We start from the raw sequence: 56570 nt of genomic DNA, 5'->3' as shown, positions 1-56570 counted from the left end.
TGGTCGAGAGCCTGTGCGACGACCTGGCCGACCTGGGGTCCGACGTCCGCTTCACCGGCGGAACCAGGATCAGCCTCCGCTGCCGTCCGGACGCGTTGCGCCGCGCCATCCGCAACCTCGTCGAGAACGCCGTCCGCTACGGCGAGCGGGCGCGCGTGCGGGTCGGGCGGGAGCCGGGCGGTGTGGAGATCGTGGTGGAGGACGATGGCCCCGGCATTCCCGCCGACCAGACCGAGCAGGTCTTCGCACCCTTCTTCCGCCTGGAGCATTCCCGCAACCGCGAGACCGGCGGTGTCGGTCTCGGCCTCTCCATCGCCCGGACGATCGCCCGCCACCATGGGGGCGACGTCCGTCTGTCGAACGGCGACGGGGGGTTGCGGGCGGTGCTGGCGCTGCCGCTCGGAAAGGGGCACCCGGCGGACGCGTGAGGCGGCCGGCACCACGCGCAAGGTCGCCCCATCAACAGGGTTGCACGGTTGGTCCGATGGCGGTGTCCGGACGCTTGGCTCTACAGCCGCTCGACGATCGCCGCGATCCCCTGTCCACCCCCGATGCACAGGGTGGACAGCCCGTAGCGGCCGCCGGTTCGCCGCAACTCGTGAACGAGCTTCACCGTGTTGATGGCGCCGGTGGCGCCGACCGGGTGGCCGATCGAAATGCCGCTGCCGTTCGGGTTGACCCGTTCCGGATCGAAACCGAGCTCCTGCGCGACGGCGCAGGCCTGCGCGGCGAACGCCTCGTTGGCCTCAATCACGTCCATGTCGGCGACGCGCAGGCCGGCCCGCGTCATGGCGGCGGCGGTGGCCGGCACCGGCCCCATGCCCATGTAGGCCGGATCCACCCCGGCGAAAGCGTAGGCGACGAGCCGGGCCATGGGAACCAGGCCATGCCGACGCACCGCGTCGGCGGTGGCCAGCATGACCGCGGCGGCCCCGTCGTTCATGCCGGACGCGTTGCCGGCGGTCACCGATCCCCCCTCCTTGAAGACCGCCGACAGCTTGCTGAAATCCTCGGCGGTGGCGCCGCGCCGGATGTGTTCGTCCCGTTCGAAGGCGACGGACTGCCGTTTCTGGCGGACCGGTACCGGCACGATCTGGTCCTTGAACCGGTCCTCGTCCCAGGCGCGCTCCGCCCGGCGATGGCTTTCCAGGGCATAGGCGTCCTGCGTCTCCCGGCTGATCCGGTAGCGTTCCGCGACGTTCTCGGCCGTGACGCCCATCAGGATGCGGTGGAAGGGGTCGGAGAGCACGCCGTGCAGCACGTCGGTGAGTGCGGTGTCGCCGAAGCGGGCACCCCAGCGGGTCGCCGGGGACTGGAAGGGCGTACGGCTCATGCTCTCCGCACCGCCGGCCACGGCCAGCTCGGCGTCGCCCAGCGCCAGCATCTGCGCCGCGGACAGGATCGCCTGGAGACCGGACCCGCAGAGCCGGTTCACCGTCAGCGCCGGCGTGTCGTGCCCAAGGCCCGCCTCGATGCCGACGACCCGCGCCAGATAGGCGTCGCGCGGCTCGGTCGGGACGACCTGCCCGAACACCACATGCCCGACCGCCCCCGGATCGACGCCGCTCCGGCGGACCACCTCGGCGGTGACGATGCTCCCGAGCTGCGCAGGCGGAACGTCGCGCAGCGTTCCGCCGAAACCGCCCACGGCGGTCCGCACCGCGGCAACGATGAAAACGTCTTGCATCCCTGTGTCCTTCACGGTTGGTGGCGATGCGGGCGGTCCGATGGTCCGCTCACCCGTTCAGCGTGGCGAAGCCGGCGCCATCGCCGGCAAGGCGGGCGAGCAGCGGCGACGGCTCCCAGGCCCAGCCCTGGTAGCCGCGGGCGAATGTCCCGATGCGGTCGAGCACCGTCGGCAGGCCGAGGCGGTCGGCGTGGAACATCGGGCCGCCACGGAAACGGGGAAATCCGTAACCGTTGAGGTAGACGACATCGATGTCCAGCGGGCGGGCAGCGATCCCCTCCTCCAGAATCCGGGCACCCTCGTTGACCATCGCGAAGAGGCAGCGCTCGACGATCTCCTCGTCCGCGATGTCCCGCCGGGCGATGCCCAGCGTGGCGGAGTGCTGGACGATCATCGCGTCGATCTCCGGATCCGGCTCGCCCCGCCGGCTGCCCGGCGGATAGAGGTAGTAGCCGGCGCCGGTCTTCTGCCCGAAACGGCCCCTCTCGCAGAGAAGGTCCGGGATCCGCGAGTAGGGGCGGTCCGGCTGTTCGACCGCGCGGCGTTTGCGGATGTTCCAGCCGATGTCCTGGCCCGCGAGATCCATGACGCGCAGCGGGCCCATGGCAAAGCCCCAGCGCTCCATCGCGCCGTCGATCTGCGCCGGCAACGCCCCTTCCTCCAGCAGGAAATAGGCCTGACGCAGGTATTCCTCGAAGATGCGGTTGCCGATGAAGCCGTCGCAAACGCCGGATACGACGCCGGTCTTGCCGATCCGCCGGGCGAGCGCCAGCGCGTCGGCGACCACCTGCGGCGCGGTGCGCGGACCGCGGATCACCTCCAGCAGTTTCATCACGGGGGCCGGGCTGAAGAAATGCAGGCCGATCACGGACTCCGGCCGGCCGGTGGCGTCGGCGATCCGATCGACGTCGAGGGTCGAGGTGTTGGTGGCGAGCATCGCGTCGGGGCCGGCGATCCGGTCGATCCGCTCGAAGATGCGGCGCTTGACCTCCAGGTCCTCGAACGCCGCCTCGATGAACAGGTCGGCGCCGGCCGCGGCGTCCAGATCGGCGACACACCGCAGGCGTTCGCTGCGTGCCGCGGCTTCCGCGGCCGTGCAACGGCCCTTCTCGACGGCCAGCCCGATCGCGCGCTCCACCGTGGCCGACGCGCGGGACAGCGCCTCGGCGCTGCTGTCCACGAGACTCACCCGGAACCCGGCCTCCAGCAGGACCGTCGCGATGCCGGTGCCCATGGTTCCGGCCCCGACCACGGCGGCGGTGGACCAGCGGCCAGCCGGTCGCGGCACCGGCAGACCCGGCACCGAGGGCGCCTTGCGCTCCGCCAGGAAGGCGTGGCGGAGACCGCGGGCCGCCTCCGACACCATCAGCCGGTCGAACGCGCCGTGCTCGAATGCCAGGCCCTCGTCGAACGGCAGGCCGAGGGCCGCCTCGACGCACTCCACGATCAGCCGGGGCGCGTCGCCCAGGCCGCGCCGCTTCGCGGCGGCCGAACGGGCTGCGGCGACATCCAGCGACCCAGCAATGGACCGGTCGCGGACGCGGGGAAGCGGTGCCGGCTGGCCGGCAATTTCCCGCCCCAGTGCCGTCGCCGCCGTGAGAAGGTCGCCATCCGAAACGCGGTCGATGATGCCGAGCCGCAGCGCCTCCGTCGCCGACATGCGGCGGCCGGAGAGCATGATGTCGAGCGCCGCTTCCGGCCCGGCGAGCCGGGGCAGGCGCTGCGTGCCCCCGGCGCCCGGCAGCAGGCCGAGCGTCACCTCCGGGAGCGCCAGTTGCGTGGAGTCCGCACACACGCGGGCGTGGCAGGCGAGCGCGAGTTCGAGGCCGCCACCGAACGCCATGCCGTGCATCGCCGCGACCACCGGCTTGCCGATGTCGTCGAGCAGCGCCATGAGCGCGCGGACCGGCGCGACATCGCTCCGCGGGTCGTCGCCGAAATCGGCGATGTCGGCGCCGGCCGAGAAGCAGCGGCCGCTTCCGCACAGGACGATCGCCACGACGGCGGCGTCCGACGCGCAGGCGCGCAGGGCACCGGCGATCCCGTCCACGACGCCGGTGCGGCACGACAGGGCGTTGACCGGCGGGTTGTCGATCATGAGGATGGCGACACCGTCCCGATCGGTGCGCTTGACGGTCACCATGGCTGGATCCTCGTCGCGTCCGCGCCCGACAGGAGCCCGGCGGTGTCCGCCCCCAGCGGCGGCGCTATTGGCAGCGTGATGCGGTCGCCGCCATCGCGGAAGGCCGGTCCAAGGGCCAGCGGTTCTCCGTCGATGCCGATCCCGGGCGTCTGGCTGTAGACCTCCGACAAATACTCGTGCAGGTCGCGGACCCGCGCCGATGGGACGCCTTCCGCGTTGAGCCGCCGCTCCAGCGTCCCGGCGTCGGCGGAGGCGAAGGCATCGGCGAGGGCGTCCCGTAGTGGGTCGGTCGCGAAGCCGAACAGGAAGGCGTCGGCGGCGATCTCCTCCGGAACGTGCGGGGGAGCCGCCAGCTCCGGCCGGCCGAGCAGCCGGCACAGGGTGACGAACTGTCCCTTCGTGTTGGCGGCGACCGAGATGTGCCCGTCCGCCGTCGCGAAGGTGTCCGCTCCCGGACTGCCGACAAAGCCGCGGTTGCCGACACGTGCCGGCGCCCGGCCGGTGTCCAGCGTCGCGGTGACCGGTCCGGACATGAGCGCCAGGGCGGAATCGATCATCGACACGTCCAGCGTGATCGGCGCGGTGTCCCCGCGCAGCCGCCGGACCGCGGCGGCCAGGATCGCCTCCGCCGCGCTGATGCCGGTCGCGATGTCCACGACCGGAAAGCCGACCTTCATCGGCGTGTCGGTCGCCCCCTGCAGCGACATCATGCCGGTGGCGGCCTGGATGACGTGGTCGTAGGCGCCGCGTGCGCTGTTGGGACCCGCCTGTCCCCAGCCGGAAATCGAGCAGTAGATGATCTGCGGCCGTACGGCGCGGATGTCCTCCGGCCCGAGTCCAAGACGCCGCGCCGCGCCGGGACGGAAATTCTCCACGAAGATGTCGGCGCTCCTCGCCAGCTCCAGCAACGCCTCACGTCCGGCGGTGCTGGCCAGATCCAGCACAACCGACTTCTTGCCCGCGTTGAGCGCGCGGAATCCCGCGGGAAGGCCGCCCAGCTCGGGCCGCAGGGCCAGCTCGCGCATGGCGTCGCCGATGACCGGCCGTTCGACCTTGATGACCTCGGCGCCGAGACAGCGCAGATGATGCGTGGCGCAGGGGCCGGCCAGCACATGCGTCAGGTCGAGCACTCGAACCCCCTCGAGTGGCTGCATGTCGTTACTCCTCAGTGGATGCGCCGGAAGGCCCGCGAGAGCGGAAGAAAGAGGGCGAGGGTGATCAGCAGCAGCACGATGGTGAGCGCCGCCGCCTCGCCCGTGCGGGTTTCCGACCAGAGTTGGAAGATCAGGACGGGCAGGGTCATCGAACGGGTGGACCCTCCGCCCAGGAACAGCGGGGTGTTCAAGTCCCGCAAGGCCGACAAGGCGACCAGGGTGAAAGTCGCGAACAGCACCGGGCGCAGCAGCGGCAGCGTCACCGTCGCGGCGATCCGCGCCCGTCCGGCCCCGCAGATGCTCGCGGCCTCTTCAAGCGAGCGGTCGATCTGGCCGAAGCCGTCACCGATGTTGCGCGTGGCGATCGGCAGGGAGCGCGCCGCCTGGGTCATGGCGATCAGCAGCAGCCCGCCGTAGAGCCCCGCGGCGGAGCCGATCCACGCCCACATCACCGCGGTCAGGAAGGCGACCGAGGGAACCAGGATCGTGTACATCGCCGCACCCTGCAACAGGGTGCGGCCGGGCAGATTGGTCCGGCGCACGAAGTAGCTGACGAGCGTGGCGACCAGAAGGACGATGGCAACCTCCATCGCCGCGATCGTCAGGCTGTTGCCGGTGATCCGCCAGAACGCGAAGTACTCGAAGATCACGTAGTGGAAATTCGCAAACGACAGGCTGGCGAAGCTGAATCCGCCGAAGGACTGGGCGTTCAGCGACATCCACAGCACGACGACATAGGGTCCGGCGACCGCAACCACCGTCACCAGCACCACGAAGGCCGCCCAGGCCGGCCGCCAGCGGCCGAGCGGCATGGCGGCGGCCTTCATCCCCTTGCCCGCCAGCACCGCGAAGCTTCGGCCGCGCTGCCGGCGGGCGAGACGGACCAGCAGCCCCACGACGAGCGCCGTCGCCACGAAGATGACGCCCATCGCCGCGGCCAGTTCGAGCCGTGGCGGAAAGGCGTTGAGGAACAGGTAGAGCTGGGTCGAGAAGACATAGATGCGGGCGGGCATGCCAAGGATCGCCGGCACCGCGAACAGCCCCCAGGCGATGATCACCGAGAAGGCGGCGGCGGACACCACCGCGGGTGCCACCAGCGGCAGGGTCACCGTGCGGACCACCGTGAACGGCCGGGCGCCGGACACCCGCGCCGCCTCCTCGAAGCTGCCGTCCACCGACGCCAGCGCGGCCTCCACCGTCAGGAAGACGAAGGAATAGAGGAAGAGCGCGGTGACGAAGATCATCCCGCCCATCGACTGGATGTTGAACGGCTTCACCCCGAAGAGCTGGTCGAGCAGCAGGTTCGCGAAGCCGGCGTTCGGGCTGGCGATGTAGACGTACGCCATCGCCGTGAGCCAGGGCGGCGAGACGAAGGCGAGGATGGCCGTCATCCGCGCCAGCCGCTTGAACGGCACGTCGGTGCGCGACACCAGAACCGCCAGGGTGATGCCGACCAGCAGCGCCAGCCCGGCCGAGCCGACGGCGAAGACCCAGGAGTTGACCAGGATGCTGGTGAAGGCGAACTTCTCGCGCAGCTCCAGGAAGTGCGAGAACCCGTAGCCGCTCTTTCCATGCAGGCTTCCGATCAGAAGCCAGATCATCGGGTAGACGGTGAGAACCAGAAGAACCGCGGCGGTCGCGCCGAAAAGGATGCAAAGCCCGAGTTGCCGCGGAAGGCGGGATGTCGCATCGGCCGGGGCCGGAATTGCCACCATCAGGCGCCCTCCGGGAAGACGAAGTACGCGCCGGGGGCCACCTGTACCATGACCGGTGCGCCTTCGGCGAAGACGCCACCATGGCTGGGAACATAGGCGGTGATGTCATGTCCGCCGCAGCGGATCAGATATTGGACCTCGCGCCCGAGATACTGGGTGAAGACGACCTCGCCCGGCCACCCCTCCGTCGCCCCGGCCGGCCGCAGGACCACGTCGGAGGGACGGAACAGGAGCTGCATCGCACCGACGCCGTCGACGGTGCCGGGATGGTCGGACAAGGAGCCCAGACCGTCGATCAACAGCCGGCCATCGACCCGCCGCACCGCCAACCGGTTGGTGGCACCGAGGAAACGCGCGACCTCGGCCGTCCGCGGGTTGCGGAAGACCTCCTCCGGCCGCCCGCGCTGAACGGCGTGCCCGTGCGACATGACCATGATCTGATCGGACAGCGCCAGTGCCTCCGACTGGTCATGCGTGACCGCGATCATCGTCATACCCGTCTCGCGCTGGATGCGCTTCAGTTCCTGTCTCATCTCCTCGCGCAGATGCGCGTCGAGGTTGGCGAGCGGCTCGTCCAGTAGAAGAAGTTCCGGATCGTAGGCGAGCGCGCGTGCGAGCACGACGCGCTGCATCTGTCCGCCGGAAAGCTGGCCGGGGAACCGCTCGCCATAGTCGGAGAGCCGCACCAGCGCCAGCGCGGCACGGACCCGCCGGTCGATCTCGTCGCGGGAGCGCCGCCGCATCTTCAGGCCATAGGCGACGTTCCGCGCGATCGTCATGTGCGGCCAGATCGCGTAGGACTGGAACACCATGCCGAGGTTGCGCGCTTCCACCGGCACACGGTCGCGGCCGTCCTCGAAGACGGTCCGCGAGCCGATCACGATCCTGCCCGACGTCGCCGTCTCAAGGCCGGCGATGCAGCGCAGGGTCGTCGTCTTGCCGCAGCCGGACGGCCCGAGCATGGTGGTTATCTCGCCCTCCGGGACGACGAACGACACGTCGTGGACCGCCCGCACGGACCCATAGGTCTTGGCGAGTTCAATGACTTCGACTCTCGACACGGGTCAGCTCATGATCTTGCGCCAGGTCTCGATGATCTCTCCGCGCTTGGCGGTCAGCTCGACCAGGTCGGGTTCGTAGAGTTTCAGGTCGGCCACGAAGGGCAGTCCCTTGGGCGGGAGCGCCTCGGTGTTCGACCCGTAGGTCCCCATCTGGTCGGCGATCGTCGTCTGGAACTCGGCCGACAGCATGTGGTTCGCCAGAACCGCCGCGGCGGCGGGCTGGGGCGATTTTGAGGACACGAACAGGCAGTAGCGCGCCATGACCGTGCCGTCCGCCGGGAAGATCATCCGGATGGGGGCGTTCTGTTGCCGGTACAGATAGCCCCAGCCCTGCGACAGGACGCAGATCGGCTTTTCGCCCCGCGCCACCGCCTGCATCGCTTCGGCCTGCAGCCGCATCTCGCCGACCTCGTTGGCCCGCAGCGCCTTCACGAAATCCCAGCCGTGCTGTTCGACCAGCGCCTTGATCAGCAGGGTGGTCGATCCGGCGTTCTCCGGCGCGCCGAACAGGATCTGCCCCTTGTAGCGGGGATCGACGAGGTCGGCGTAGGTGCGTGGTCCCTGGCCCGCCGGGATCATGGTGCTGTTGACGGCGATCACGAGCGCCAGCCCGCCGGTCGGGTAGACGCCGGCGTCCGTCATGGCGAAGGCCTTGCCGAGCTTCGCGACGTTTGGAAGATCGGGCGTCGCCGCCCACCCCCTGTCCCGGGCGTAGAGGCCGAGCGCGTATTCGCTCAGCAGACAGACGTCGGCGGTGGCGGCACCGCCCGTCAGCTCCTGCTCGTACTTGCGGATGACGATCTCTCCGCCGCCGGGGCGTGCATACTCGACGGCGATGCCTGACTCCTTGCTGAACCGGGCGATCACCGGCTCCTCGACCCTGGCGATGCCGGAGGAGTAGAAAACCGCCCGCTTCTCCTTGCGGGCCGCCGCCACGGTGGCGGACCAGTCCGCCGCCCATGGCAACGATGGCAAAAGCGTCGCGGCGCCCGCGGCGAGCGCTCCGCCAAGCACGGCACGTCTGTGAATCATGTCTTTTCCTCCCTTTGGGTGAGCCACTTCGGGGACGTCTTGTCTGGAAAACGGGTCGGCAGGATGGACGCTGCCGCAGCGGCCATCCGTGCCACCGGGCGCCCGACCATCGGGCCACCTGGCCGCACCGCCGCCAAAACGGTAGTGATCACTACCATATCGCCGGGACAGGTCTGCGGTCAAGCGGCGATGCGTGTCATTGCGGATGGTTTCAGACGCGTACAGTTCGGCGGGCGGGCCACGCATGCGGGCGCACCCTCCCGGCACCGAGGCTCCCGTGAGGCCGGCGGGCACCAGGGCGATCCAGGTTCATGATGTCTTGTGAAGGATCGGCGCGGTGGGCGACGATGGTCCCGCGCGCCCGCCCCCCCTCTACGAGGGCGTGTCGGAGCAGGACGGATCCAGTTCCTTCAGCATGGCCTCGGCTTCGGCCTGAAGCCGGTCGAGGCAGAGGTTCAACACATCGACGCTTCCCTCGGGCAGGGTCGCCAGCAACCTCTCCTGCCGCCGCCGGGCGACGGCCATGATCGCGTCATGCATCTCCCGGCCCTGTTCCGTCAGGCTGAGGCGGACGCGCCGCGTGTCCCTGGTGTCGGAGGACCGGGTCAGGAATCCGCGGTCGGCGAGACACTTGACCGAGAGACCGACCCACGCCTTGTCCGTGGCCAGGGCACGGCTGATGTCGCGGGCCGTCGCTCCGTCCCGCGACGCAAGGATCGACATGACGCGCCATTCCGGCATCGTCACCCCGAACTGCTGCCGGTAGTAACGGCTGCTGTACAGGGACAGGGTGTTGGATAGAATGAGCAGGCGGGTGGTGAGTAGGTCCTTGACCGATTTCGGGTCATTCATGCCAAAACCTGAAACTTGATCGGGTTGACTCTGCCGGATTGAAGGATGGTTCCGCGGCAGCATAGTCGCGATGCACCGGCGAGGGGAGGGCTTTCCGGTCGGGGCGCCACAGCCCCGGATCGCCGGTCAGCGATCGGCAACGGCGACGGACCATATCGTCAGACCATCATACAATCGGTTTGACAGATCCTCGGGCGCCATGGTCTCCTCTCCTCCCGCCATTGCGGACAGGAGACAGTCCCATGATCGACATCCGACCCTGTGGCTCCGTGCCCTCGCGGCGTGCGCCGGCCAGCGCCTTCACCGGCGTGGTCTGGCAGGAACCCATCATCGACGCGCCGGCCCCGGCCCTGCTGAAGTCCAATCTCGTCACCTTCGAGCCGGGCGCGCGCACGGCCTGGCACACGCACCCCATGGGGCAGACCCTGTACGTCACCGTCGGTTGCGGCCGGATCCAGGAATGGGACGGGCCGGTGCGCGCGATCCGCGCCGGCGACGTGATCTGGATTCCGCCGGGCGTGAAGCACTGGCACGGCGCCGGTCCCGAGACCCGCATGTCGCACATCTCCATGCAGGAGGGGCAGGACGGCGTGGTGGTCGAGTGGCTGGAGCATGTCACCGACGAGCAGTACGCCGTGGAGCCGTCGTGACCGCCGCGGTGGTGGCGGCGAGCGCCGCACTCGCCCACTTCGTGGTCGGCTCGCGTTGGGAGGATGTGCCCGAGGATGTCCGGCACGAGGCCAAGCGGTCGTTGCTCAACATCTTCGCCACCGCCTTCGCCGGCAGCCGCGACCCGGCGACCGGCATCGCCATCGAGGTCCTGGCGGGCCTGTCCGGCCCGGCGACCGCCACGGTGATCGGGCGGCGGGAACGGTTCGACCCGCTGACCGCCGCCTTCCTCAACGCCGCGGCCGCCAACCTCCACGACTTCGACGACACCCACCACCCGACCATCATCCACCCGACGGCGCCGGTGGCGCCGGCGTTGTTCGCCCTGGCGGAGGGTCGGCGGGTCGCCGGTGCGGACCTGCTGCACGCCTTCATCCTCGGTGTCGAGGTGGAGTGCCGGATCGGCAACGCGGTGTCGCCCGGACACTACCGGCGCGGCTGGCACATCACCGCGACCTGCGGGGTGTTCGGCGCCGCCACCGCCGTTGGCCGCATCCTCGGCCTCGACGAGCGCCGTACGCTGTGGGCGCTGGGCAACGCCTCGGCCCAGGCAGGTGGTCTGGTGGAGACGCTGGGCACGATGTCGAAGAGCATCGGCGTCGGCAACGCGGCACGCGGCGGTCTCCTGGCGGCCCTGCTGGCCGAACGCGGCTATTCCGGGCCGGAGCGGCCGCTGGAGGGACCGCGGGGTTTCCTCCCCGTCACCGCGGACGCGCCGGACCTCGCCGCCATCACCGGCGGGTTGGGCGGCCGCTGGGAACTCCGGCGGAACACGCACAAGCCCTACCCGTGCGGGGTGGTGCTCAACCCGGTGATCGACGCCTGTCTGGCGCTGCGGGACGATCCGGATCTGGTGCCCGGGCGGGTGGCCGCGATCACCGTGCATGGCCATCCGCTGCTGCGCGAGCGGGCCGACCGGCCCGCCGTGACGACAGGACGCGAGGCGCAGGTGAGCGCGCAGCACGCCGTCGCCGCGTCCCTGATCTTCGGGGCGGCGGGGATCGACGAGTTCTCCGACGCCGCGGTGGCCGACCCGCGGGTGCAGGCGCTGCGCGCCAAGGTCGCGGTGGTCGAGGATCCGACCTTCCCGGTCGAGGCCGCGCGCGTGGTGGTCACGCTGGAGGATGGCTCCCGGCTGGCGTCCGATGTCCCGCACGGGCGCGGCACGCCCATGCGCCCACTGGCCGATGGGGAGATCGAGGACAAGCTGCGACGGCTCGCCGCCCATGGCTGTCCCGGCCTGGACCCGGCGCCGCTGATCGACGCCGTGTGGTCGCTCGACCGATCGCCCGACCCCGGCGCGCTGATGGCGTTCACCCGTCCGGCGGAAACCTGACGGGGAGGGCGCCGCTCCGTCACGGGGCCGAGCGGCGCTCGTCCAGCACCGGCAGCGCCGCCGCGCGCGCGTTCAGGATATGCTCCTCCGCGGCCTTCTGCGCGCCGTCCAGGTCGCGGCTGCGGATGCGTTCGTAGAGGCCGTCGATCTCGCGCAGGCTGACGGGAAGCCGCTCCGGCCGCGAGAAGGACGTCGCCCTCAGCAGGTTGATCCGCGTGAAGAGCGACGACAGGAACTCCTTCACCAGCCGGTTGCCACAGCCGTCGAAGATGATGTCGTAGAAGCGCGCCTTGGCGGCCAGCAGGCGGTTGCGGTCGCCGCTGGCCGCCTCCTCGTGCAGCGCCCGGACGGCCCCGCCCAGCCGTTCCACCTCCTCGTCACCGGCAAGCCGCGTGAACTCGCGGGTGGCGTAGCCTTCCAGAAGGGCGCGGAGCGCGTAGAGATCGCCGGCCTCCTCGCGGGTCAGCAGGGTGACGATCGGTCCCTTGTTGGGGATGATGGTGACCAGCTTCTCCGCTTCCAGCGCCCGCAGCGCCTCGCGGACCGACGGACGGCTGACGCCCAGCATCTCGCACAGCTCGCGTTCGACCAGCCGCTCGCCCATGGCGAAGCGGCCGGTCATGATCGACCGGCGCAGGAACTCCTCCACCTGGCTGCGGAGCGTCAGCGGTCTGGCGGTCGGGTCGGGCGGCATGCGGTCCATCGGCGTAGGGGATCGACATAAGGGTGGCGCGGTCCGGTGGCGCGGCAATGCCGGCCGCCGGCCACGCCCGGTTACCACACAGCCGTGGCGGGAGGAACCCCTTGCCCGATCGCCCCGAATCCGGTCACTGCATCTGCCCCGGCAGCCAGGTCACGATGGACGGCACCAGGTAGATCAGCGCGACGAAAGCCAGCATGATCCCCACGAAGGGCAGAACGCCCAAGACGATCTCCTTCAGCGCCACCCCGCGGCTCATGCCCCGCAGCACGAACAGCACGATGCCCACCGGCGGCGTGATCAGCCCGATCTCGATCATCAGCACGAGGTAGATGCCGAACCAGATCGGGTCGAAGCCCAGCGCCTTGACGATGGGGAAGGTGACGGGCAGCGTCATCAGCATCATCGAGATCGAATCGATGAACATCCCCAGCACGATGTAGAGCAGGGTGATCACCGTCATCACCAGCCACGGCGCCAGCTCGGCCGACTTCACCAGATCCACCAGCGTGCGCGGCAGGCGGAGATAGTCGAAGACCCAGCTGAGGATGGCCGCACCGACGACGATGATGAGCAGGAAGGAGGTGACCTTCACCGTGTCGATCGCCGTCTCGACCAGCATCGCCACACCGACCTTCCGCCGCAGAACGCACAGCACGAAGGCGAAGGCCGCACCGACCCCCGCCGCCTCCGACGGGGTGGCGATGCCGGCGTAGAGCGACCCCAGCACCACCGTGATGACGCTGAGGAAGGGAAGCATGCCCGCGAACGCCGCCAGTTTGGCGGCCCAGGAATAGCTGTCGCCGCGCGGGGCCGCCCCCGGCACCAGGGTGGACCAGCCCAGCACCCCGCCCATGAAGCAGGCCGCCAGCAGGAGTCCGGGGATGATCCCGGCGATGAACAGCAGGTTCACCGGCGCCCCCACCGCCGTGCCGTAGATGATCAGCGGGATGCTCGGCGGGATCAGCACGCCCAGCGTCGCACCGGCGGCGGCGACACCGTAGGTGAGCCGCGTGCTGTAGCCGCGGCGGATCATCTCCGGGCAGGCGACGCTGCCCAGCGTCGCCGCGGTGGCGAGGCTGGAGCCCGACACCGCGGCGAAGACGGTTGCCGCGCCGACGCTGGCGTGGGCCAGCCCGCCGGGGGTCCGGCCGAACCAGCGGACGAGGCTGTCGAACATGTCCGTTGTCACGCCGCTGCGCCACAACAGCGCCCCCATCAGCACGAACATGGGCACGGCCGTCAGGGTGAAGGTGTTGACCCCGCTCCAGGAGCGTTCGGCCAGCAGCGACAGCTGCGGCAGGGGCAGCAGGAAGAGCAGCCCGAACAGCCCGGTCAGCCCCAGCGCCAGCGCGATCCGCACCCCGATCAGCAGCAGGAACACCACGGTGACGGCCAGCAGGATGCCGACCTGCGCCAGCGGCTGGCCGTGCGCCAGCCAGAAGGCGGCGCCGATCCCGGCAAGCACGCCGGCGAACGCCAGCGCCACCGCCGGGCCGCTCGTCACCAGCGCCGCGGTCATCACCCACGCGGCGATCGCCACGGTCCCCCAGTCGAACGGCGTGCCGCGAATCGGTGCCATGCGGGTTCCCAGCAGCAGCAGCACGGCAAGGAGCGCCGCGCACAAGGCCGGAAGCAGCCACCGCCCCGCCCGCCCGACCGCCGGCCGGTCCCTCTGGAGGTCGGCCAGAATGGCGAGGGCGAAGGCGATAAGACCGATGGTGACCGGGGTCTGCGGGATCCACTGCGGGGTGGCGAGGAGGCCCCAGTCGCGGGTGTCGAAGACGAATTCGCGCACGTTGAACACGGCCATCTGCCACGCGGCGAAGAGAACGAAGACGAGGCCGATCCATTGTGCCACCACGTCCATTCCCTGCCGCAACCGCTCGGGCAAGGCGTTGGACAGCAGTTCGACCCTGATGTGGCTGCCGTCCTTCTGCGCCACCGCAAGACCCAGGAAGGTCATCCCCACCAGCAGGTAGGTGGAGATCTCGGTGACCCAGTAGGTCGGTTCGTTGAACACATAGCGGGAGACGATCTCGAAACAGACGATGCCGGTAATCGCCAGCAGGGCGACGCCGGCAAGCCCACCCAACGCCATGGTCAGGCCGTCGATGATGCTGACGAACGCGAACCGCCGGGCGTCCGCCGCGGCGGACTGGGTCGGCTGTATGACCGCCTCCATGTCGTGCTCCCCCCCCTTGTCCCTGAATCGGGGCCTGATTCTGGCAGCCGCATCGCGGTGCGCGGCGCTTTGTTGGGTGAAGCACTATCACACCGCTGGATCGCCTTGCAATATGCTCATCATATTGTATGATCGGCATACGGAATGACGCGATGACCGACCGCCGGCCCTGTGCGGCCGGCCCAGGGCTGGCGAACGCCGCAATCAACCGCTGAACGGAAAAAAAGGAGGGGAGGATGCGTCCAACTTCGACGCTTGCACGACTGACCGGCCACTGCCGGGTCGCCACAGCCGCGCTGGCCGCCATGCTGGCGCTGTCGGCGGTTCCGGCCGCGCGGGCCCAGACCATCGATCTGACGCTGGCGATGATCCCGGCCCCGGCCGACGCCTATTCCATCATCACCAACTCGGTGCCGGAGCGGATCGCCCGCGCGACCAACGGGCGGGTGAAGATCATCACCAGCGACAGCCTGGTGCCCGGCCCGCAGCTCGCCGCCGCCGTGCGCGACGGCCGCATCCCGATGGCGTCGACGCTGCACACCTATCTGGCGGCGGACGAGCCGCGCATGGGCATCTTCAACCTGCCGGGGCTGATCGAGGACTTCACGCAGTACACCTTCGTCTGCAACGCCTTCTGGTGCGGCGACGTGGCGAAGATCTGGGAGGAGAAGTACAACAGCATCGTCCTGGCCGAAGGCGCGTGGTGCACCCAGCAGCTCTATTCCAAGGAACCCATTCGCAAGCTGGAGGACTTCAAGAACAAGCGCCTGCGCGTCCACAACCCGCAGACCGCCGAACTGATGAACGCGCTGGGCGCCAAGCCGGTGCCGCTGCCCCTGACCGAGATCGTGCCGGCGCTCGAGCGCGGGGTGATCGACGGTCTCTTCACCTCCCTGTGCTACGGCCACGGGCAGGAATACTGGCGGCTGGCCAAGAACGTCCAGAATTGGGCGCTCGGGCCGATCAACGGCTGGGCCATCCTCGTCAACAAGGACGAATGGAACCGCATCCCGCCCGATCTCCGCGACGCCATCCGGGCCGAGATGCAGGCCCTGCAGAAGGACGCCGTCTACGGCTATTACGCCTACGTCCGCAAGGCGATGGCCGAGATGGAGGCGCAGGGCGTGAAGTTCTGGGTGGCCCCGCGGGAGGAGCGCAACCGCATCTTCGATCCCAAATACATCACGCCGGTCTACGACTCCTGGTACAAGCGCGCCAAGGAGGTGGGCTTCGACGGCCAAGCCTATGTCCAGCGCATCCGCGAGGTGCTGGGCAAGGACCTGGAACGCTGACCGCCGGGGGTTAACGCCCGGGCCGGCGTGTCGCGTATCACGGGCCAGCCGTCTGATATACTGTTGTCTCAAATGTGGTCCGGTGCGGACAGAGTGCGTGGGAGCCCGTGGGCGATGGCAAACGATCCGTTGAACGAAGCGAATTTCCGAGTGCGGCGGATCGCGGCTCCACTCCGTCACAGCGTTACGGACAGCATCCGCAACGCGCTGACGGTCGGCCGGTTCAAGGCGGGGCAACGGCTGCCCGAGCGGGATCTGTGCGAAATGACCGGGGTCAGCCGCACGTTGGTGCGGGAGGCGTTGCGCCAGCTGGAGTCGGAAGGGCTCATCGAGGTGCTTCCGCACCGCGGCCCGATCGTCGCCCGCATCTCGCCGGAACAGGCGGAGGGCATCTACCAGGTCCGGGTGGAGCTGGAAGGGCTCGCCTGCCAGCTCTTCGCCGAGAAGGCGACGGAGAGCCAGCGGGCAGCACTCGTCCAGGCCTTCGGGCGGGTGAAGGAGGCGTTCACGGACGGTGACCCGATCACCCGGCTCGACGCCAAGAACGCCTTCTACGCCTGCCTCATCGACGGGGCCGGCAACGAGGCGCTGGGCATGACGCTGCGACTCCTCAACTCGCGCGTCACCGTGCTCCGGGCGACCTCGATGCAGGCGCCCGGACGCACCAAGGAGAGCGTGGCCGAACTGTCCGAGCTGCTGGAACGGCTGCTCGCCCAGGACGGCCCCGGCGCCCGCGAGGCGGCGGCCCGCCACGTCCGCAAAGCCGCGGCGGCGGCCATCGCCCTGCTGCGCCAGGAGCTTCGGGCGGCCGAATAGCCGCTCCGCCGGACCCGATCCGTCCATCGAGCCTGACGCCCCGGCCGAGCCTCCGGGGTGGCGGGGCCGTGCGTCCCGCCCGGTGCTTTCCGTGAGCTCACCTCAAAACGGTTGGCCACACTGAGCATCTTGACAGTCGCGAATATTGAATGACAGTATGATCGTATGACAATCTGTCGCGGCGGACCGCTCCATGCGCCGCCGATGCGGGGCCACCGGCCCGCAAGCTGGGAAACAGCAACATGCGTCCAAAGACATGCGCCATGGTCACGGGCTCGACGGGCGGCCTCGGACTGGCGATCGCCATGCGGTTGGCCCAGGACGGTTGGAACATCGTCCTGACGGGGATCGACCGCACCGCCGAGGCGGAAGAGGCGCAGCGGCGCATGCGGGAGGAGTTCGGCGTGGACGCGCTGCTCCACACCGCCGATCTCGCCGATCCCGACGCCATCACCGGTCTAATGGGGGTGGCGGAGGAATCCTTCGGCGGCGTCGGAATCCTCGTGAACAATGCGGTGGTCCGGCATTTCGCCCCGGTCGAGGCCTTTCCGGTCGACCGCTGGGACCTTGCCCTTGCCGTCAACCTCTCCGCCGCCTTCCACGCCATCCGGCTGGCACTGCCGGGCATGCGGGCGCGGGGTTGGGGGCGGATCGTCAACGTGTCGTCGATCTACGGGCAGATCGGCGCGGTGAACCGGGTGGATTACGTCACCACCAAGACCGCACTTCTCGGCCTGACGCGGGCGGTGGCGCTGGAGACGGCGGACGCGGACATCACCTGCAACGCGGTGTGTCCGGGGACGTTGCCGACCCCGGCCATCCTGGACCGCATCGCCGGCCTCGCCGCGACGGAGGGGATTTCCAGCGAGGAGGCCACCCGCGCCTATCTGCGGGACCGGCAGCCGGGCGGACGCTTCATCGGGATGGAGACCGTCGCGTCGCTGGTCTCGTTCCTGTGCGGCCCCGGCGGCCGGGACATTTCCGGCGCGACGCTGCCGGTGGACCGCGGCTGGAGCGTGGCCTGAACGGCCACTGGCACGCGCGCACACGACAACAAGGCGGGCCGGTCATCAATGAACCGGCCCCGTACGGAGGAAGAGGGCGAACGGCATGTCCATGGATTCCCAGCATCTCGGCTTCGTCGGCGTCGGCCGCATGGGCGGGCCGATGGCGTCGCGCCTGATCGATGCCGGCCACACGCTGACGGTGTTCGACACCAATGGCCCGGCGATGGAGCCGCTGCTGGCGCGCGGGGCGCGACGCGCCTCATCTCCGGCGGAGGTGGCCGCCGCCGCCGCGGTGGTCTTCATCAGCCTGCCGACCCCCGACGTGGTGCGTTCGGTGGTGCTCGGCCCCGGCGGGATCGCGGAGGGCGGTGCCGTGCGCACGGTGATCGACCTGTCGACCACCGGCCCGAGCACCGCGACCGCCGTTGCCGCCGCGCTGTCCGAACGCGGCATCGCCTGGATCGATTCCCCCGTCAGCGGCGGTATCGCCGGGGCGACCGCCGGCACGCTGGCGGTGATCGTCTCCGGCCCCAAGGACAGCTACGAGGCGGTCGAGCCGCTGCTGCGAATCTTCGGGCGGCCGTTCTACACGGGCGAAAAGGCCGGGCTGGCGCAGGTGGCGAAGCTCGCCAACAACCTGCTGGCCGCCGCCGCCCTGGTGGTGTCGTCGGAAGCCGTGGTCATGGGTGTGAAAGCCGGGATCGATCCCAAGGTGCTGATCGACATCATCAACGCCGGCAGCGGCCGCAACAGCGCCACGCAGGACAAGTTTCCGCGCGCCATCCTGACGCGGACCTTCGATTTCGGCTTCGCCACCGGGCTTTCCTACAAGGACGTCCGCCTCTGCGTGGACGAGGCGGAGGCGATGGGCGTCCCGATGGTGGCGGGTTCGGCCGTGCGGCAGATGCTGGCGGTGACCAACGCGACCTTCGGAGCCGACTCCGACTTCACCCACATCGCGAAGGTGGTGGAGGCGTGGGCCGGGGTCGAGATCCGCGGCTGACGACACGGCACCCCGTCCGGGGCGCCAGACATACGAACGGGCGGGATACACGCCCGGCGGCACAGGGAGGATTTATGGACAAGGACACCCGCCGGTGGCCGTCGTGACCGGCCTGATCATGCTGGAGAACATCCTCCAGTCGCTGGCGGCCGGCCTGCTCATCGGGGCGATCTATGGCCTGATGTGCGTCGGCCTCGCCCTGATCTTCGGCGTCATGCGCGTCATCAACTTCGCCCAGGGCGATTTCATGATGCTCGGCATGTACGCGGCCTATTACGCCTTCGCCCTGTTCGGCGTACAGGCCCTGTTCGGCAGCACGATCGGCCCGTACGTCGCGGCACTGCTGGCCGCCCCGCTGCTGTTCGCCGTCGGCTACGGCGTCCACTGGGCGCTGGTCTCGCGGGTGACCGGCACGCGCACCGCCGGGCTCGACGGCGACGGCCACTACGCGCAGCTCATCCTCACCCTCGGCACGGCGCTCATCCTGCAGAACGGCGCGATGATCGTCTTCGGCTCCTACCCGGTGTCGGTGCAGACGCCGCTGTCCGTCTCCGCCTGGGAGGTCGGGCCGCTGTGGGACGATTACGTGTCGGTCTTCGTCAACAAGGCCCGCGGCATCGCGGCGCTGGTCTCCGTCGCGACCATCCTGCTGCTTGCCCGCCTGATCGCCTCCTCGCGGCTCGGCAAGGCGCTGCGCGCCTCGGCCGACAACCCGGAGGCGGCGACCTACATGGGCATCGACGTGCAGCGCTCGCACCGCGTCGCCTTCGCGCTCGGCACCGCCATCACCGCCGTCGCCGGCGCGCTGCTCGCCACCAACTACCCGTTCCATCCCTATGTCGGGCTGGAATACGTGATCGTCATGTACGCCGGCGTCGTCATGGGCGGCATGGGCAGCATCCTTGGCGCCTTCTGGGGCGGCATGACCATCGGCGTCGTCCAGCAGATGTCCACGCTGATCCTGCCGACGCAGCTCCAGAACACGGCGATCTTCGTGATTTTCCTGCTGATCGTGTTCCTGCGCCCGCAGGGCTTCTTCGGCCGCGTGGTGGAGAGGACATGACCATGCCCGTCCTCCGCTCCCTCGCCCCGGTCCTCGCCATCGCCGCCGTCTTCGGCCTGGTCGCGACGCTGCTCGACAACTCCTACCACCAGCTCATGCTGACGCTGGTCCTGGTGTGGGCCTGCCTCGGCCTGTCCTGGAACCTGCTGAGCGGTTACACCGGCCTCGTCTCCTTCGGGCACGCGGCCTTCTTCGGGCTCGGCGCCTACGGCACGGTGCTCGCCCACGTGCATCTCGGGCTGACGCCCTGGATCGGCATCCCGCTGTCGGGGGTGCTGGGCGCGGCGGCGGGGCTGCTGGTCGGGCTGCCGACCTTCCGCCTGCGCGGCCATTACTTCGCGCTGGCCATGCTCGCCTACCCGCTGGCGCTGCTCTACGTCTTCGAATGGCTGGGCCTGCAGGAGGTGTCGGTGCCGATGGAGCGCGAGGCACCGGCCGCCTACATGCAATTCCGCGACGGCCGGGTGTACGCGTGGCTGGCGCTGGGCCTGCTGATCGTCATCATCGCGGTGACGCGCTGGGTGGAGCGCACGCGCTTCGGCATGGCGCTGCTCGCCATCAAGCAGAACGAGGCCGCGGCGGAGGCGGCCGGGATCGACACGCTGGCGTGGAAGCTGCGGGCGATCACGCTGAGCGGCGCCATCGCCGGTGCCGTCGGCGGCTTCTACGCGGTGATCCTGCTGGTGGTCACGCCGGCCGCGGTGTTCGGCATGCTGGTGTCGGCGCAGGCGCTGACGGTGGCGATGTTCGGCGGGGTGGGCACCGTCTGGGGTCCGATCATCGGCGCCACGATCCTGATCCCGGTGAGCGAAACCCTGCACGCCGAACTCGGCGGCATGCTGCCCGGCATCCAGGGAGTCGTCTACGGCATCGCCATCGTCGCGGTCATCCTTGTGGCACCGGAGGGCATCTACTGGAAGCTCCGCGACCGCTTCGGCCGCCGCGCCAAGGCCGATGCCGCGGCGCGTACGGCCGCCGCGCCGCCGGTCCCCGTGGACGGCACCGTCCAGCGCCTGCCGGTGCGCCGCCCGCCGCCCGATACCGCGGTCGTGCTGGAGGTCCGCGGCGTGTCCAAGTCCTTCGGCGGGCTGCGGGCCGTGCGCGACGTCGGCTTCGAGGTGCGGCGCGGCGAAATCCTGGGGATCATCGGCCCCAACGGGGCGGGCAAGACGACGCTGTTCAACCTGCTGAACGGCTTCCTGACGCCCGACGCCGGGCGGGTCCTGGTGCACGGCGCCGATATGGCCGGCCGCAAGCCGCACGTGTTGTGCCGGGCCGGCATCGGCCGGACCTTCCAGGTGATGCGGCCCTTCGCCCGCATGACCGTGGCGGAGAACGTGGTGATCGGCGCCTACGTCCGCGCGGCCACCGACGGGGAGGCGCGGCGGCTGGCGGCGGACGCCATCGCGCGTGTCGGCCTTTCCGACGTCGCCGACCGGGTTGCGGGGGGGCTGACCACCAAGCAGCTCCGCCTGATGGAACTGGCCCGCGCGCTCGCCGGCAAGCCGGAGATCCTGCTGCTCGACGAGACGCTGGCGGGGCTGGGCCACGCCGACGTCGGCGACGTGATCGAGGTGGTCCGCCGGCTGGCCGACGAGGCGATGACCATCGTGATCATCGAACACACGATGCAGGCCATGGTCCGGCTGGTCGACCGCTTCGTCGTGCTGGACCACGGCGCGGTGCTGACCGAGGGGACCCCGGATTCCATCACCCGCAACGAGCGCGTCATCGAGGCGTATCTCGGCAAGAAATGGACCGCCCATGCTTAGGATCGCCCAGCTCAGCGCCGGCTATTCCGGCGTCCCGGTCCTGCACGACGTCTCGATCGAGGTCGAGGAGGGGCGCTTCGTCGCCATCGTCGGTCCCAACGGGGCCGGCAAGACGACGCTGTTCAAGACCATCTCCGGGACGGTGGCGCCGATGGCGGGGGCCATCACCTTCGGCGGGGTGGACCTGCTGGCGGTGCCGGCCCACCGGCGGCCCCACCTGGGCATCGCCCACGTCCCCGAGGGCCGGCAGGTCTTCCCGTCGCTCACCGTGATGGAGAACCTGGAGATGGGCGCCTACACCGAGGCGGGGCGCATCGCCTGGGCGGAGACGCTGGAACGCATTCTGGAATGGTTTCCGGTGCTGGGCGAACGGCGCGGCCAGCCGGCCGGCACGCTGTCCGGCGGCGAGCAGCAGATGGTCGCCATCGGCCGCGGCCTCGCGTCGGCCCCGAAGCTGCTGATGCTGGACGAACCCTCCATGGGGCTGGCGCCGGCCATCGCCGACTTCATCTTCGAGCGCCTCATCGAGATCCGCCGCCAGTCGCGGCTGACCATCCTGCTGGTCGAGCAGCGCGTGGCGGAGGCGCTGGAATCCGCCGACCACAGCTACGTGCTGGAGGCCGGGCGCGTGGTGCTGGAGGGCGACAACCAGGAACTGCGCGCCGACGACCGGGTCCGGCAGGCCTACCTCGGCATGTGAGGCCGCGGACGCTGCAACGAACCGAAGAACAAGGAGGAAACGACCATGGGACCACGGAAGACAGGGTTGGGGTTGAGCGGGCTCCTGCTGGCGGGCACCATCGCCATGGGCCTCACCGCGCCGCCGGTGTTGGCGCAGCAGCCGGCCGAGGTGAAGGTCGGGCTGCTGGTGCCGATGTCCGGCATCTACGCCCGCCCCGGCCAGGTCATGCGGATGGGTGCGGAGATGGCGGTCGACCACATCAACGCGCAGGGCGGCATCAAGGCGCTGGGCGGCGCCAAGCTGAAGCTGGTGGCGATCGATTCCGGCGACAGCACGGAGAAGGCGAAGAACGCCGCCCAGCGCATGGTGGCCGAGGAGAAGGACATGGTGGCGGCCAGTGCCGCCTATCTCAGCTCCTTCACGCTGGCGGTCACCGAGGTGACCGAGCGCGTGAACCTGCCGGTGCTCACACTCTCCTACTCCGACCTCATCACCGAGCGTGGCTTCAAGTACGTCTTCCAGACCTCCGCGACCGCCGCCTCGCAGGCCGAGCAGTCGCTGCCGGAGATCGTCAAGCTGGCGGAGAAGGCGTCGGGCAAGCGGCCGAAGTCGGTCGCCATCATCACCGACAACACCGCGGCGTCGGTCTCCTCGGTCAAGCCGATGAAGGAACGGCTGCTCAAGGAGCTGGGCATCGAGCTGGTGGTGGACGAGACCTTCACCCCGCCGCTGGCCGACGCCACCCCGCTGGTCCAGCGCGTGCGCTCCGCCCGCCCCGACCTGCTGTTCTTCCTGCCCACCGTGATCTCCGACGCCAAGCTGGTGCTGGAGAAGATGAACGAGTTCGGGCTGGGGCAGGGGCGGGTGCCCACCATCTCCTTCGGCATCGCCATCGCCGAGCCCGACCTGCTGAAGACCATGAGCCCGGCGCTGCTCGACGGGGTCATGACGGTGGTCGCCAACTGGGGCTCCAAGGGGCACGAGGCGCTGATGGCGGAGCTGAAGTCCCGCTACAACGAACCCTGGATGACCCAGAACGCCATCTCGACCTACGGCGACATGTGGATCATCAAGGAAGCGCTTGAAAAGGCCGGGAAGGCGGACCGCGAGGCGGTCGCCCAGACCCTGCGCGCCATGGACATGACCGGCGGCCCGACGGCCTATTTCCCCGGCGGCCGCATGCAGTTCGACGGCAAGGGGCGTCGCGTCGGCGCCGGCCTCACCATCGTCCAGTGGCAGAAGGGCACCCCGGTCACCGTCTACCCGTCGGAACTGGCCCTGTCGGAGCCGTTCTGGCCGAAGAAGTGACGGCGCTCTGCGGCCTTCGCCGCCGGTCGCCCCACACATGGTTCACCACCGTCCAAGCATCGTTCCAAAACCGGAGACCAATATGAGCAACGAAGTGTTCGACCGTGGCCTGGAGATCCGCAAGTCGGTCCTGGGCAAGGAATTTGTCGAAAAATCCTTTGCCTCCGCCGACGATTTCAACCGGCCGATGCAGGAACTGACCACGGAATATTGCTGGGGCTATGTGTGGGGCCGCGAGGAGCTGCCGCGCAAGACGCGCAGCATGCTGAACCTCGCGATGATCAGCGCGCTGAACCGGCCGCACGAGCTGCGCATGCACATCGCCGGTGCCCTGAGGAACGGCGTCACCAAGGAGGAGATCCGCGAGGTTTTCCTGCAGGTGGCCATCTACTGCGGGGTGCCCGCGGGCGTCGACTCCTTCCGCATCGCCCGCGAGGTCTTCGCCGAATTCGACAAGACCGCGTGACCATGACGGCTGGCGCCGGCGACGGCGCCAGCCGGCGGAAGGTCGAGGGGGAGGGGAAGCCGTGAACGACTACCAGATGCTGATCGATGGCGCGTGGGTCGACGCGACCGGGGGCGGCACCTTCGAATCCGAGAATCCCTATCTCGGGGCCGCGTGGGCACGGGTGCCGCGGGCGACACCGGAGGACGTGGACCGCGCTGTCCGGGCCGCCCGCCGGGCCTTCGTGTCGCCGGCGTGGCGTGGCCTGAGCGCCAGCGCCCGCGGCCTGCTGCTGCGCCGCTTCGCCGATCTGGTCGCGGAGGAGGCCGACCGTCTGGCCGAGCTGGAGACGCGGGACAACGGCAAGCTGATCACCGAGATGCGCGGCCAGCTCCGCTACGTGCCGCAATGGTTCCATTACTTCGGCGGGCTGGCGGACAAGATCGAGGGGCGCGTCATCCCCATCGACAAGCCCGGCGTCTTCAACTTCACGCGCGAGGAGCCGCTGGGGGTTGTGGCCGCCATCACGCCCTGGAACTCGCCGCTGATGCTGGCGACCTGGAAGCTTGCACCGGCACTGGCCGCGGGCAACACCATCGTGTGGAAGCCGTCGGAGTTCTCCTCCGTGTCGGCGCTGGAGTTCGGGCGGCTGTTCGAGAAGGCGGGCTTTCCGCCCGGCGTCGTCAACATCGTCACCGGCTTCGGCAACGAGATCGGCGGCGCCTTGGTCGAGCATCCCGCGGTCGCCAAGGTCGCCTTCACCGGCGGCGACCGCACCGGGCAGAGCGTCTATGAGCTGGCCGCCCGCTCGATCAAGCCGGTGACGCTGGAGCTGGGCGGCAAGTCGGCGAACATCGTCTTCGAGGACGCGGTGATCGACGACGCGGTCAAGGGCGTGGTCTCCGGCATCTTCGCGGCGACCGGCCAGACCTGCATCGCCGGGTCGCGCGCCCTGGTCCACGCCTCGGTCTACGACCGCTTCATGGAGCGCCTTCTGGACCTTGCCCGCACCGCGCGGATGGGCGACCCGGCGGAGGAGACGACGCAGGTCGGCCCGGTGACCACGCGGCCGCAGTACCAGAAGGTGCTCGACTACATCCGCATCGCCAAGGAGGAGGGGGCCCGCTGCGTGCTGGGCGGAGGACCCGCCAGCCGGCCGGAGTGCGGCTCCGGCTGGTTCGTGGAGCCCACCATCTTCACCGACGTGCGCCCCGACATGCGCATCGCGCAGGAGGAGGTGTTCGGCCCCGTCCTCTCCGTCATCCGCTTCGACAGCGACGACGAGGCGGTGGAGATCGCCAACGGGACGATGTTCGGGCTGGCCGCCGGCGTGTGGACGCAGAGCATCAACCGCGCGCTGTCCATGTCGCAGCGGCTGGAGGCCGGCACCGTGTGGGTCAACACCTACCGGGCCGTCAGCTACATGTCGCCCTTCGGCGGCTACAAGCGCTCCGGGATCGGCCGGGAAAGCGGGCTGACCGCGATCCGTGAATACCTGCAGGAGAAAAGCGTGTGGATCGACACCAGCGGCAACGTGCCGAACCCCTTCGTCATGCGCTGAACGGCGCCCGCCGGGCGGGCGCCGTGGCGGTGCGTTCACCAGCGGTTCAACGGCAGCACGGTGATTTCGGCGATCTGGACATGGGGCGGCTGGTCGAGCGCGAACAGGATGCAGCGGGCCACATCGGCGGGGTCGAGCGCCATGCGGAACTGCTCGAAATAGGCCCGGGTCTGTTCCTCGTCGCCGCGGTAGCGGCGGGAGATGATGCCGGTGCGGGTGAGGCCCGGAAGGACCTCGGTCACCCGCACCGCGGTCTCCGCCAGCTCGCCGCGGATGGTTTCGGTGAACATGCGGACGCCGGCCTTGCTGGCGGAATAGGGTGCCATGTCCGGCACGATCCGCACCGCGTTGATGGAGCTCATGTTGACGATGTGCCCCTTGTCGCGGGCGACCATGCTGGGCAGCACCGCGCGGGTCACCCGCATCAGACCCATCAGGTTGGTGCGGATGATGTTCGACCAGTCGTCCGCCGACCCGAGGTCGAAGCGCTTGCGGCCGCCGATGTCGTGCCCGGCGTTGTTGATCAGCGTGTCGATCGGCCGGAACCCGTCGGGCAGGGCATCGACGCACGCATCGACGGCCCTGTCGTCGGTGATATCGAGCACCAGCGCTACGGCGCGGTCGCCGAGTCGGGCGGCGAGATCCCGGACCGCCGCCTCCTCGCGGTCGGCCAGAACGACCTTCCGCCCGCTCGCCACCAGCGCCTCCGCGATGGCGGTTCCCATGCCCCCGGCGGCGCCGGTGAGCAGCACGACTTCAGGCTGTGCAGTATCACTCATGTTCCTTGCCTCCAATCAACACGAAAGAAGAAGTTCGCGACAAGATTACATTACACCAAGTCTCCATGGCATGTCTTGCCTAACCTTAAAGACATGTCTATAATAATGAGCAAACACACGGGCCGTTATCCTGGTCTGTGAAGGGAATTGGTTGTAGTATTTATTATTAAATGAGGTCGTCTTGCACAGGTGACGGGATTTCATAACCGGCGACGAAGGTCGACGGTGAGTCGAGTTCCACCGTGGTGGCCGTCACCTGATGCCGGTCGCCGCGTCCAAACAAGGACAAGGGGAGGAAACCATGGACAAGCGTTCCGACCACCGCGGCCCGCGGCTTCTGCGGCCGACCCGCCGTGCCGCCCTGCAACTTGGCGGCGCGGCGGTGGCCATGCCGTTCATCGCCCGGCTCGCCTACGCGCAGAAGGGGCCGGTCAACGTCGGTGTCGTGCTGCCGCTCTCGGGCGCAAACGCGCAGTTCGGCGTGAATTCCCTGCGCGGAATCGAGCTGGCCGCCGAACAGATCAACAAGGCGGGAGGCATCAAGGCGCTGGGTGGGGCGCCCATCAACCTGGTGGTGGCCGACTCCACCTCGACCCCGACCACCGCCGCCACCGTCGGGCAGCGGCTGATCACCCAGAACAGCGTGGTGGCGATCCTCGGCGCCTACGCCTCCTCGCTCAGCATCGCGTTGTCGGAAGTGACGGAGCGCCGCGACATTCCGCTGCTGACCATGTCCTTCTCGGACCAGATCACCAGCCGCGGCTTCAAGAACATCTTCCAGGTGGTCGCCAAGGCATCCACCCTCGGCCGCGCCCAGCTCACCGAGACGGCCGAGATCGCCAAGGACGCCGGCCAGACGCTCCAGCGCGTCGCCATCATGTACGAGGACACCGCCTACGGGACCTCGCAGGCGGCGGGCATTCGCGAGACGGCCAAGCAGACCGGAATCACCATCGTGATGGACGAGGCCTACCCGCTCGGCATCACCGACGTCACGCCGCTGATCAACAAGCTGCGCGGGGCCGACGCGCAGGCCGTGTTCCCCGCCTCCTACCTGAACGACGGGCTGCAGATCATCCGCTCGATGCGCCAGCAGCGCATCGGCATCCCGGTGATCGGCGGGGCCGGCGGCTACATCATCCCGGACTTCAAGCAGGGCCTCGGCGAGTTCGCGGAGGGCGTGCTCTCCATCGCCCCGGGCAGCCACGACCTCGCCCCGGAGCTCACGGCCGAGTTCCGGCAGCGCCACGGCTACTTCATGACCCACGAGGCGCTGGAACACGCGGTCTGCCTGTCGGTGCTGGTCCAGGCGATCGAGACGAGCGGGAAGGCCGACCCGGCCGCCATCCGCGACACCCTCCACACCACCCGCTTCGACCAGGGTTGGGCGAAGGCGATGACCGGCGGGGCCGTCAAGTTCGACCAGACCGGCCTCAACACCCTGTCCGAGCCCCTGATGGTGCAATGGCAGGGCGACGACCTCGTCACCGTCGGCCCGTCCAAGTACGCGAAGAAGAAGCCGATCTGGACGGCCTGAGATCACGGGCACTGCTCGCTTCGGGAGAATGATCGTGGTCGTCATCCAGGCACTTGTCGACGGGATTCTGATCGGTGGCGTGTACGCGGTCGTGTCGATCGGGCTGACCCTGGTGTTCGGCGTGATGGGCATCGTGAACTTCGCGCAGGCGGAGTTCCTGATGCTGGGCATGTTCGTGGGGTATCTGGCCTGGGCGTGGCTTGGGCTCGATCCGCTGATCGGCTCCGTGATCGCCTTCGCGGTGGTGTTCGCGCTCGGCTGCGTGGTGCAGCACACGCTGATCCGGCGCGTGCTGCGGGCACCACCGGTGGCGCAGATCTTCCTGACCGTCGGCCTGCTGATCGTCATCGAGAACGCGGCTCTGCTCGGCTTCGGCTCGCAGTTCCGCTCGGTCACCACCCCTTACCAGACCTCCGCCCTGCGGCTGGGGGATCTCTTCATCAGCGTGCCGTATCTGGCGGCCTTCCTGATGTCCGTGGTGTCCGGCCTCGCCCTCTGGCTCTTCATGAACCGGAGCTGGTACGGCCGCGCCATGCGGGCGACGGCGCAGGACGGCATGGCCGCCAGCCTGATGGGCATCGACGCCGACCGCATGCGGCGCATCGCCTTCGGGCTCGGGGTCGGGCTCACCGCCTTCGGCGGGGCGGTGATCCTGCCCTACTTCACGGTGCACCCCACGGTCGGCGCGCAGTTCGTGGTGCTGATGTTCACCGTGGTGGTGCTGGGCGGGCTGGGCAGCGTGGCGGGGGCCATCGTCGGCGGGCAGGCGGTGGGGATCATCCAGTCGCTGTCCGCCATGGCCTTCCCGGTGCAGCTCCAGAACCTCGTCCTGTTCCTCGTCTTCATCACGGTTCTGGCGCTGCGCCCGCAGGGCCTCGTCGGGGGCGCCCGATGAGGCCGTCCCTCGTCCTCGCGGCCGTGGCGCTAACGGTGGCGGCGCTGCTGCCGCTCACCCTCGACCCGGCCGGCTATCTGATCCGGGTGCTCACCGTGACGCTGCTGTTCGCGGCGATGAGCCAGGCGTGGAACATCGTCGGCGGCCTCGCCAACCAGATGTCGCTGGGTCACGCCGCCTTCTTCGGCATCGGCGCCTACACCTCCACCATCCTGCTGGTCAATTACGGCCTGTCGCCCTGGATCGGCATGCTGGCCGGGGCGGCGCTGGGTGCCGCCTTCGCGGCGCTGGTCAGCGTGCCCACCATGGGGCTGCGCGGCCATTACTTCGCGCTGGCGACGCTGGCCTTCGGCGAGGTGATGCGGGTGATCGCCAACTCCTGGCCGTCGCTCACCGGTGGGCCGGCGGGCATCTCCGTCCCCTTCGCCCCCGACAGCCTGCTGATGCTGCAGTTCAAGAGCACGCTGCCCTATTACTACCTGATGCTGGCCGCGCTGGTGCTGGTGACCGCGGTGTTCGTCGTCACCAAGGCCGGGGCGCTCGGATACCGGCTGCGCGCGGTGAAGGAGAACCCCGACGCGGCCGAGGTGGTGGGCGTCGATACCGCGCGCGTCAAGACAATCGCCGCGGTCATGTCCGGCGGGATCATGGCGGCGCTTGGCACCGCCTACGCCCAGTTCACCTTCTTCTTCGACCCGGAAACGGTGTTCGGGCTGGGGCCCATCTCCATCCGGGTGGCGCTGATCGCCATCCTCGGCGGCATCGGCACGGCGGCCGGCCCGATCGTCGGCGCCTTCGTCATCATCCCGTTGGAGGAGCTGGCGAACAGCTGGCTGTCGGCGGGCACCGCCGGGCTGTCGCAGCTCGTCTACGGCATCCTCCTCATGCTGATCATCCTGGTGCAGCCGCGCGGGCTGGTGGCGCCGGTGGAGGCGCTGGCGGCCCGGTGGCGGACGAGGAGGGCGCGATGACCGACGCCGTCCTCGCCGTCGCCAACCTGTCCAAGCAGTTCGGCGGCCTGCAGGCCCTGCGCGACGTCAGCTTCACCGTGGCGGCCGGGGAGATCCTGGGGCTGATCGGCCCCAACGGGGCCGGCAAGACCACCCTGTTCAACACGCTGGTCGGCATCCACAAGGTCAGCGCCGGCTCCATCCGCCTGGAGGGGCGGGAGATCGCGGGGCGCAAGCCGCACCGCATCGCCGCCCTGGGCCTGACCAAGACCTTCCAGAACGTCGCGCTCTTCATGGACATGAGCGTGCTCGACAACGTGCTGGTGGGCGCGCTGCTGCGCCAGGACCTGCGGTCGGCGCGCGTCACGGCCGCCGCCTGCCTGGACCGCGTCGGGCTGGGTGCCGTGCTCCACAAGCGGGCCGGCGACCTGTCCTTTCCCGAACGGGCGCGGGTGGAGCTGGCCCGCGCGCTCGCCACCGGTCCCCGGGTGATCCTGCTGGACGAGGTGATGGCGGCGCTGAACGCCGTGGAGATGGACGCGATCATGGGCCTGATCCGCTCGCTGCGGGCGGACGGGCTGACCATCATCGTGGTGGAGCACCACATGCGCGCGATCATGACGTTGTGCGACCGCATCGTCGTGCTGAACTTCGGGCAGAAGATCGCCGAGGGCAGCCCGGCCGCCATCGCCCGCGACCCGCAGGTGGTCCGTGCCTATCTCGGCCGCGAGTACCAGGCATGAGCGCGCCCGTCGCGACATCCCCGGGGACGGAGCCGCTGCTGTCCGTGGAGGAGCTGCACGCCGGCTACGACGCGGCCGACGTGCTGCACGGGGTCTCCGTCACCGTCGGCATGGGCGAGTTCGTGTGCGTGCTGGGCGCCAACACCGCCGGCAAGAGCACGCTGCTGCGCAGCGTCTCCCGCCTCGTGCCCCGCTCGCGCGGGCGCATCCGGTTCGCGGGCACCGACCTGATGGCGCTGCCGTCCCACGCGGTGCCGGGGCTCGGCATCGCCCATGTGCCGGAGGGGCGCCACGTCTTCCCCGACATGACGGTGGAGGAGAACCTCCGGCTCGGCGCCTTCGCGGTCCGCCACGACCCGGCGATCTCCGGGCGGTTCGACGGTGTGCTGCGGCTGTTTCCGCGGCTGGCGGAGCGACGGCGCCAGCGCGCCGGCACCCTGTCGGGCGGTGAGCAGCAGATGGTCGCGGTCGGCCGCGCGCTGATGCTGGGCCCGCGGCTGCTCATCCTCGACGAGCCGAGCCACGGTCTGGCGCCGATCGTGGTGGACGAGCTGCACCGGGCCTTCCTCGACATCCACGCCGGCGGGACCGCGATCCTGCTGGTGGAGCAGAACACCGCGCTGGCGCTGTCGGTGGCGTCGCGCGGCTACGTGCTGGAATCCGGACGGGTCGTCCTCGCCGACACGGCGGACGCACTCGCCGACAACCCGAGGGTCCGCGAGGCGTACCTCGGCATCTGACACCAAGGACGTCCGGGACGATGGACGTCGGCAGGAGGGAGACAATGGGACAGTTCCCGGATCCGACCTGGATGGCGGGGTTCCGCGACCGGGTCAACGGCGACCCCGAGCTGGCCGTGATCGGTCGATGGTTCACCACCGACTTCGCCGTCAGCTTCGGCGACACGCGCTACGTCCTGCATGTCCGCGAGGGGCGGATCGCCGACCTGACCGTCAACCCGCGCTTCGACGTGCGGTCGCGGTTCGGCCTGCGCGCACCGCTGGAGGTGTGGCGGCGCTTCCTCCAGCCGAACCCGCCGCCGCTCTTCCACGACGTCTTCGCCATGCTGATGCGGGTGCCGGAGTTCGTGCTGGACGGCGACACGCTGGTGGCGATGCAGAACGCCCGGGCTCTGCACCGCATGATGAACCTGATGCAGGGGATGGGAGAGACGCATGCCTGAGTTCGAGCCCATCGTCGGCCGCTACCTGACCGTCCCGATCGACGGCATAGACCACCGCGTCTATGTGGAGGAGGCGGGGCAGGGCATCCCGCTGCTGTGCCTGCACACCGCCGGGGCGGACAGCCGCCAGTACCGCCACCTGCTCAACGACCCGGAGGTCACCGACCGCTTCCGCGTGGTCGCCTTCGACATGCCGTGGCATGGCCGGTCCGACCCGCCGCCGGGCTGGTGGCTCACCCGCTACGAGCTGACGACCGAGCAGTATCTGTCGATCATCCGCGCCGTCTGGCGGACGCTCGGGCTGGAGCGGCCGGTGGTGATGGGCTGCTCGATGGGAGGTGCCATCGTCCTGCGGGTCGCCAGCGACCATCAGGGGGAGATCCGCGGCATCATCGGGCTGGAGAGCGGCGCCTACGCCCCCGGCCGCTACAACGAGTTCCTGCACCACCCGGCGGTGCATGGCGGGGAGCTGGTGGCGACCTACACCTTCGGCCTCAACGCACCCATGAGCCCGGAGGAGGGGAGACGGGCCAACTGGTGGTATTACAGCCAGTCCGGCCCCGGCGTGTACCGCGGCGACGTCATGTTCTACAGCTTCGACTGGGACGCCCGCGAGCACGTCAAGACCATCGACACCGGCCGTTGCAAGGTCAGCCTGCTGACCGGCGCCTACGACTATTCCTGCACGCCCGCCATGACCCGCGCGGTGGCGGACGCCATCCCCGGCTGCCGCTACACGGAGATGCCCGACATCGGCCATTTCCCGATGATCGAGAACTACCCGCTGTTCCGCACGCACCTGCTGCCGGAACTGGCGGTCATGGCGGCCGACTGATCACACAGACAAGAATCCGAGGAGGACGGAGACCCACATGGCGGAAACACTTGGTTTCATCGGGCTGGGCAACATGGGTGCCCCGATGGCCGGCCGGCTGATCGACGCCGGCTACGAGCTGGTCGTGCACGACGCCCGGGCGGAGGCGGTCGCGGCCTTCGAGGCGCGGGGCGCCCGGCGGGCCGGCTCCCCGGCGGAGGTGGGAGCGGCGGCCTCCGTCGTCCTGATCAGCCTGCCGACACCGGCGATCGTCGAAGCCGTCGTCCTCGGAGAGGGCGGGCTGGTCGAGGGAACGGCGGTCCGGACGGTGGTGGACCTGTCGACCACCGGCCCCCGGATGGCGGCGAAGATCGGTGCGGCGCTGGGCGAACGCGGCATGGTCTGGGTCGACAGCCCCGTCAGCGGTGGTGCCGGCGGTGCGAAGGCCGGCACCCTGGCCGTCATGGTCGCCGGTCCGCCGGAGACCTGCGACCAGGTGATCCCGGTCCTCAAGGTCATCGGGAAGATCTTCCGGGTCGGCGAGCGGGCCGGCATGGGCCAGACCATGAAGCTGGTCAACAACCTGCTGTCCGCCGCCTCCATGGCGATCTCCGCCGAGGCGGTGGTGATGGGCGTCAAGGCCGGGCTCGATCCCGACACGGTGATCGACGTGGTCAACGCCGGCAGCGGCCGCAGCAGCTCCACGCTGGACAAGTTCCCCCGCTCGATCCTGCCGCGGACCTTCGATTACGGCTTCGCCACGGGGCTGATGTACAAGGACGTCAAGCTCTGCCTGGACGAGGCGGAGGCCATGGGCCTGTCGCTGTGGACCGCCAACGCGGTGCGGCAGGTGTGGTTCCAGGCTCTGAACGAGCTCGGCGCCGACAGCGACTTCACCAAGCTCATCCAGGTCGCCGAACGCGCCGCCGCCGTCGAGGTGCGCGGCAAGGCCGCCAAATAGCGAGACGCCCCATGCCCGACCTGCAGCCTTACGAGGTCTACGCGGTGCGCTACGCGCACAACCCTGCGGCGACCGCCTCCCACAACTTCGTCGGCGGCGACCCGCACGACGCCCCCATGCCGCTGGATTATTTCGTCTGGGCCCTGAAGGGGCCGGACCGCACCTTCATCATTGACACCGGCTTCGACGAGCCGATGGCGCGCAAGCGCAAGCGCGACTTCTTCCGCTGCCCGGGCGAGGGGCTGAAGACCATCGGCATCGACCCGGACAGCGTGCGCGACGTCATCCTGACGCACATGCACTACGACCACTGCGGCAATTACGACCTCTTCCCCAACGCCCGCTTCCATCTTCAGGACGAGGAGATGGCCTATTGCACCGGGCGCTGCATGTGCCACGGCGCGCTCCGCATGCCCTTCGAGGTGGAGGACGTGGTGGCCATGGTGCGCAAGGTGTTCGACGGCCGCGTCGCCTTCCACACGGGCGCCGCGGAGATAGCACCAGGGGTGTCCGTCCATCACGTCGGCGGCCACAGCAAGGGCCTCCAGGTCGTCCGCGTCTGGACCCGGCGCGGCTGGCTGGTGGTGGCGTCGGACGCCAGCCACTTCTACGCCAACATGGAGCAGGGTCGGGCCTTCCCGATCCTCTACAGCCTGGGCGACACGCTGGAGGGGTACGACACCCTGCGGGCGCTGGCGAGCGAGCGCTCCACCATCATCCCCGGCCACGACCCCCTGGTGCTGAAACGCTACCCGGCCCCGGCGCCGGGGCTCGAAGGGGTGGTGGTGCGGCTCGACGCCGACCCCATCGACGCATGAACGACCGACGCATGCACCATCATCGCATGACGGCCGCGGAAGGAACCCGAACCATGGACACCACACGGCAACTGGCGCGGCATGTGCTCGCCGCCTGGCTCGACGATGTGCCGGACGACGTGCGGCACGAGGCACGCCGCGCCCTCGTCAATTTCGTCGGCTGCGCGCTCGGCGGCAGCACCCATTCCGCGATGGACATCGCGATCCGGGCGCTGGGCCCCTACACCGGCCTGCCGACCGCCATCGCGATCGGCCGGGCGGAGCGGTACGACCCGCTGTTCGCGTCGCTGCTGAACGGCATCAGCTCGCACGTCCACGACTACGACGACACCACCCCGGCCAACTACATCCACCCGACCTCCCCGGTGGCCTCGGCGCTGTTCGCCTACGCCAGCGTGACGCCGGTGCGCGGGGACGACTTCCTCAACGCCTTCATCCTCGGCTTCGACGTGGTGTCGCGCATCGGCAACGCCACCTACCCCGCGCATTACGACGCCGGCTGGCACAGCACCGGATCGGTCGGCGTGTTCGGGGCGGCGGTGGCGGTGGGGCGCCTGCTGGGCCTGACCGAGGAGCAGATGGTCTGGGCCATCGGGCTGGCCGCGACGCAGGCGGCCGGCATCCGGGAGATGTTCGGCTCCATGGCCAAGTCCTTCCACCCCGGCCGCTCGGCGCAGAGCGGCTACATGGCGGCCCTGCTCGCGCGCGAAGGCTTCACCAGCGGCGTGCACGGGCTGGAGGGGCCGCGCGGCTTCGCCGCCGTCCTGTCGGCGCGCTACGACCTGTCGAAGGTCACGGACGGGCTCGGCACCGACTACGAGCTGCGGGTCAACACCTACAAGCCATTCCCCTGCGGCATCGTCACCCACCCGACCATCGACGCCTGCATCCAGCTCCGCGCCGAGCACGCCATCGACGCGGCGGACGTCGATGCGGTGCGGCTGCGGGTCGCCCCGCTGGTCAAGGACCTGTGCGACAAGAAGCACATCAGCCGTGGCCTGGAAGGCAAGTTCTCCGCCTACCACGCGGCCGCCATCGGGCTCGGCCGCGGCCGGGCGGGGCTGGCCGAGTTCTCGGACGAGGCGGTCAACGATCCCCTGCTCCGCGGCCTGCGCGAGCGGGTGGAGTCCATCGGCGATCCCGCCGTCAGCGAGGACGGCGTGGTGGTCGAGGTGACCCTGAAGGACGGCCGGACCCTCACCAAGGTCCTGGAAGCGTCCATCGGCAACCTGAAACGGCCGCTGACCGACGCCCAGCTCGAGACCAAGTTCCGCGACCAGGCGACGGTCCTGCCGGCCGACCGGGTCGACGCGCTGATCGCCCGCTGCTGGACCATCGACGGGCTGGACGATGTCGGGCCGCTGCTGGCGCTGGCCGTACCCGCGGCGTGATCCACGGGCAACGACACAAACACCAAGGGAGGAAACCATGAAGGCAATCGCAGCAATCCTGGGGGCGGTGCTCCTGGCCGGATCGGTCGGCGCGGCCCGCGCCGAAGTGAGCGAATTGAACGTGCCACTGGGGGCCGGCGGTTTCGGTTTCCTCCCCCTCCACATGATGCAGAAGCACAAGCTGGTGGAGAAGCAGGCGGCGGCGGCGGGGCTCAAGGTGACCGTCAACTGGGCGAACATCGGCGGCCCGTCGGTCATGAACGACGCGCTGCTGTCGGGCTCCGCCCACTTCATCTCCGCCGGACCGCCGGCCTTCCTCACCCTGTGGGACCGCACCCGCACCCACATGGGGGTCAAGGGCGTGGCGGCGATGAGCTCCATGCCCATGTACCTCAACGCCCGCGCGCCGCATCTGAAGTCCATCGACGACCTGACGCCCACCGACAAGATCGCGGTGACCTCGGTCAAGGTCTCCATCCCCTCGATCATCATGCAGATGTACGCCCGTCAGAAATACGGGCCGAAGGAGGTGTTCCGCTTCGACCCGAACACGGTCTCCATGACCCACCCGGACGCGCTGATCGCGCTGGTGTCCGGGAACACCTCGGTCGCCGCGCATTACGCGTCGATCCCCTTCCACCAGCGGGAGATCAAGGATCCGGCCATCCGCACCATCATGACCTCGGACGACGTCATGGGCGGCTCGACCACCTTCACCATGATCTCCACCACCACCAAGTTCCGGACGGAGAACCCCAAGGTCTACGCCGCCTTCGTCGAGGCGCTGGTGGAGGCCCAGCGCATGATCAACGCCGACAAGCGCGCCGCCGCGCAGACGCTGCTGGAAACGATGACGGGCAGCGGCTGGTCGGTGGAGGATCTGCTGGCGATCCTGGAGGATCCCAAGCTGAAATACACGACGGTGCCGGAGAACGTCATGAAGTACGCCAACTTCATGCACGAGATCGGCTCTCTGAAGCACAAGCCGGCCGGCATCGCCGACTTGTTCTTCGACGGTGCGGACGTGTCGTCGGGGCATTGACGGAGCGGCCGGCGGGTGGTCCGGCAGCAATCCACATTTCGGGAGGGCTTCCGGTCCCGGGTGGCGGCCGGGTAGCCTTCCCGGGAGGCGTGCCGTACCGTGACACGTCGCGCGCCGCGGGGTTGCGGTTGAACACAGGGCAATGAGGACGAGGCAATGGAGTACGTCAGGTTCGGCAGGACGGGACTGAAGGTGTCGCGCATCTGCCTGGGGTGCATGACCTTTGGAGCGTCCGACCGGGGGGCCCACCCGTGGACGATCGACGAGGAACGCAGCCGCCCGCTGATCAAGCAGGCGCTCGACCTCGGCATCAATTTCCTGGACACGGCCAACAGCTATTCGGACGGCACGTCGGAGGAGATCGTCGGGCGCGCGCTCAAGGACTTCGTCCGCCGCGAGGAGATCGTGCTGGCAACGAAGGTCCACATGCGGATGCGGCCGGGACCGAATGGTGCCGGCCTGTCGCGCAAGGCCATCCTCACCGAGATCGACGCCAGCCTGAAACGGCTGGGGACCGACTATGTGGACCTCTACCAGATCCATCGCTGGGACTACGACACGCCGATCGAGGAGACGCTGGAGGCCCTGCACGATGTGGTCAAGGCAGGCAAGGTCCGCTACATCGGCGCCTCGTCCATGCACGCCTGGCAGTTCGCGATGGCGCTCCACACCGCGCGGATGAACGGCTGGACCGAGTTCATCAGCATGCAGAACCATATCAGCCTCCTCTACCGCGAGGAGGAGCGCGAGATGCTGCCGCTGTGCCGCGATCAGGGCGTCGCCGTCATCCCCTGGAGCCCGCTGGCCCGCGGACGCCTGACCCGCGCCTGGGACGAGACCAGCGAGCGGCAGGAAACCGACAAGTTCGGCCGCAGCCTCTACGGAACCGCGTGGCATTCGGACCGCCGGATCGTCGAGGCGGTCGGCGCCATCGCGGCGGAGCGGGGGGTGCCGCGGGCGCAGGTGGCCATGGCCTGGGTCCTCCAGAAGGGCGGGGTGACCGCCCCGATCGTCGGCGCCGGCAAGCCGAACCACCTCACCGACGCCGTGGCCGCCCTGTCGCTCACCCTGACCGCGGAGGAGATCGGACGGCTGGAGGAGCCCTACGTCCCCCGCCCGGTCGCCGGCTTCTCGTAAGCGCCGCACGGCGGGTGTGGCTTCCGTTGCTCCTCACTCCCAGGCTTCGTGATAGAGGCCGACGATCTCGTCGGCCGTCGGAACGCGCGGGTTGTTGCCAGGGGAGCCGGAAGCCAGCGCCTGCGCCGCCATGGTGTCCACCACGGCGCGGTAGCGGTCGCGGTCGATGCCCCACTGCTTCGGCGTCGGGACCGCCAGCTCGGCGTTGAGCGCGCGCAGCTCGTGCAGCAGCGCGTCCACCGCCCCGGCGCTGTCCGTGCCGGGTGGCACGATCCCCATGGCGATGGCGCAGTCCGCGTAGCGCTCCAACGCCGCCGGGGCGGAGAAGGCGGTCACCGCCGGCAGCAGCATGGCGTTGCTGAGACCGTGCGGCACATGGAAGAACGCCCCGATCGGCCGGCTCATGCCGTGCACCAGCGCCACCGAGGCGTTGGAAAATGCGATGCCGGCCTGGGTGGCGCCCAGCATCATCGCCGCGCGCGCCGCCCGATCGCCGGGTGTCCGGCAGACCCGGCGGAGGTTGGGCGCAATGGCGCGCATCGCCTGGAGCGCCATGCCGTCGGAGAACGGGTTGGCCTTGCGGCTCACATAGGCCTCGATGGCGTGTGTCAGCGCGTCGATCCCGGTGTCGGCGGTCAGCCGGGGCGGCTTGCCGAGCGTCAGCTCGAAGTCGACGATCGCCGCCACCGGCAGATAGGCGAGCCCCACGCACAGCATCTTCTCGTCGGTCCGCTCGTCTGTGACGATGGTGAAGCGGGTGGCCTCCGACCCGGTGCCGGCCGTGGTCGGCACCGCGATGATGGGCAGGCCCGGCCGGTCCTCCTGGTGCGGCGCCTTCAGATCGCGCATGCGCCCGCCACGCCGCGCCAGAACCGCCACCGCCTTGGCGGTGTCGATCGGGCTGCCGCCGCCGAAGCCGACGACGCAGTCATGATCCCGCCCGTGCAGCGCCGCGAGAGCGGCGGCGACGGACGCTTCGGTCGGATCGGGCACGGCGTCGGCGAACACCGTGGCGTCGATGCCCCCGGCCCGCAACGCCGCCAGCAGGCGTTCGACGAGGCCGTGATCGAGCAGGAAGCGGTCGGTCACCACCAGCGGCCGGGAAAGGCCGAGCTGGCGCAGCGTCTCCCCGGTTTCCTGGAGCGCCCCGCCACCGATCCGCAGCAGTCTGGGCAACGCGATGGACGTCATGAGTTCCTCCCCTGGTTCTGTTGGCCCTGGTTCTGTTGGCCCTGGTTCCGTTGCCCCGAGGAATACTCTTGACGTTCCCGCACAGACAGCGGAGATATCGCGCAAAGTCTGTGCGGAAATGCCCAATGCCCTCCAGCTCCTTCGACTGGAACGACCTGCAATTCTTCCTGGCCGTGGCGCGGTCGGGGACCATCTCCGCCGCCGGGCGGCGGCTCGGCGTCGACCATGCGACCGTCAGCCGGCGCGTCGCCGCGCTGGAGGAGGCTCTGGAGGCGAAGCTGTTCGAACGGAACCTGCGCGGCTACAACCTGACGCACACCGGCGAACGGCTGCTCAGCTCGGCCGAGGCTATCGAGGCGGAGGCGCAGCACGCCGAGCGGCAGGTGGCCGCCGACGGCCAGAGGGTGTCGGGCACCGTACGGATCAGCACGCTGGAGGGATTCGGAAACTACTTCCTGGCGCCCCGGCTCCCGGCGCTCGCCGCCGCGCACCCGAACCTGTCGGTCGAGCTGGTGTCGATCCAGCAGATCATCGCCCTGTCCAGGCGGGAGGCCGACGTGGTCGTGACGCTGCGGCGCCCCGACGGCGACCGCTTCGTCGCCGAGCCGCTCACCGATTACGCGCTGTTCGTCTACGGCGCGCGCGACTATCTGGAGCGCACGGGCACGCCGCGCACGGTCGCGGAGCTCGGCGGGCATCCGTTCGCCGGCTACATCGAGGAGCTGATCTTCACGCGCGGCCTGGACTATCTGGACGACATCGTTCCGGGGCTGCGGCCCCGGCTGCAATGCTCCAGCCTGCACGCGCAGATGGCGACGGTGGCCGCCGGCTTCGGGCTGGCGGTGCTTCCGGCCTTCGTTGCGGACCCGCAACCGTCGCTCGTCCGGGTGTTGCCGGACCAGGCGTCGCTGGTCCGCACCTACTGGCTGGTCAGCCACACGGAGGTGGCGGAGGTGGCGCGGGTGCGGCTGGCCCGCCGCTTCATCCGGGAGCAGGTGGCGGCGGCGCGCGACCGGTTCCTCGGGAGTGCGGCCTGAGCGGCCGGCCGGGGGGGTGATTCCTCCCGGCCGGCCGGCGTCAATGGTCGAGATCGCCCTGGGCGAAGAAGTGCTTGCGGATGTCCTGCGTCAGCTTCACGAAGCGGGGCTCGCCCATGACCGAGAGCTCGCGCGGACGCCGCAGATCGATGTCGTAGATGGCTTCGATGGCGCCGGGCCGGCTCGACATCACCACGACGCGGTCGGCGAGATAGACCGCCTCGGGGATGCTGTGGGTGATGAGGAGGACGGTCTTGCGCGTCTCGTACCAGATGCGCTGGAGCTCGGCGTTCATGCGCTCACGCGTCATGGCGTCGAGCGCACCGAACGGCTCGTCCATCAGCAGCACGCTGGGGTCGTGCACCAGCGCCCGGCAGATGGACGCGCGCTGCTGCATCCCACCCGACAGCTCCCACGGATAGCGGTTTTCAAACCCTTCCAGACCCGAGGTCTTGATGAGCGTGTCCGCCGCCTTGGCGTAGGCGGCGGTGTCGCGGCCGCGCATCTGGACCTGCAGAAGGATGTTGTCGCGCACCGATCGCCACGGCAGGAGCACCGGGCTCTGGAACACGATGCCGATGTCGTCGATCGGCTTGTCCACCTCGACCCCGCCGATCCGGATCGAGCCGCTGGTGGCCGGAAGCAGCCCGGCCACCAGTTTCAGCAGCGTGCTCTTGCCACAGCCGCTGGGGCCGACGATCGCCACGAACTCGCCCTTGGCGATGTCGAGATCGATCGGCTTCAGCGACGGCACCGCCCCGGTCTTCGACCGGTAGGTCTTGGTCAACCCCCGGATCCGGATGTGGACGTCGCCCACGGCTGCGTTCGGCTCGGTCATGTCCGCACGGACCTCCCTGACGAATGCCCTCACGGCAGGAAGCTCCCATTGAAATAGTCGTCCGGCTTGCCGCGGTCGCTCTGGGCGAGGCCGCCGTACTGGGTCAAGGTTTCCAGCGTCTCGGCGATCAGGGACGGGTCCATCTGGAACGGCCGACGGCCGGGTGTCGGGTCGGCGCGGTAGAGCGCTTGCGAATATTGCAGGCTGCGGAGCTGCCCCTCGGGCAGACCGATCTTGGGGTATGCCTTGAGCAGCAGGTCGACGGCGCCCTTCGGGTCCTTCTCGGCGTCCTCGACGGCGCGGGTGGTGGCGCGCATGAAGCGCTTCACCAGATCGCCCTTCGTGGCGATCGTGTCGTTGCTGACCACGATGCCGAACCCGACGAGCGTCATGCCGGCGTCGGCGTAGCGCAGGATGGTCACCGGCTTGTTGATGATGTCGGGCAGCCGGGCGCCCTGTTCGGTGGAGGTGCCGATCAGGCCGTCCGCCTGGCCGTTGACCACGGCGTTCAGCTTGGTCTGGGCATCGCCGGCCACCGTGCGGACGGAGCTTTCGGCGACCCCGATCTTCTTGAGGTAGAGCGGCCAGAAGGGCGTCACCGAATCACCGGGCGTGATGGCGATCGTCTTGCCGGCGAGATCCTGGGGGGACTTGATCTTGCCTTCGGGTGCGATGACGGCGCCGGGGGTCTTCTGGACCAGGACACCGACCGACTTGACCGGCGCACCCTTCGTGGCCGCCCGGATCATGACGCTCACATCGGCGAACCCGAAGGTCACCGTGCCGGCCGCCACCGCCTGGACGGTCACGCCGGAACCGCGGCCTTCCTGGATTTCGAGGTCGATGCCCTCGTCCTTGTAGTAGTTCTTCAGCGCGCCGGCCACGAAGGGCGCGTGTTCGCCGTAAACATACCAGTTGAGCATCAGCACCGCCTTGTCCGCGGGCTGGGCCAGGGCGAAGCCCGGCAGCAGCGCCACGGCGCAGGCCAGCAAGAATGGTTTGTTGAGCATCGTGTCCTCCCTTTCCGTGCCGCGCCGTTTTCCGGCGCGACGGGTTCAGTTTGTTCCGACGAAGTCCCCGCGGTGCGACGCGTGCCAGGGGATGAGCAGGCGTTCGGCGAAATCGATCGCCGTGAACAGCAGCACCCCCATGAGCGACAGGATGAACAGGGCGGCGAACATCAGCGGCAGGTCGAAGTTTCCGTTGGCGATCTGCAGCACATAGCCGATGCCCGAGTTCGAGCCGACGAACTCGCCCACGACCGCCCCCACCACCGCCAGCGTGATGGACACCTTCAAGCCGCCGAAGATGCTGGGCAGGGCGTTGGGAAGGCGGATCCGCAGAAAGGTCCGCAGCGCACCCGCCCGCATCGAGCGGGCGAGGTCCAGCATGTCGTTGTCGATGCTCTTGAGGCCGAGCACGGTCGCCACCACCACCGGGAAGAAGCCCAGCAGGAAGGCCGAGATCACCTTCGGTGCGATGCCGAAGCCGAACCAGACGACGAACAGCGGCGCCACCGCGATCTTGGGAACGCTCTGCGAGAACACCAGGATCGGGTAGAGATAGCTCTCCACCGTGCGGGAGGAGGCGATCAGCATGGCCGTCGGTATGCCGAAAAGGGCGCTGAGCGCAAAGCCGCCGAGCGTCGCGTAGAGGGTGGGCATCGTCTCGCGCAGCAGCATCGGCCATTGCGCGAACAGTTCCAGCACCACCGCCGTCGGCGCGGGGATCAGGTAGGGCGGGATCTTGAAGAGGCGCACCCCCACGTCCCAGCCGACCAGGATGATGACGATCAGCAGGGCCGGGCGGATGGCCTCCGAGCCGGCCAGCCTTCGGAGCGAGCGGATGATGGGCATCGTGTGCGGTCTCCCTTCGGCCGTCTAGACGACGGTCTGGTTCTGCTCGCCGAGGCCGGCGATGGACAGGCGGACATGGTCGCCACGCTTCAGATAGACCGGGGGCCGCTGCCCCAGCCCGACGCCCGCGGGCGTGCCGGTGATGATGAGATCGCCCGGCAGCAGCGTCATGAACCGGCTGATGTAGCTGACCACCGTGGCGACCCCGAAGATCATCTCCCCGGTGGTGCTGGACTGGCGGCGCACGCCGTTCACGTCGCACCACAGCGCCAGCGCCTGCGGGTCGCCGACCTCCTCGGCCGTGACCAGCCAGGGGCCGACCGGGCAGAAGCCGTCGTGGCTCTTGCCCTTGGTCCACTGGCCGCCGCGTTCGAGCTGGTGGCCGCGTTCGGAGACGTCATGGGCGACGCAGTAGCCGAACACGTGGGCGAGCGCGTCCTCCACCGCCACGCACCGCGCCCTGCGGCCGATGACGACGCCGAGTTCGACCTCCCAGTCGGTCTTGTCCGCGTCGTCCGGCAGCCGGATCGGGTCGTCCGGTCCCGACAGCGCGGTCGTCGCCTTGAGGAACAGGATCGGTTCCGCCGGGATGGGGGCGCCACACTCGCGGGCGTGATCGTGGTAATTGAGACCGACGCCGACGATCTTGCCGATGCCCGCCAGCGGGCAGCCGAGCCGCACCGCACCCTCGACGGCCGGCAGGGCCGCCGGGTCGAGCGCCGCCAGCGCGGCCATCGCCGCGGAATCGCCGATGAGCGCGGCATCGATGTCGGCCGTATGGTCCGCCAGGCTGCGGACCGTGCCGGCCGGGTCCAGCAGGCCGGGGCGTTCATGGCCGGCCTCGCCGTAGCGCAGAAGCTTCATGGCGTGTCCTCGACGCTTGCGGTACCGGGATGCCGGACATCCACCGACCGGATGCGTGTCTCCAGCCAGTAGGTGGTCGTGACAAGGTCGCGGACCTCGGGTCCCAGGGCGGCCTTGAGGCCTTCCGCCGCCTGCTCCGCCGGCCCCTTGTCCAGAAGCTCCACGAGGATGAGGTACTGGCGCTGGCCGGGGCCGGCCTCGTAGATCTTGCGCTCCGCCGTCATGATCCTCGACGCCTCGGTGTCCATGTCGTACAGCGAGGCGCGCAGTTCCGGGGCGGGCGGGCGGGCCATCCACGCTTCCAGCCGTGCAGCGACCTCCGGTCCGGTCGCGGGGGCGTTGAAGCGCATCTGAAGGATGTAGGGGACGTGCGTCGGCACCGACCCCATGACCGTGACCCGGCGGTAGATGCTGCGCTCGGGATTCCGGAAATGGGTGAGCGCCTCCTTCGTCCAGGGGGTAGGGCGGTTGAGCGCGGCGAGGTAGGGGCCGCTGCTCAGAACCCCCGGGTCCTGCGTCAGGTAGCACATGAAGAACATCGGGCCGTCGGCGAGCGCGCGGTAGCGGCGTCCCTCGATGAAGCCGGGAATGCCGACCCGCTCCGGCATGTGCTCGCAGTTGTGCCATTCCTGGTAGGTGAGCCGGTAGTCGGCGTCGATGTCCGACCAGAAGCCCATGAAGCCGTGGCTGTCCATGGTCCCTGCCTTCGTCCGGGGGTCAGAACAGGCCGTCGCGCACTTCGTAGCGGGTCGGCTTGTCGTAGACCGGCCCGTCGTTCCGCACCCAGTCGGCGACCCAGTCGATCATCCGCGCCAGCGGCACGTTGGGGTAGCCGAACAGCCGCTGCGACTGGAAGGTGCTGTTGACCCACGCGGTCGGCTGCTCGACGCCCTCGAACAGCGGCTCCTTCCCGAGGATGCGGCCGAAGGCGTGGGCGATGGCCCGCACGCTGGCCTGTTCCGGCCCGCCGATGTTGAGGGCCGAGGTCGGTGCGGTGCAATGCTTCAGCGCCCGGAGGATCTGGGCGTTGGCATCGCCCTGCCAGATGACGCTGGCGTGACCGGTGGCGATCGGGATCGGCTCCCCCCGATGGACCCAGCTCGCGATGTCGTGGAGGACGCCGTAGCGCAGGTCGATGGCGTAGTTCAGCCGGATCAGCCGGCCGGGCGTCCCATAGCGCCGCGACCCGTATTCGAAGGCGCGCTCGCGCCCGACGCAGGAGTTGGCGTAGTCGCCGAGCGGACGGGGCTGGACGCTCTCGTCCCACCCATTGTGGGCGACGACGCCGAACGGATAGACGCACAGCGTCGAGAAGGCGATGATCCGGGATTCGCGGTAATGCTCGGCGACGGTCGCGGGGGCGGTGGTGTTCATCGCCCAGGCGAAGGACGGGTCGTCGTTGGTCCCGAACTTCTTGCCCGCCATGTACACGACGTTGGCCGCCGTCGGCAGCTTCGCCACCGCGGCCCGGTCCAGCAGGTCGCACTTGATGGTCTCGATCCCGTGGCGCTCCAGCTCCTCGCGCGAGCCGGGCTCGGTGAAGCGCGCCACCCCGATCACCGTCTTGCCGGGTGCCGCACGCTTGGCCATCCGGGCGAGCGAGGGGCCCACCTTGCCGGCGACCCCGAGCACGATGATGTCGCCGTCCAGTTCCGCGAAATCGTCCACCAGCCCCTGGGTGGGCCGGGAGACCAGCTCCTCCAGCTCCTCCTCGGTCTTGATCAGGTCGGGCAGGCTGTCAAAGGTCAGGCGTTCGGACACGTTCCGCTCCCATGTGCGATGTAGTGTGCCGGATTCCTCGGGCGGCTCCGGCGGCATCGATTTGTTGAGGGTAACAGCGTTATCTGTCGATCAATGGTTTCCATGCCTACAACCGGCTGTCAACCGCATTTTTCGTGCCGTGAAAGCGATTTTCCGGCTTGATTGGGGTGGATCAGGTGATAACGTCGTTACCTGTTTTCAGGCATCAAACCCGACCAAGGTCCCCATCATGTCGAAAGTCGATCCGCTCGTCGGTCCCGCGGAGAAGCCGGACGAAACCATCGTCTCGGTGGCGCGTGCCTTCGAAATCGTCGAAATGCTGGCGGATTCCGTGGATGGAATGCCCTTGGCGGAAGTGTCCCGGCGCCTGTCGCTCAACAAGGCCATCGTCATCAAGCTTCTGCACACGCTGGAAAATTTGATGCTGGTGTGGCGGGACGAGCGGGCGCAACGCTATTATCTGACCTACCGGATCAGCAACCTGGGCCTGCGGCATCTCCAGACCAGCCGGCTGCTGGACCAGTGCTCCGCCGCGCTGCGCCAGCTCGCGGAGGAGACGGGGGAGCTGGTGCGCCTCGCCATCGTGGAGCCGGGCGGCCGGCGGATAGTGTGGGTGCAGTCCTTCGCCGGCAGCAAGCGGTCGCTGCGGATCGACCCCAACTACACGCTGGAGATCGGCCTGCACACCCACGCCACCGGCAAGGCCTGGCTGTCCACCCTGCCGTTCCCCGACGCGCTCAAGCTGCTGCTCCAGCAGGGCATCGGTCCGCTCACCCCGCATTCCAAGACCACCATCACCGAGATCCGCGAGGAGCTGGAGCAGGTGGCGCGCCAGGGCTACGCGCTCAGCTACGAGGAGAACGAGCTGGGGGTGGGCGCGGTCGCCGCCCCCATCTTGGCGTCAACTCTGGGCGGTGCTGCGGAATGCGTCGGCGTGGTCAGCCTTGCCGCACCCACCAACCGGATGAGCCGGTCCGACCTCGAATCCTGCGGCCACATCGTGGTCGCCACCACCACCCGCCTGGGCGAGACCTGGCCGCTGGAGGCCCGCGCGCGCAGCGGCGCCTTCCCGCGCATGGTCGAGTGACCCGCGACCCCATCACCTGGAGATCCGTCCCGATGAACGGCTGTCCCCGCCTGCGGCTGGAGGGATTCGCGCTGCGCGAGCGCTCGGTCGACCTGCGGCTTCCCTTCCGCTTCGGCGTCGTCACCGTCACGCGGGCGACCCAGGCGGTTCTGTCCGCGTCCATCACTCTGTCCGACGGCCGCAGCGGCACGGGCTTTGCCGCGGAATGCCTGTTGCCGAAATGGTTCGACAAGAATCCGGCGCAGACCGACGACGACAACATGGACCAGCTCCGGCTGTCGCTGGCGATCGCGTTCGACCTCTACCGGAACGCCGGTGAGGACACCGCCTTCGGCTTGTCCGCCGGGCTGTACCGCGAGCAGCAGGCGCGTTGCGCGGCGCGCGGCCTCAACCCGCTGGTCGCGTCCTACGGTCCCGCCCTGGTCGACCGGGCCATCCTCGACGCGCTCGGCCGCCGGCTCGGGCTCTCCTTTGCCGCCATGATCCGCGGCAACCTGCCGGGCATCGACACGGGTGCACTGACGCCGGACCTGGCCGGCTTCGACCTGCCGACCTTTCTCGCCGGCCTCTCGCCCGCGCCGACCATCGCCGTCCGGCACACGGTCGGCCTCGTCGACGCGCTGACCGCCGCGGACGTGACGGAGCGGCGCGACGACGGGCTGCCGGAGACGCTGGAGGAGGTGGTGCGCGATTATGGTTGCCGGTACTACAAGCTGAAGGTCGGCGGCGACGTGGCCGCCGATCTCGACCGGCTGTCCCGCATCGCCTCGATCCTCGACGCCGGCGCCGGCGACTACCTCTCGACCCTCGACGGCAACGAGCAGTACGAGGATGTGGAGGGCATCACCGAGCTGTGGCGCCGCATGGGCGAGACGCCGGCCCTGCGGCGGATGGTGCGATCGGTCCTGCTGATCGAGCAGCCGATCAAGCGCGCGGTGGCGCTCGACCGGCCGGTGGCGGCGCTGGCGGCGGAGAAGCCGCTCATCATCGATGAATCGGACGGGGACATCGACGCCTTCCCGCGAGCCGTGGCGCTCGGCTACAGCGGCGTGTCCAGCAAGAGCTGCAAGGGCTTCTACAAATCGATCCTCAACGCCGCCCGCGCGGCGCATCTCAACGCGAAGCCGGACCGCAAGGCGCACCATTTCCTCTCAGCCGAGGATCTGTGCACGTGGCCGGGGCTGTGCACGCAGCAGGATCTGGCGCTGGTGTCGCTGCTCGGTCTGACGCATGTGGAGCGGAACGGCCATCACTACATCGACGGCATGTCCTTCGCGCCGGAGGCCGAACAGGACGCCTTCCTGTCCGCCCATCCCGACCTCTACCACCGCCCGCCCGGCGGGCCCGTGCGGCTGAGGATCCGGAACGGCGACCTCCAGATCGGGTCGCTGGACGGTCCGGGATTCGCCGCCGGAGTCCCGGTTGACGTGCTGCTGCCCGCGCAAGGGGAACAGAGAGCCGGATCGCCGGCCTGACAGAGGACAGCGCGCGGCGTATGAGCGTGCAGTCGGCGGAGGAGACGATCCGCATCCTGCATGAGGAGCGCCCGACCTCGCTGGTGAATCCGGAGGTGTGGGACGACCACCTCCGGCGGCTGCAACGCTCGTCTTGACCGGCTCTCCGGTCAGGGGCGCCACGGGTGCGTCGCGTGGGCAAAAGTCTGATAGTCAAACAGTATGACTATACAGCCGACCGCGGTTGTGCCATAAGGGCACATCTTCAAACGCCCGACGGAAGCGCGGGGTTGGACGGGAGGGGGAAACGTCATGCGTCTCAAGACTTTGCTCACGGCGACGGCGCTCGCGGCGGGGGTGGCGGTGTCGGCCCAGGCGGCCGACCTGACCGTCGGCTTCTCGCAGATCGGGTCGGAATCCGGCTGGCGCGCCGCGGAGACGACGGTGTCGAAGGCGGAAGCCAAGAAGCGGAACGTCACCCTCAAGATCGCGGACGCCCAGCAGAAGCAGGAGAACCAGATCAAGGCGATCCGCTCCTTCATCGCGCAGGGCGTGGACGCCATCTTCCTGGCCCCGGTGGTCGCCACCGGCTGGGATTCGGTGCTGAAGGAGGCGAAGGAGGCGAAGATCCCGGTCGTCCTGCTCGACCGCGACATCGACCCCTCGGGCAAGGACCTCTATCTGACCGCGGTCACGTCGGACAGCGTGCATGAGGGCAAGGTCGCCGGTGACTGGCTGGCCAAGCAGGTCGGCGGCAAGCCCTGCAACGTGGTCGAGCTGCAGGGCACCGTGGGGGCCAGCGTCGCCACCAACCGCAAGAAGGGCTTCGACACCGCCATCGCGTCCCATCCCAACATCAAGCTGGTGCGCAGCCAGACCGGCGACTTCACGCGCTCCAAAGGCAAGGAGGTGATGGAGAGCTTCATCAAGGCCGAAGGCGGCGGCTCGTCCATCTGCGCGGTCTACGCCCACAACGACGACATGATGATCGGCGCCATCCAGGCGATGAAGGAGGCCGGGCTGAAGCCGGGCAAGGACGTGCTGACCGTGTCCATCGACGCCGTTCCCGACATCTTCAAGGCGATGGCGGCCGGGGAGGCCAACGCCACCGTGGAGCTGACGCCCAACATGGCCGGCCCGGCGCTCGACGCCATCATCGACTACAAGGCCAACAACAAGACCCCGCCGAAGTGGATCCAGACGGACTCCAAGCTCTTCACCGCGGCCGACGAGCCGATGAAGGTCTACGAGAGCAAGAAAGACCTCGGTTACTGAGCGACGGTCCTGCGCCGGGGGGTGCCGCGCGGATCGCGGGTGCCCCCTGTCGCCGTCACCGTGCTTGGCCCCGTGGACCGGAGCTGGAGTCCCGATGCCGACGACGCTTCCTGAGCGCCCTCTGCTGGAGGTGCGCGGGCTTACCAAGAGCTTTGCCGGACTGCGCGCGCTGGACGGGGTGGATTTCACCCTGCGCGCCGGCGAAATCCACGCGCTGCTCGGCGAGAACGGCGCCGGCAAGTCCACCCTGATCAAGGTGGTCACCGGCGTCCTGTCCCGCGACGCCGGGACGGTCGCCTTGGACGGCCGCGCCATCGCCCCGCGCACCGCCGGGCAGGCGGCCGAGGCGGGCATCGCCACCGTCTACCAGGAGGTGAACCTGCTGCCCAACCTGTCGGTGGCGCAGAACCTCTTCCTGGGGCGCGAGCCGACGCGCTTCGGGATCGTGCGTGGCGGCGCCATGCGCCGGCGCGCGCGCGAGATTCTCAAGGATTTCGGCCTCGCCATCGACGTGGCGGCGCCGCTCGGGGAGTATTCGGTGGCGGTGCAGCACATCATCGCCATCGCCCGCGCGGTCGATCTGTCGGCCCGCGTGCTGATCCTCGACGAGCCCACCGCCAGCCTGGATGCCCACGAGGTGGAGGTGCTGTTCGCCGTGATGCGCCGGCTGGCGTCGCGCGGCATCGGCATTGTTTTCGTCACCCATTTCCTGGATCAGGTCTACACGATCTGCGACCGCATCACCGTGCTGCGCAACGGCCGGCTGGTGGGTGAGCGGGAAACAGCGTCTCTGCCGCGCCTGGATCTCGTGACCATGATGCTGGGACGCGAGCTGTCGGAGGCCACCCACGAGCGATCGCACGCGGCGCTGGACGGCGGATCGGCTGCGTACGCCAGCTTCACCGGCTTCGGCAAGGCGGCCTATGTGGCGCCGTTCGATCTCGCCCTTCACCGGGGCGAGGTGGTCGGGCTCGCCGGCCTTCTCGGGTCCGGCCGGACGGAAACGGCACGCCTGCTGTTCGGGGCGGAGCGTGCGGACCATGGCAGCGCCAGCGTGAACGGTCGGCCGGTGCGGCTGGGCTCGCCGCGCGACGCCATCCGCCTCGGCTTCGGCTATTGCCCGGAGGAGCGCAAGACCGACGGGATCGTCGCCGAGCTGACGGTGCGCGAGAACATCGTGCTGGCGCTCCAGGCCCGCCGCGGCTTCCTGCGGCCCCTGTCGCGGCGCCGGCAGGACGAGATCGCGGGGCGCTTCATCCGGCTGCTCGACATCCGCCCGGCGGACCCGGAACGGCCCATCGGGCTGCTGTCCGGCGGCAACCAGCAGAAGGCGCTGCTCGCCCGCTGGCTCGCCACCGAACCGGAGCTGCTGATCCTCGACGAGCCGACCCGCGGCATCGACGTCGGCGCCCACGCCGAGATCATCCGCCTCATTCGCCAGCTCTGCGCCGACGGGCTGGCGCTGCTGGTGGTGTCGTCGGAGCTGGACGAGATCGTCGCCTACGCCGACCGCGTGGTCGTGCTGCGCGACCGCGCCCATGTGGCGACGCTGGAGGGGGAGGCGGTCAGCGAGACCGCCATCCTGTCGGCGATCGCGGCCACGGATGCCGTCGCCGGGCGGCACGCGGCATGAGGGCGGCCATGGCACTCCGACTGCCGCGCGCCGGCACCCCGCAGATCCTGGCCTTCCTCGCCATCCTGGCGGTCAACTGGGTGGTGTCGCCGCAATTCTTCGACACGCGCTTCCAGGACGGCCGGCTCTTCGGCAGCCTGGTGGACGTGTTCAACCGCGGGGCGCCGGTGGCGCTGCTGTCGATCGGCATGGCGCTGGTGATCGCCACTCGCGGCATCGACCTGTCGGTCGGGGCCGTCATGGCCATTTGCGGGGCCGTCGCGGCCAGCCTCGCCGACAGCCACCCGCTGCCGGTGGCGCTTGGCGCCGCGCTGGGCGCCGGCCTGCTCTGCGGCCTGTGGAACGGGCTGCTGGTCGCGGTGCTGGGCATCCAGCCGATCGTCGCCACCCTGATCCTGATGGTGGCGGGGCGCGGCATCGCGCAGCTCATCACCGAGGGCCGCATCGTCACCTTCTCCGATCCTGGTCTGGCGTGGTTCGGCGGCGGCTCGGTGTTGGGCGTGCCGGCGGCGGTCGCCGTCGTCTTCGGCATGCTGCTGCTGACCGTGGCGCTGGTGCGCGGCACGGCGCTGGGCCTGATGATCGAGGCCACCGGCGGCAACGCGCGGGCCAGCGCGCTGGCCGGGGTCGGCACGCGGGCGATGACGCTCGCCGTCTACATCTGGTGCGGGCTGTGCGCGTCGCTGGCCGGCATCGTGGCGGCGGCCGACATCCGGGGCGCCGACGCCAACAACGCCGGCCTGTGGCTGGAGCTGGACGCGGTGCTGGCGGTGGTGATCGGCGGAGCGTCTCTGTTCGGCGGGCGCTTCAGCCTGGGGCTGGCGGTCCTGGGGGCGCTGATCATCCAGGCCATGAACACCGGCATCCTGCTGTCCGGCTTCCCGCCGGAGTTCAACCTGATCGTCAAGGCCGTCGTGGTGCTGGCGGTCCTGCTGGTCCAGTCCCCGGCGCTGGTCGGAATCCTGCCGAGCCGCCAATGGGGTCGCTCTTGGAGGCGCCGATGAACCGCCTGCTGCCCGTCCTCGTCACCACGGCGGTGTTCCTGATCGGCTTCGCGCTGTGCTGCCTGCAGTTCCCCAACTTCCTGTCCACGCGGGTGGTGTTCAACCTGCTGACCGACAACGCCTTTCTCGGCATCGTCGCGGTCGGGATGACGTTCGTCATCATCTCCGGCGGGATCGACCTGTCGGTCGGCTCGGTGATCGGCTTCACCACGGTGTTCCTGGCGCTCGCCATCCAACGGGCGGGGCTGCCGCCCCTGGTCGCCTTCGCGCTGGTGCTGGTGGTCTGCGCCGCCTTCGGGGCGGCGATGGGGGCTGTCATTCATCACCTGGAGATGCCGCCCTTCATCGTCACGCTCGCCGGGATGTTCCTGGCGCGCGGCGCCAGCTTCCTGCTGTCCACGGAATCGATCCCGATCGACGCGGCCCTCTACACGGACCTGCCGGACGCCGCGATCCGGCTGCCGGGCGGCGGGCGGTTGACCGTCATCGCCATGATCATGCTGGCGGTGTTCGTGGCCGGCGGGCTGCTGCTGCACGTCACGCGCTTCGGAGCCACCGTCTACGCGCTCGGCGGCAACCGGACGGCGACGGCGCTGATGGGGGTGCGGGTCGGCCGCACCACGATCCTGATCTACACGCTGTCCAGCCTTCTGGCCGGCCTGTCGGGCATCGTCTTCTCGCTCTACACCTCGTCGGGCAATTCGCTGGCGGCCACGGGCGTGGAGCTGGACACCATCGCCGCGGTGGTGATCGGCGGAACGCTGCTGACGGGCGGGCAGGGGTTCATGTTCGGGACCTTCATCGGTGTCCTGATCCAGGGGCTGATCGCCACCTACATCACCTTCGACGGGACATTGTCGAGCTGGTGGACCAAGATCGCGACCGGCGTCCTTCTCTTCGCCTTCATCGCGTTCCAGCAATCGATGGTCGGTCTGGCCGGGCGACGGTCGCGCCGGCGGGCCGCGGGAGTGGCACCGGCATGACATCCCAACTCGTCGTCATCCCCACCCGGCGCGCCCACTCCAACCACGCGGAGGTGGCGCGCTCCATCGGGGTGGACATCATCGCCGGCCGCTACCCGGAGGGCTGCAAGCTGCCGGGCGACGCGGAGCTGACCGCGCTCTTCCGGGTCTCACGCCCCGTGCTGCGCGAGGCGGTGAAGACGCTGGTCGCCAAGGGGCTGCTCAGCACCAAGGCCAAGGTCGGCACGGTGGTGCGCGAGCGCGGCCTGTGGAACATGTTCGACCCGGACGTGCTGGCGTGGCACCTGGACGCCGGCATCGACGGCCGCTTCCTGCGCGACCTTGCCGAGATCCGGCTGGCGGTCGAGCCGCGGGCCGCCGAACTCGCCGCCGGCCGCCGCAGCGTTGCCGACCTCGCCGCGATGCGCGCCGCGGTCGCCCGCATGGCGCGCGAGCCGTCGGATTCGGTGGGTTTCGCGGACGGCGACCTGCAACTGCACATCGCCGTCGCCAACGCGTCGGGAAACCCGTTCATGCGCTCGGTGGGCGCGGTGATCGAGGCGGCGCTGCGCGCCTCCTTCCTGCTCAGCGCCCCGGTCGAGGAGACCGCGCGCAGCACCGCCATCACCGCCCACGCCGCCATCGTCGATGCGATCGAGGCGGGCGACGCCGGGCGCGCCGGGGCGGCGATGACGGGTGTGATCATGAACGGCCTGCGCCGCCACGGCACGGCCAGATGAGGAGAGGACGAAGCATGTCGTTGCAGCCCTACAAGGGCGTTTTCCCGGTCGCCCCCACGGTCTTCGACGCGCAGGGCGCGCTCGACCTGGAGGGTCAGAAGCGCGCGGTCGATTTCATGATCGACGCCGGCTCGCACGGGATCTGCATCCTGGCGAACTTCTCCGAGCAGTTCGTGCTGACCGACGCCGAGCGCGAGGCGGTGATGACGACCGTGCTCGACCATGTCGCCGGCCGGGTGCCTGTGATCGTCACCACCACCCATTTCTCCACCGCCGTGTGCGCCGAGCGCAGCCGGCAGGCGGAGGCCGCGGGTGCCGCCATGGTGATGATCATGCCGCCCTATCACGGCGCCACCTTCCGGGTGCCGGAAGCGGCCATCTATGATTTCTACCGGGCGGTGTCCGACGCGATCTCCATCCCGATCATGGTGCAGGACGCGCCGGTCGCCGGCACGCCGATGTCGGCCGCCTTCCTCGCCCGGATGGCGCGGGAGATCGCCAACCTCGCCTATTTCAAGATCGAGGTGCCGCAGGCCGCGGCCAAGCTGCGCACGCTGATCGAGCTGGGCGGCGACGCCATCGAGGGGCCGTGGGACGGGGAGGAGGCCATCACCCTGATGGCCGATCTCGACGCCGGGGCCACCGGTGCCATGACCGGCGGCGGTTATCCCGACGGCATCCGCCAGATCACCGACCCCTGGTTCGCCGGGCGGCGGGAGGAGGCCATGGCGGCCTATGAACGCTGGCTGCCACTGATCAACTACGAGAACCGGCAGTGCGGGCTGGCCGCCTGCAAGGCGCTGATGAAGGAGGGCGGGGTGATCGCACACGAAACGGTGCGCCACCCGCTTCCCCCGCTGCACCCGGCGACGCGCGCCGGTCTGATCGAGATCGCGCGCCGGCTCGATCCCCTCGTTCTCCGGTGGGGCCGATGATGGACACTTCCGCCGAAAAGACTCCGGTCCGCCTCGCCATCGTCGGCCTCGGGAAGATCGCGCGCGACCAGCATCTGCCGGCCATCGCCGCCACCCCCGGCTTCACCGTGGCGGCGGTCGCCAGCCGCAACGCCGCGCTGGACGGCGTGCCGCATTTCCCCACCATCGAGGCGCTGCTGGAGGGCGCACCGGACGTCGAGGCGGTGGCGCTCTGCACCCCGCCGCAGGTGCGCCGCGCCCAGGCCGCCGCGGCGCTCGCCGCCGGCAAGCATGTGCTGCTGGAAAAGCCGCCCGGCGCCACGGTGGGCGAGCTGGCCCCACTGGCCGCCGCTGCCACGGCCAGCGGCCGGACGCTGTTCGCCACCTGGCATTCGCGCTTCGCCGCGGCGGTGGAGCCGGCCCGCGCCTTCCTGGCGGAGCACGCCGTCCGCTCGGTCACCATCACCTGGAAGGAGGATGTGCGCGTCTGGCACCCCGGCCAGGGCTGGATCTGGGAGCCGGGCGGGCTTGGGGTGTTCGACCCCGGCATCAACGCCCTGTCGATCCTGACGCGCATCCTGCCGCGGCCGGTGTTCCTGACCGCGGCGGAGCTGTCCTTCCCCGCCAACCGTCAGGCCCCGATCGCCGCCGATCTGAACTTCACCGACGAGGCCGGGACGCCGATCCGCGCCGAGTTCGACTTCCGCCAGACCGGGCCGCAGAGCTGGGACATCCGGGTGGTGACCGACGACGGGGTGCTCACCCTGTCCCATGGTGGCGCCCGGCTCGACCATGACGGCCGGTCGCTGGTGGACGGGACCGACGCCGAATACACCGGGATCTACCGCCATTTCGCCGGGCTGATCGCCCGCGGTGCGTCCGATGTGGACGCCCTGCCGCTGTCGCTCGTCGCCGACGCGTTCCTGCTCGGCCGGCGGCGCAGCGTGGAACCCTTCGAGGACTGATGATGACCGACACCCCCCGCAAGCTCCGTTCGCGCGCCTGGTTCGACAACGCCGCGAACATCGACATGACGGCGCTCTACCTGGAGCGCTACATGAATTTCGGGCTGAGCCTGGAGGAGCTGCAATCGGGCCGGCCGATCATCGGCATCGCCCAGACCGGGTCCGACCTGTCGCCCTGCAACCGCCACCATCTGGAGCTGGCGCACCGCGTGCGCGAGGGCATCCGCGAGGCCGGCGGCATCGCCATCGAGTTTCCGGTCCACCCGATCCAGGAGACCGGCAAGCGTCCGACCGCCGGGCTCGACCGCAACCTCGCCTATCTCGGGCTGGTGGAGCTGCTGTACGGCTACCCGCTGGACGGGGTGGTGCTGACCATCGGCTGCGACAAGACCACGCCCGCCTGCCTGATGGCGGCGGCCACCGTCAACATCCCCGCCATCGCGCTGTCGGTGGGGCCGATGCTGAACGGCTGGTTCCGCGGCGAGCGCACGGGCTCCGGCACCATCGTGTGGAAGGCGCGCGAGCTGCTGGCGGCGGGCGAGATCGACAACGCCGGCTTCCTCAAGCTGGTGGCGTCGTCGGCGCCGTCGACCGGCTACTGCAACACCATGGGCACGGCGACCACCATGAACTCCCTGGCCGAGGCGCTGGGGATGCAGCTTCCGGGTTCCGCGGCCATTCCCGCGCCCTACCGCGACCGGCAGGAGATCTCCTACCGCACCGGCCGGCGCATCGTGGAGATGGTGCACGAGGACCTGAAGCCCTCCGACATCCTGACCCGCGAGGCCTTCCTCAACGCGATCCGGGTCAACTCCGCCATCGGTGGTTCGACCAACGCCCCCATCCATCTCAACGCGCTGGCCCGCCACATGGGTGTCGAGCTGACGGTGGACGACTGGCAGACCCATGGCGAGGAGGTGCCGCTTCTGGTCAACCTCCAGCCGGCCGGCGAGTATCTGGGGGAGGATTACTACCGCGCCGGCGGCGTTCCCGCGGTGGTGAACCAGTTGATGGGTCAGGGGCTGATCGCCGAGGACGCGCTGACCGTCAACGGCCACAGCATCGGTGACAACTGCCGCGGTGCGGCGATCCTGGACGAGGCGGTCATCCGCCCCTACGGCCGGCCGCTGAAGGAGCGGGCCGGCTTCCGCGTCCTGCGTGGCAACCTCTTCGACTCCGCCATCATGAAGACGAGCGTGATCTCGGAGGAGTTCCGCACGCGCTACCTGTCCAACCCGGAGGATCCGGACGCCTTC

53 protein-coding genes (2 of these 53 running past the window's edge) are annotated in these 56570 nt (G+C 69.4%); 36 read left to right on the top strand and 17 right to left on the bottom strand.

Annotated features, from left to right (window positions below; translation table 11 throughout):
- Positions 1 to 428: the 3' portion of a sensor histidine kinase gene (locus HL658_RS14640; protein ID WP_180282827.1), read on the top strand. The gene continues 1027 nt to the left of window position 1, outside the view; the window shows 428 of its 1455 coding nt (coding positions 1028–1455); its start codon lies off the left edge, out of view; the stop codon is at positions 426 to 428.
- Between the two features lie 80 nt (positions 429 to 508).
- Here HL658_RS14640 and bktB read toward each other — a convergent pair whose 3' ends face one another.
- The 7 genes from bktB to HL658_RS14605 all read right to left on the bottom strand — a co-directional run bounded on the left by bktB (position 509) and on the right by HL658_RS14605 (position 9644).
- Entirely contained in the window at positions 509 to 1687 is a 1179-nt protein-coding gene (gene bktB, locus HL658_RS14635; protein ID WP_180282826.1) for a beta-ketothiolase BktB, read from the bottom strand.
- A gap of 49 nt (positions 1688 to 1736) precedes the next feature.
- Positions 1737 to 3830 carry a 3-hydroxyacyl-CoA dehydrogenase NAD-binding domain-containing protein gene (locus HL658_RS14630; RefSeq protein WP_196242229.1) on the bottom strand — a complete coding sequence of 698 codons (2094 nt, stop codon included), beginning with the start codon at positions 3828 to 3830 and terminating at the stop codon, positions 1737 to 1739.
- Positions 3824 to 4984: a CaiB/BaiF CoA transferase family protein gene (locus tag HL658_RS14625; RefSeq protein ID WP_180282825.1), complete on the bottom strand. Its 1161-nt coding sequence runs from the start codon at positions 4982 to 4984 to the stop codon at positions 3824 to 3826. Before HL658_RS14625 ends, HL658_RS14630 begins: the two co-directional genes overlap by 7 nt.
- A gap of 11 nt (positions 4985 to 4995) precedes the next feature.
- Positions 4996 to 6699, bottom strand: coding sequence for an ABC transporter permease (locus HL658_RS14620; protein ID WP_180282824.1), 1704 nt, complete (start codon positions 6697 to 6699; stop codon positions 4996 to 4998).
- Positions 6699 to 7760 carry an ATP-binding cassette domain-containing protein gene (locus HL658_RS38005; RefSeq protein WP_180282823.1) on the bottom strand — a complete coding sequence of 354 codons (1062 nt, stop codon included), beginning with the start codon at positions 7758 to 7760 and terminating at the stop codon, positions 6699 to 6701. Before HL658_RS38005 ends, HL658_RS14620 begins: the two co-directional genes overlap by 1 nt.
- Positions 7761 to 7763: 3 nt before the next feature.
- Positions 7764 to 8792, bottom strand: a complete 1029-nt coding sequence (locus tag HL658_RS14610; RefSeq protein WP_180282822.1) for an ABC transporter substrate-binding protein — start codon at positions 8790 to 8792, stop codon at positions 7764 to 7766.
- Between the two features lie 372 nt (positions 8793 to 9164).
- Complete coding sequence (locus HL658_RS14605; RefSeq protein WP_180282821.1) at positions 9165 to 9644, bottom strand: MarR family winged helix-turn-helix transcriptional regulator; 480 nt, start codon at positions 9642 to 9644, stop codon at positions 9165 to 9167.
- Positions 9645 to 9886: 242 nt separating this feature from the next.
- Here HL658_RS14605 and HL658_RS14600 point away from each other — a divergent pair, with 242 nt between their 5' ends.
- Both HL658_RS14600 and HL658_RS38000 read left to right on the top strand, forming a co-directional pair.
- Entirely contained in the window at positions 9887 to 10294 is a 408-nt protein-coding gene (locus HL658_RS14600; RefSeq protein ID WP_196242228.1) for a (R)-mandelonitrile lyase, read from the top strand.
- Positions 10291 to 11649, top strand: a complete 1359-nt coding sequence (locus HL658_RS38000) for an MmgE/PrpD family protein (RefSeq protein ID WP_180282820.1) — start codon at positions 10291 to 10293, stop codon at positions 11647 to 11649. The genes HL658_RS14600 and HL658_RS38000 overlap by 4 nt, the downstream gene beginning before the upstream one ends.
- A gap of 19 nt (positions 11650 to 11668) precedes the next feature.
- On the opposite strand, the gene HL658_RS14590 is transcribed toward HL658_RS38000, so the two are convergent.
- Positions 11669 to 12343, bottom strand: a complete 675-nt coding sequence (locus tag HL658_RS14590; RefSeq protein WP_180282819.1) for a GntR family transcriptional regulator — start codon at positions 12341 to 12343, stop codon at positions 11669 to 11671.
- 133 nt (positions 12344 to 12476) lie between these two features.
- On the bottom strand, positions 12477 to 14534 hold the full coding sequence (locus HL658_RS14585; protein ID WP_180282818.1) for a TRAP transporter large permease: 2058 nt from the start codon (positions 14532 to 14534) through the stop codon (positions 12477 to 12479).
- A gap of 236 nt (positions 14535 to 14770) precedes the next feature.
- Here HL658_RS14585 and dctP point away from each other — a divergent pair, with 236 nt between their 5' ends.
- The 10 genes from dctP to HL658_RS14535 all read left to right on the top strand — a co-directional run bounded on the left by dctP (position 14771) and on the right by HL658_RS14535 (position 25483).
- On the top strand, positions 14771 to 15826 hold the full coding sequence (gene dctP, locus HL658_RS14580; protein WP_211109740.1) for a TRAP transporter substrate-binding protein DctP: 1056 nt from the start codon (positions 14771 to 14773) through the stop codon (positions 15824 to 15826).
- A 114-nt stretch (positions 15827 to 15940) separates the two neighbouring features.
- On the top strand, positions 15941 to 16642 hold the full coding sequence (locus HL658_RS14575) for a GntR family transcriptional regulator (protein ID WP_180282817.1): 702 nt from the start codon (positions 15941 to 15943) through the stop codon (positions 16640 to 16642).
- 242 nt (positions 16643 to 16884) lie between these two features.
- Complete coding sequence (locus HL658_RS14570; RefSeq protein WP_180282816.1) at positions 16885 to 17667, top strand: SDR family oxidoreductase; 783 nt, start codon at positions 16885 to 16887, stop codon at positions 17665 to 17667.
- A gap of 85 nt (positions 17668 to 17752) precedes the next feature.
- On the top strand, positions 17753 to 18652 hold the full coding sequence (locus HL658_RS14565; protein ID WP_211109739.1) for an NAD(P)-dependent oxidoreductase: 900 nt from the start codon (positions 17753 to 17755) through the stop codon (positions 18650 to 18652).
- Between the two features lie 94 nt (positions 18653 to 18746).
- Positions 18747 to 19715 (top strand): branched-chain amino acid ABC transporter permease, encoded by a 969-nt coding sequence (locus tag HL658_RS14560; protein ID WP_343055109.1) that lies wholly within the window; start codon positions 18747 to 18749, stop codon positions 19713 to 19715.
- Positions 19712 to 21487, top strand: coding sequence for a branched-chain amino acid ABC transporter ATP-binding protein/permease (locus HL658_RS14555; RefSeq protein WP_180282815.1), 1776 nt, complete (start codon positions 19712 to 19714; stop codon positions 21485 to 21487). Before HL658_RS14560 ends, HL658_RS14555 begins: the two co-directional genes overlap by 4 nt.
- Positions 21480 to 22187, top strand: a complete 708-nt coding sequence (locus HL658_RS14550) for an ABC transporter ATP-binding protein (protein WP_180282814.1) — start codon at positions 21480 to 21482, stop codon at positions 22185 to 22187. Before HL658_RS14555 ends, HL658_RS14550 begins: the two co-directional genes overlap by 8 nt.
- A gap of 45 nt (positions 22188 to 22232) precedes the next feature.
- Positions 22233 to 23477, top strand: a complete 1245-nt coding sequence (locus HL658_RS14545) for an ABC transporter substrate-binding protein (RefSeq protein WP_180282813.1) — start codon at positions 22233 to 22235, stop codon at positions 23475 to 23477.
- An 82-nt stretch (positions 23478 to 23559) separates the two neighbouring features.
- Positions 23560 to 23943 carry a carboxymuconolactone decarboxylase family protein gene (locus tag HL658_RS14540; protein WP_180282812.1) on the top strand — a complete coding sequence of 128 codons (384 nt, stop codon included), beginning with the start codon at positions 23560 to 23562 and terminating at the stop codon, positions 23941 to 23943.
- 61 nt (positions 23944 to 24004) lie between these two features.
- On the top strand, positions 24005 to 25483 hold the full coding sequence (locus HL658_RS14535) for an aldehyde dehydrogenase family protein (protein WP_180282811.1): 1479 nt from the start codon (positions 24005 to 24007) through the stop codon (positions 25481 to 25483).
- Positions 25484 to 25518: 35 nt separating this feature from the next.
- Here HL658_RS14535 and HL658_RS14530 read toward each other — a convergent pair whose 3' ends face one another.
- Positions 25519 to 26262: an SDR family oxidoreductase gene (locus HL658_RS14530; protein ID WP_180282810.1), complete on the bottom strand. Its 744-nt coding sequence runs from the start codon at positions 26260 to 26262 to the stop codon at positions 25519 to 25521.
- A 301-nt stretch (positions 26263 to 26563) separates the two neighbouring features.
- Between HL658_RS14530 and HL658_RS14525 the strand changes: the two genes are divergently transcribed.
- The 12 genes from HL658_RS14525 to HL658_RS14470 all read left to right on the top strand — a co-directional run bounded on the left by HL658_RS14525 (position 26564) and on the right by HL658_RS14470 (position 37733).
- Positions 26564 to 27799 carry an ABC transporter substrate-binding protein gene (locus HL658_RS14525; protein WP_211109738.1) on the top strand — a complete coding sequence of 412 codons (1236 nt, stop codon included), beginning with the start codon at positions 26564 to 26566 and terminating at the stop codon, positions 27797 to 27799.
- Positions 27800 to 27833: 34 nt separating this feature from the next.
- Entirely contained in the window at positions 27834 to 28694 is an 861-nt protein-coding gene (locus tag HL658_RS14520) for an ABC transporter permease subunit (RefSeq protein ID WP_180282809.1), read from the top strand.
- Positions 28691 to 29665: a branched-chain amino acid ABC transporter permease gene (locus HL658_RS14515; RefSeq protein WP_180282808.1), complete on the top strand. Its 975-nt coding sequence runs from the start codon at positions 28691 to 28693 to the stop codon at positions 29663 to 29665. The genes HL658_RS14520 and HL658_RS14515 overlap by 4 nt, the downstream gene beginning before the upstream one ends.
- A complete protein-coding gene (locus tag HL658_RS14510) occupies positions 29662 to 30387 on the top strand; it encodes an ABC transporter ATP-binding protein (protein ID WP_180282807.1) in 726 nt (241 codons plus the stop codon). Before HL658_RS14515 ends, HL658_RS14510 begins: the two co-directional genes overlap by 4 nt.
- The gene (locus tag HL658_RS14505) at positions 30384 to 31127 is read left to right on the top strand and encodes an ABC transporter ATP-binding protein (RefSeq protein ID WP_180282806.1); all 744 of its coding nucleotides are present in this window, start codon (positions 30384 to 30386) and stop codon (positions 31125 to 31127) included. The genes HL658_RS14510 and HL658_RS14505 overlap by 4 nt, the downstream gene beginning before the upstream one ends.
- A 44-nt stretch (positions 31128 to 31171) precedes the next feature.
- A complete protein-coding gene (locus tag HL658_RS14500; RefSeq protein ID WP_180282805.1) occupies positions 31172 to 31570 on the top strand; it encodes a hypothetical protein in 399 nt (132 codons plus the stop codon).
- Positions 31563 to 32405, top strand: coding sequence for an alpha/beta fold hydrolase (locus tag HL658_RS14495; RefSeq protein WP_180282804.1), 843 nt, complete (start codon positions 31563 to 31565; stop codon positions 32403 to 32405). Before HL658_RS14500 ends, HL658_RS14495 begins: the two co-directional genes overlap by 8 nt.
- A gap of 37 nt (positions 32406 to 32442) precedes the next feature.
- Positions 32443 to 33345 carry an NAD(P)-dependent oxidoreductase gene (locus HL658_RS14490; protein WP_180282803.1) on the top strand — a complete coding sequence of 301 codons (903 nt, stop codon included), beginning with the start codon at positions 32443 to 32445 and terminating at the stop codon, positions 33343 to 33345.
- A gap of 11 nt (positions 33346 to 33356) precedes the next feature.
- Positions 33357 to 34163 (top strand): N-acyl homoserine lactonase family protein, encoded by an 807-nt coding sequence (locus HL658_RS14485; protein ID WP_180282802.1) that lies wholly within the window; start codon positions 33357 to 33359, stop codon positions 34161 to 34163.
- A gap of 53 nt (positions 34164 to 34216) precedes the next feature.
- On the top strand, positions 34217 to 35554 hold the full coding sequence (locus HL658_RS14480) for an MmgE/PrpD family protein (RefSeq protein ID WP_246337606.1): 1338 nt from the start codon (positions 34217 to 34219) through the stop codon (positions 35552 to 35554).
- A 37-nt stretch (positions 35555 to 35591) separates the two neighbouring features.
- A complete protein-coding gene (locus tag HL658_RS14475) occupies positions 35592 to 36596 on the top strand; it encodes an ABC transporter substrate-binding protein (protein WP_180282801.1) in 1005 nt (334 codons plus the stop codon).
- A gap of 156 nt (positions 36597 to 36752) precedes the next feature.
- On the top strand, positions 36753 to 37733 hold the full coding sequence (locus HL658_RS14470) for an aldo/keto reductase (RefSeq protein WP_180282800.1): 981 nt from the start codon (positions 36753 to 36755) through the stop codon (positions 37731 to 37733).
- A gap of 33 nt (positions 37734 to 37766) precedes the next feature.
- Here HL658_RS14470 and HL658_RS14465 read toward each other — a convergent pair whose 3' ends face one another.
- Positions 37767 to 38924, bottom strand: coding sequence for an iron-containing alcohol dehydrogenase (locus HL658_RS14465; RefSeq protein ID WP_180282799.1), 1158 nt, complete (start codon positions 38922 to 38924; stop codon positions 37767 to 37769).
- 125 nt (positions 38925 to 39049) lie between these two features.
- On the opposite strand from HL658_RS14465, the gene HL658_RS14460 reads away from it, so the two are divergent.
- Positions 39050 to 39961 carry a LysR family transcriptional regulator gene (locus HL658_RS14460; RefSeq protein WP_180282798.1) on the top strand — a complete coding sequence of 304 codons (912 nt, stop codon included), beginning with the start codon at positions 39050 to 39052 and terminating at the stop codon, positions 39959 to 39961.
- A 40-nt stretch (positions 39962 to 40001) separates the two neighbouring features.
- Here the strand turns inward: HL658_RS14460 and HL658_RS14455 are convergent, their stop codons facing one another.
- From HL658_RS14455 to HL658_RS14430, 6 genes are read right to left on the bottom strand one after another with little or no spacing between them, the layout of a single operon-like run.
- Positions 40002 to 40799 carry an ABC transporter ATP-binding protein gene (locus HL658_RS14455; protein WP_180282797.1) on the bottom strand — a complete coding sequence of 266 codons (798 nt, stop codon included), beginning with the start codon at positions 40797 to 40799 and terminating at the stop codon, positions 40002 to 40004.
- A gap of 29 nt (positions 40800 to 40828) precedes the next feature.
- The gene (locus HL658_RS14450; RefSeq protein WP_180282796.1) at positions 40829 to 41809 is read right to left on the bottom strand and encodes an ABC transporter substrate-binding protein; all 981 of its coding nucleotides are present in this window, start codon (positions 41807 to 41809) and stop codon (positions 40829 to 40831) included.
- Between the two features lie 45 nt (positions 41810 to 41854).
- Positions 41855 to 42655 (bottom strand): ABC transporter permease, encoded by an 801-nt coding sequence (locus HL658_RS14445; RefSeq protein WP_180282795.1) that lies wholly within the window; start codon positions 42653 to 42655, stop codon positions 41855 to 41857.
- 24 nt (positions 42656 to 42679) lie between these two features.
- A complete protein-coding gene (locus tag HL658_RS14440) occupies positions 42680 to 43519 on the bottom strand; it encodes a fumarylacetoacetate hydrolase family protein (protein WP_180282794.1) in 840 nt (279 codons plus the stop codon).
- The gene (locus tag HL658_RS14435; RefSeq protein ID WP_180282793.1) at positions 43516 to 44214 is read right to left on the bottom strand and encodes a hypothetical protein; all 699 of its coding nucleotides are present in this window, start codon (positions 44212 to 44214) and stop codon (positions 43516 to 43518) included. The genes HL658_RS14440 and HL658_RS14435 overlap by 4 nt, the downstream gene beginning before the upstream one ends.
- Positions 44215 to 44236: 22 nt before the next feature.
- Complete coding sequence (locus HL658_RS14430) at positions 44237 to 45280, bottom strand: NAD-dependent epimerase/dehydratase family protein (protein ID WP_343055108.1); 1044 nt, start codon at positions 45278 to 45280, stop codon at positions 44237 to 44239.
- 229 nt (positions 45281 to 45509) lie between these two features.
- Here HL658_RS14430 and HL658_RS14425 point away from each other — a divergent pair, with 229 nt between their 5' ends.
- From HL658_RS14425 to HL658_RS14380, 10 genes are all read left to right on the top strand, one after another.
- On the top strand, positions 45510 to 46367 hold the full coding sequence (locus tag HL658_RS14425) for an IclR family transcriptional regulator (protein WP_180282791.1): 858 nt from the start codon (positions 45510 to 45512) through the stop codon (positions 46365 to 46367).
- A gap of 32 nt (positions 46368 to 46399) precedes the next feature.
- Positions 46400 to 47842 (top strand): enolase-like domain-containing protein, encoded by a 1443-nt coding sequence (locus HL658_RS14420; RefSeq protein ID WP_180282790.1) that lies wholly within the window; start codon positions 46400 to 46402, stop codon positions 47840 to 47842.
- Positions 47843 to 48133: 291 nt separating this feature from the next.
- A complete protein-coding gene (ytfQ, locus tag HL658_RS14415; protein WP_180282789.1) occupies positions 48134 to 49096 on the top strand; it encodes a galactofuranose ABC transporter, galactofuranose-binding protein YtfQ in 963 nt (320 codons plus the stop codon).
- A 94-nt stretch (positions 49097 to 49190) separates the two neighbouring features.
- The gene (locus HL658_RS14410) at positions 49191 to 50729 is read left to right on the top strand and encodes a sugar ABC transporter ATP-binding protein (protein ID WP_180282788.1); all 1539 of its coding nucleotides are present in this window, start codon (positions 49191 to 49193) and stop codon (positions 50727 to 50729) included.
- Between the two features lie 8 nt (positions 50730 to 50737).
- Positions 50738 to 51733, top strand: a complete 996-nt coding sequence (locus HL658_RS14405; RefSeq protein ID WP_180282787.1) for an ABC transporter permease — start codon at positions 50738 to 50740, stop codon at positions 51731 to 51733.
- Positions 51730 to 52716, top strand: a complete 987-nt coding sequence (gene yjfF, locus HL658_RS14400) for a galactofuranose ABC transporter, permease protein YjfF (protein WP_180282786.1) — start codon at positions 51730 to 51732, stop codon at positions 52714 to 52716. Before HL658_RS14405 ends, yjfF begins: the two co-directional genes overlap by 4 nt.
- Positions 52713 to 53435, top strand: coding sequence for a FadR/GntR family transcriptional regulator (locus HL658_RS14395; protein ID WP_180282785.1), 723 nt, complete (start codon positions 52713 to 52715; stop codon positions 53433 to 53435). Before yjfF ends, HL658_RS14395 begins: the two co-directional genes overlap by 4 nt.
- A 14-nt stretch (positions 53436 to 53449) precedes the next feature.
- Positions 53450 to 54370, top strand: coding sequence for a dihydrodipicolinate synthase family protein (locus HL658_RS14390; protein WP_180282784.1), 921 nt, complete (start codon positions 53450 to 53452; stop codon positions 54368 to 54370).
- Positions 54367 to 55314, top strand: coding sequence for a Gfo/Idh/MocA family protein (locus tag HL658_RS14385; RefSeq protein ID WP_246337605.1), 948 nt, complete (start codon positions 54367 to 54369; stop codon positions 55312 to 55314). Before HL658_RS14390 ends, HL658_RS14385 begins: the two co-directional genes overlap by 4 nt.
- 2 nt (positions 55315 to 55316) lie before the next feature.
- A protein-coding gene (locus HL658_RS14380; RefSeq protein ID WP_211109737.1) for an IlvD/Edd family dehydratase crosses the window boundary here: on the top strand, positions 55317 to 56570 show its 5' portion. Its footprint extends 540 nt past the window's final position; 1254 of the gene's 1794 nt are visible here — the first part of the coding sequence; its start codon is at positions 55317 to 55319; the stop codon falls past the right edge of the window.

Source organism: Azospirillum oleiclasticum (assembly GCF_013423485.1).
GTDB lineage: Bacteria > Pseudomonadota > Alphaproteobacteria > Azospirillales > Azospirillaceae > Azospirillum > Azospirillum oleiclasticum.
The sequence above is the reverse complement of the archived record's forward strand: the minus strand, read 5'-3'. Positions and strand labels throughout refer to the sequence as shown.

What these genes read in the sequence shown, in the direction of transcription:
- bktB (WP_180282826.1), bottom strand. Translation starts at nt 1,687, where the DNA reads ATGCAAGACGTTTTCATCGTTGCCGCGGTGCGGACCGCCGTGGGCGGT.
- HL658_RS14630 (WP_196242229.1), bottom strand. Translation starts at nt 3,830, where the DNA reads ATGGTGACCGTCAAGCGCACCGATCGGGACGGTGTCGCCATCCTCATG.
- HL658_RS14625 (WP_180282825.1), bottom strand. Translation starts at nt 4,984, where the DNA reads ATGCAGCCACTCGAGGGGGTTCGAGTGCTCGACCTGACGCATGTGCTG.
- HL658_RS14620 (WP_180282824.1), bottom strand. Translation starts at nt 6,699, where the DNA reads ATGGTGGCAATTCCGGCCCCGGCCGATGCGACATCCCGCCTTCCGCGG.
- HL658_RS14610 (WP_180282822.1), bottom strand. Translation starts at nt 8,792, where the DNA reads ATGATTCACAGACGTGCCGTGCTTGGCGGAGCGCTCGCCGCGGGCGCC.
- HL658_RS14605 (WP_180282821.1), bottom strand. Translation starts at nt 9,644, where the DNA reads ATGAATGACCCGAAATCGGTCAAGGACCTACTCACCACCCGCCTGCTC.
- HL658_RS14600 (WP_196242228.1), top strand. Translation starts at nt 9,887, where the DNA reads ATGATCGACATCCGACCCTGTGGCTCCGTGCCCTCGCGGCGTGCGCCG.
- HL658_RS14590 (WP_180282819.1), bottom strand. Translation starts at nt 12,343, where the DNA reads ATGCCGCCCGACCCGACCGCCAGACCGCTGACGCTCCGCAGCCAGGTG.
- HL658_RS14585 (WP_180282818.1), bottom strand. Translation starts at nt 14,534, where the DNA reads ATGGAGGCGGTCATACAGCCGACCCAGTCCGCCGCGGCGGACGCCCGG.
- dctP (WP_211109740.1), top strand. Translation starts at nt 14,771, where the DNA reads ATGCGTCCAACTTCGACGCTTGCACGACTGACCGGCCACTGCCGGGTC.
- HL658_RS14575 (WP_180282817.1), top strand. Translation starts at nt 15,941, where the DNA reads ATGGCAAACGATCCGTTGAACGAAGCGAATTTCCGAGTGCGGCGGATC.
- HL658_RS14570 (WP_180282816.1), top strand. Translation starts at nt 16,885, where the DNA reads ATGCGTCCAAAGACATGCGCCATGGTCACGGGCTCGACGGGCGGCCTC.
- HL658_RS14565 (WP_211109739.1), top strand. Translation starts at nt 17,753, where the DNA reads ATGTCCATGGATTCCCAGCATCTCGGCTTCGTCGGCGTCGGCCGCATG.
- HL658_RS14555 (WP_180282815.1), top strand. Translation starts at nt 19,712, where the DNA reads ATGACCATGCCCGTCCTCCGCTCCCTCGCCCCGGTCCTCGCCATCGCC.
- HL658_RS14550 (WP_180282814.1), top strand. Translation starts at nt 21,480, where the DNA reads ATGCTTAGGATCGCCCAGCTCAGCGCCGGCTATTCCGGCGTCCCGGTC.
- HL658_RS14545 (WP_180282813.1), top strand. Translation starts at nt 22,233, where the DNA reads ATGGGACCACGGAAGACAGGGTTGGGGTTGAGCGGGCTCCTGCTGGCG.
- HL658_RS14540 (WP_180282812.1), top strand. Translation starts at nt 23,560, where the DNA reads ATGAGCAACGAAGTGTTCGACCGTGGCCTGGAGATCCGCAAGTCGGTC.
- HL658_RS14530 (WP_180282810.1), bottom strand. Translation starts at nt 26,262, where the DNA reads ATGAGTGATACTGCACAGCCTGAAGTCGTGCTGCTCACCGGCGCCGCC.
- HL658_RS14525 (WP_211109738.1), top strand. Translation starts at nt 26,564, where the DNA reads ATGGACAAGCGTTCCGACCACCGCGGCCCGCGGCTTCTGCGGCCGACC.
- HL658_RS14515 (WP_180282808.1), top strand. Translation starts at nt 28,691, where the DNA reads ATGAGGCCGTCCCTCGTCCTCGCGGCCGTGGCGCTAACGGTGGCGGCG.
- HL658_RS14510 (WP_180282807.1), top strand. Translation starts at nt 29,662, where the DNA reads ATGACCGACGCCGTCCTCGCCGTCGCCAACCTGTCCAAGCAGTTCGGC.
- HL658_RS14505 (WP_180282806.1), top strand. Translation starts at nt 30,384, where the DNA reads ATGAGCGCGCCCGTCGCGACATCCCCGGGGACGGAGCCGCTGCTGTCC.
- HL658_RS14500 (WP_180282805.1), top strand. Translation starts at nt 31,172, where the DNA reads ATGGGACAGTTCCCGGATCCGACCTGGATGGCGGGGTTCCGCGACCGG.
- HL658_RS14495 (WP_180282804.1), top strand. Translation starts at nt 31,563, where the DNA reads ATGCCTGAGTTCGAGCCCATCGTCGGCCGCTACCTGACCGTCCCGATC.
- HL658_RS14490 (WP_180282803.1), top strand. Translation starts at nt 32,443, where the DNA reads ATGGCGGAAACACTTGGTTTCATCGGGCTGGGCAACATGGGTGCCCCG.
- HL658_RS14485 (WP_180282802.1), top strand. Translation starts at nt 33,357, where the DNA reads ATGCCCGACCTGCAGCCTTACGAGGTCTACGCGGTGCGCTACGCGCAC.
- HL658_RS14480 (WP_246337606.1), top strand. Translation starts at nt 34,217, where the DNA reads ATGGACACCACACGGCAACTGGCGCGGCATGTGCTCGCCGCCTGGCTC.
- HL658_RS14475 (WP_180282801.1), top strand. Translation starts at nt 35,592, where the DNA reads ATGAAGGCAATCGCAGCAATCCTGGGGGCGGTGCTCCTGGCCGGATCG.
- HL658_RS14470 (WP_180282800.1), top strand. Translation starts at nt 36,753, where the DNA reads ATGGAGTACGTCAGGTTCGGCAGGACGGGACTGAAGGTGTCGCGCATC.
- HL658_RS14465 (WP_180282799.1), bottom strand. Translation starts at nt 38,924, where the DNA reads ATGACGTCCATCGCGTTGCCCAGACTGCTGCGGATCGGTGGCGGGGCG.
- HL658_RS14460 (WP_180282798.1), top strand. Translation starts at nt 39,050, where the DNA reads ATGCCCTCCAGCTCCTTCGACTGGAACGACCTGCAATTCTTCCTGGCC.
- HL658_RS14455 (WP_180282797.1), bottom strand. Translation starts at nt 40,799, where the DNA reads ATGACCGAGCCGAACGCAGCCGTGGGCGACGTCCACATCCGGATCCGG.
- HL658_RS14450 (WP_180282796.1), bottom strand. Translation starts at nt 41,809, where the DNA reads ATGCTCAACAAACCATTCTTGCTGGCCTGCGCCGTGGCGCTGCTGCCG.
- HL658_RS14445 (WP_180282795.1), bottom strand. Translation starts at nt 42,655, where the DNA reads ATGCCCATCATCCGCTCGCTCCGAAGGCTGGCCGGCTCGGAGGCCATC.
- HL658_RS14440 (WP_180282794.1), bottom strand. Translation starts at nt 43,519, where the DNA reads ATGAAGCTTCTGCGCTACGGCGAGGCCGGCCATGAACGCCCCGGCCTG.
- HL658_RS14435 (WP_180282793.1), bottom strand. Translation starts at nt 44,214, where the DNA reads ATGGACAGCCACGGCTTCATGGGCTTCTGGTCGGACATCGACGCCGAC.
- HL658_RS14425 (WP_180282791.1), top strand. Translation starts at nt 45,510, where the DNA reads ATGTCGAAAGTCGATCCGCTCGTCGGTCCCGCGGAGAAGCCGGACGAA.
- HL658_RS14420 (WP_180282790.1), top strand. Translation starts at nt 46,400, where the DNA reads ATGAACGGCTGTCCCCGCCTGCGGCTGGAGGGATTCGCGCTGCGCGAG.
- ytfQ (WP_180282789.1), top strand. Translation starts at nt 48,134, where the DNA reads ATGCGTCTCAAGACTTTGCTCACGGCGACGGCGCTCGCGGCGGGGGTG.
- HL658_RS14410 (WP_180282788.1), top strand. Translation starts at nt 49,191, where the DNA reads ATGCCGACGACGCTTCCTGAGCGCCCTCTGCTGGAGGTGCGCGGGCTT.
- HL658_RS14405 (WP_180282787.1), top strand. Translation starts at nt 50,738, where the DNA reads ATGGCACTCCGACTGCCGCGCGCCGGCACCCCGCAGATCCTGGCCTTC.
- yjfF (WP_180282786.1), top strand. Translation starts at nt 51,730, where the DNA reads ATGAACCGCCTGCTGCCCGTCCTCGTCACCACGGCGGTGTTCCTGATC.
- HL658_RS14395 (WP_180282785.1), top strand. Translation starts at nt 52,713, where the DNA reads ATGACATCCCAACTCGTCGTCATCCCCACCCGGCGCGCCCACTCCAAC.
- HL658_RS14390 (WP_180282784.1), top strand. Translation starts at nt 53,450, where the DNA reads ATGTCGTTGCAGCCCTACAAGGGCGTTTTCCCGGTCGCCCCCACGGTC.
- HL658_RS14385 (WP_246337605.1), top strand. Translation starts at nt 54,367, where the DNA reads ATGATGGACACTTCCGCCGAAAAGACTCCGGTCCGCCTCGCCATCGTC.